The organism is Nocardiopsis sp. NRRL B-16309 (assembly GCF_001279585.1).
GTDB lineage: Bacteria > Actinomycetota > Actinomycetes > Streptosporangiales > Streptosporangiaceae > Nocardiopsis.
In genome coordinates, this window is the sequence record NZ_LGEC01000098.1 from 1 (window position 1) to 45,789 (window position 45,789).

Below are 45,789 nucleotides of genomic sequence, written 5' to 3' on the forward strand. Positions count from 1 at the left end.
TCGAGCGCGGCGGCGGCGTCCGGTGCGTGGTCAACTTCGCGGACGAGCCCCACCCGCTGCCCGAGGGCGCCGAGGTGCTGGTGTCCAGTGCCCCGGTCGACGATGGCCGCCTGCCCGCCGACGCGGCGGTGTGGCTGCGCCTGGGATGAGCTGGCTACTGACGGAGTCCACCTGGTCCAGGTGGTGACCCAGGCCCTTAAACGTGTGGCCTCGTGGAGGCCACACGTTCGCGCGGGAGGCGACGTCCCCCACTTGGGCGTCCTCCCGCTGAGCGGAGTGGGTGGTCAGCGCCAAGATCAGCTGGGACGGAATGATCAAGCGGTGGAAAAGCGTCACGACAAAACCGCGACTAGTACTACATAGCTAGATCTGGATGACTTGCAGCCGCAGGCGCCGCTTGAAGTGGTGCCTGCGTGCTGCAGCCTGGTGGCCGCGCCGATGAGCAGACCAGTAAAGCCCGAGCTCAACGGCGTCCTCATCCTTGCCGATCAGGTTGAACAACCGGCGGATCTCCCCGATGGACAAGCCGATCAGCCCCCGCCCGGACCGTCTGCGCCTGCTATCGGCCCTCTGGGACGGTTCCTGTCCTGGTGTCCGGGGTGTCCCCGGGGTCGCCGCTGGTTGTCCACAGACCCCGGGCCCCCTTTTTGGACCCGCGGCGCACCACAGCCAGAAAGGCCAGAGCGAGCATCGCCAGGGTGATATGCCGGTACCAGGCCGGATAGATCCGGAACTGGTACTGGTCCAGCCCGGCCTGCTGTTTGGCGGCCTCGAAGCACTCCTCGATCGGCCACCGCGAGCCGATCACCCGGACCAACTCGCACACATCCTCCCCGCGCGGGTTGTAGCAGTGGAAATACGCCAGCTCGCCACTGCCGGTGCTGCGGCGGAACACGTACTGGTGCCCCGCAGTCCCGGACTCGGCCAGCGCCCAGTCATAGACCCGGAAGCCCTTCGCGCCGATCCCGCACGAGCGCCTGTGCCACTCGCCCGGCCCGATCGTCTGGGCGAGGAGTTCGACGGTGTCCGTCGAATACCTGCTCGTGGAGAACGAGACGCGGTCGGTGTTCTTCGGGACCGCCATGCAATAGGCGATGTCCGCCTCTTCCAGGAAGGCGCGCAGGCCCGGGCTCTGCCCGAACTCCTCGTCCGCGGCCACCCAGGCGAAGGGCACACCGGCTGCCACGGTCCGGGCGATCATGGCCTGGACCTGCTGCGGGCGGGTGGCGAAGACCAGGTCCTGGGGCACCCGCGCCTGGGCCCGGCGCTGGGGGTCATCGCACCAGGACGCGGCGGGCATATAGAGTTCCCGGTCGATCAGGACCCGGTCGCCGGTGGTGTTGGCATAGGCGAGGAAGGTGCCGATCTGGCAGTTGTCGACCCGGCCCAGCGTGCCGGAGTACTGCCGTTGCACGCCCGCTGACTTGGTGCCCTTCTTCGCGAACCCGGTCGGGTCGGCGATCAGCACGGCCCGCTCGTCGGCGAAGTGCTCCATGGCGTAGCCGCGCACATCGTCGCGTAGCTCGTCGGCGTCCCACTCGGTCAGGTTGATGAACCGCTGGATCGCGGTGGGGCGCTTCTCTCCGGTGAACTCCGAGATCGTCCAGGAGTTCTTCCGCTCGATCGGTGCCAGCAGTCCCCGCAGGTACTGCCGGAAGTGCTCGCGCGGCTCGGGCCGCACCCACCGGCTTTCAAAACGGGCGCACAACTCCTCGAACTGCGATTTCCACGCGTGCAGATCTGCGGCTGTCACCGCGTCCGCGGGCTCGTCAGGCTGGAGCATGCGCATACCGTCACACGCCCCAGCCCGCACCGGCAGAGGAACCAGAAGATCGTTACTGAAGATCTAGCTATGTAGTACTAGCTCGACGCGGTAGAGGTCAACACAGGTGACTGGTCGAAGCGCCCCTGCTGCCCCCACTGCTTGACCAGCCTCCCCCAGCGCTCCTTTCGGTGGAAACGCGCCGCGATCTGCTCACCGGTCGGCAGCGAACCATCATGGTGCCGGTTCTCCAGCGCCCACGCCCAAGCATCTCGCTGCACCTTGGGCGGAATCCGCTCCTCCTTGGTCCTGTCCTCCTCGATCGGCTCATCATCGGCAGCCTCCTCTGCCTTCACGACATGCAGATGCCGCCTCTCCTGCTGTCCGGCCGAAGACGATGCCGGCTCGTCGAACAGGGAACCCTTCTCGTTCCCGGAAGGCGTACGCGGTGCGTCAGCAGTGCGTACGCTCTTCGCAGTCGTGCGGAACTCGCGCATGAGCAGTTCGTACGCACCGATCAGGGCGAAGGACGGCCAGGCGTGGATGATCCGCGACCACATCGTGGGGTCGGCGACCGCGACGTTGGCCGCGAGGGACGCGCCGGATCCGATGATCAGCAGGGTCCAGGGCAGCAGGCCGCCCTTGCGGCCGTGGCGGGCATCGGCCAGCAGGGTCATGGAGGAAGCGACGATCATGCCGTCCGCCGACAGCGGGAACAGGGCCGATCTCCACTCCGGTTCGCCGTGGCGCGCTGAGCGAGTTCGTACATGTGGCTGTAGCTCACCACGGCCGCGATCACGGCCAGCATCAGCACGGCGCGATGGTTGTCCAGCGGGACCAGCGGGAAGAACCCATCGCAGGTCACCGCCCGTCCAGCGACAGGTCCGCACTCAGGACCAGCGGGCTCAGGCCTGTAGGGGTATGGTTCGAGTCCCCCCTCCGACGCGAACCCCCATGCTCATTAACTTGGATTGCAGTTCCCTCGTCATCGCGTACTTGACGAAGCGAAGACCACAGCCGACATTTGCTCCAGAAAACCCGCAAGAATTAGGCGAGTTGCGCAACTGGCTACTTGCATATCATCACCGCACAACAGGCGGACCCCTCCGACCGCTACCCACCCAACCCGGAAACCATCACCCCAGCCGCCGCCGAACGGCTGGGGACCCTGTATGCCCGCGCGGCCGCACCCCGTCCTAGCTTGATGTTTAACCTGTCCGGTTCTTGTGCTCTGTCAGAGTCACAGCGCGTTTGAAGGTCTTTCCGACCTCGTGTCGGGACGCGGGACCGTGGTTCTTCGATCCGATCGGGCGTCCGGGGCCGGGAGGGTTTGGGCGCACCGGCCGGACAGGCCACCCTCGCCCGGAGGTGGCGAAACCCCCGCCGCACCCGGGCCGGCGTGAGCCGGCCCGGCCGGGCCGCCCGTTCCCAGGGGCGGCGCAGGTCCTCGGCCAGTGGGCGGGCCAACCGCAGCTGGGTGTGGGCAGCGATCACCAGCCACGTCCACCGGTCGGCGGCCTCGGGCGAGCGGACCCGAGGAGTGGTCCAGCCCAGGGTCTGCTTGAACAAGCGGAAGGTGTGCTCCAGGTCGAAACGGCGCAGGAACGCCTGCCAGAGCCGGTCCACATGGTCGGCGTCCGCTCCGGCGGCCGAGGACCACAGCCACACCGGCTTGGGGGCGCGGTCACCAGGCAGGTGCTCCACGCGCAGGCGTACCAGGGTGCCCTCCACGATCGGGAGCTCACCCTCGTGCTCCAACCACGGGCCACGGTGGGACAGCCGGGGATGCATCCGATCCCAAGCCATCTGCTGCTGTTGGAGCTGGTGGACACGGTGCAGGTGTTCCGGGTCGGGGGCCTGGGTGCGGGGCAGCTCCGCTCAGGGATCTTTCGGACGCGGTCGCGGCGTTCGGGGTCGCGGGTCACATCGCTCAGCTCCATCAGGTGACGGCGCTGCATCTGCTCCAGTCCCTCGCGCTCCATCTCAGCCAGCTCGGCCCGGGTGATGGCGCCCTGCTCAGCGATGTGCTCGACCCGCTCGCGGATCTCCTCGACCTGGTGGCTGATCTGCTCCATCTGGTCTGGGCATGGGCCACATCCCGTTCCATGGCGCGACCCTGCGCGCACGGCCCTCTCGGTCCAGGTTCTCCGACGATAGAGGGCAGCGGTACCCGTGGGCGGTAGTACCGCGCCGTGGCCGCTACCGGCCACGGCGAAGCCGACCTGGGAGCCGCCATCCAGAGGGCCTAACCAAGCACACCAACGACTTTTGAGATGAGCTCTACAGGCGACTCCCAGATGGAGAAAGACAATCCCAGCTGAGACGATGAACTGCATCTGGCCGATGCGTAAAACTTCCGGAAATGTTATTCAGAAGAGCGCGAAACCTCCCCAGCGCGAGGGGTCACATCGCTGGCTGACGACTTTTTTCCATCAGCGAGGTTAGCACTCAACTTCTCCATTTGTTCTACTGACTGCTTGCAATTCTCAACTGCACTAATCAGCATCGTGAGCAAGGCTTTGTCGGGATCTGAAGACTCCGCTCGGCCGACTAGGTCCAACTCAGAGCTTTGTGTGTCGTCGGGCTTCTGAATCTCTGGATGATTCTCGCCATCCTGAGTCGGAGATTCCCGCTCCTGGGACGTTCGCGGATCAGTCCCCGCCTGCAACGTAAGAAGACTTATAAGTCGTTCGAGAGACCGGACTGCCTGGTCTTCCTCAGTATCGGCGATCTGCACGCCTGCAATCACCCAAGGCTCTTCGCGTGACGTGGCTTCTCTCGCCGCAACTGCAACTCCCAATCGGACAAGCTTTCCGACTTCTCGATCAATATCGCACACGGCCCGAAGCATCGGGTACGCCTGTAGCTCTTTGACCCCGGGTTCATCGGTTGTAAACGGTCTATAGTGCGCCCAGGGTTCGGGGTTTGGTTCTAGCCTTGCGATCGCTTCGAGAACAGGACGGAGGTAAGCGAAGGGCTCTGCTCGAAAATGGGCACCACGCTTGCGTTCCCACAGCTTGAGGACAACCTCTCGTGTGGTCGTCACAAGTTCTTCGTCGTTGGCCTCGGATTCACAGCGAGTAATCAGGTCGGACAGATGGTGGGCCATCCAGCGTCCCACAACGTCACTGTGGTCGAGCTCATCAGCCAGGTGACGACCTAACCGGAGAACTGGGTCAGAATCAGAGATCATGGTTCACTCCTGCTGTATCGATCAGGAAGTACTTGGTGTACGGATAAAGGAAGCGAAACCGGTCGTCTTCATCGCCATCCAACTCATCCGGGATGTGACGTGCAGTGGTGCTCTCTAGCCGTCGCTCGATCTCGACTTCAACGATAAGCCAACGGTCGAGTCGTGTGAGCAACGATGTGAGCCAAGTACGATCAACAATGAGAGATTCACCAAACGTTCCAGTGGCCTGATTGCCGTCGCCGCGCTCATCCCATACATGTGAGAGCGCGACGACTTCATCGTTATTGCGCCAAACCCGGAGATCCACATCCGGCTCGATTCCGTCTAACCCCTCCAGGGACACAGCAGGACGTGTTGGCGGGAACTCAACGCCGGCAGCGTAGGGATCTCGATGATCACAACCGTAGCGGTGGCCGTGAGACTCGATCCAACCTGTGAGCTCGAAGCCCGGGATGGTAGAGCAGTACTCCTCGTCATTAGCGTCTGGTATGCGGTAGGCGTGCTTATCAGGTGCGCTCTGCAAGGCGCGCAAGAGCGCGGGAGCCGTACCAGGAGCGACGAGTGCGGTATGCACGCTGACGGTCTCGCTACGCGTGGAGTCCTGAACTTGCCGGAAGCTCCACACAGTGATCTGCTCCGGAGAAGGGAACAACTCCTCTAAGAACATGTCGACTGTGATCTGATACTTCCAGCTAGGATCATAGTCGGCAGCCCGCTGGTAGGGCGAAGAGACGGGCCGGAGAACAGCGTTTGCTGGTGCCGCATCGCGGCGGTCCGCCAACCAGCGCCCGTCATCCCGGCTGACCATATGCGAGTAGAGAAATCGGTCGTACTCCGAGGTGCCAGAGATTTCGTCCTCGTCGTAGCGCCGTACGACCGGAAAGTACTGCAAGAGCACTCCGGCCACCTCATAAAGGGCCTGCGTGGCCTGGTAGAAGTCCAGCTCCTCTTCGTTCGGCCAATCATGCTTGTAAGGATGGTTGTCACGCGGATAGAGATCGAGCGTATGGCGCGGGTCGTCTTCCGCACGCCCACGTGATGGCGCTGCCCACCAATCAACGAGGACTTCGGCTACCATTCTCTCAATAGAAACGTCAGTCATACCGAACGCGTTGGCCAGTGGATGGCACCAGTACTTCTGGAAGTCGAAGAAGAAACGGAATCGCTCCGGATTTTCGGTGCCGTCCGCCGCGTGTTCGTTCACATCAGGAATGGCATGCCCGGCTGAGTTTATGCCAAATGGCGCCCCCGCGACTGACGTCGAGGCAGGAGAGTTCGGGGCCGTAGTGATTTGGCTGATGGACATGATTTCGTGTGATGCGACGTTCCGGCCATGGCGAACGACACCGATCGGCTTTCCCGCCGTTTTGAGGTCAGCCTGCTCCTCTTCGGAAAAGGCCAATTGTCCCGCTTGATGGAGTCGAAGTAGGCTGTCGCGTGCGAGCGGCGTGTTCACCGCATGCGGTGTCGAACGGATGATTCGAATCAGCAAAGGCTGGAATAGAGTCGCAGTTGCCCGACCCAGGGAATCGGCGCACGCTCGACTGACTCCGAAGAGAAGCCACTGTCGTGCATGCTTCTCATAAAATTTGAGGCGAGCATCAAGGAATACGGTGGCATCAAGGCGGTTCTCTGCCAGTTCAAGCAGATACTCTGCAATTTTGGTTCGCCCGAGCGCACACACCATGTGTACGCTGTGCGCCGCTCGCCACCGAGTCTTCCCCGCGGGATCTCCAAGTGCCGCCCAAATTACACATGCCATCGCGGCGTCGGAATTGTGGGACTGATCAGTTCCTCCGGAAGAGTACCCAACGTGAACCCCCGCTGGCGCGGCATCGTCAAAGAGGGCTGCGGCGTCGTCAAAGAGCAGTTGGACCTGATTGGTCTCAAGGCGAGTTCCGAGGTGGGTTGCGAGCGCGAATGCCTGCTCAGCAGTAAATCCTGATCGGTCAGCGAGGGCTCGGCTCGCTACGCGTGCATAGTCCGTGTCTCGGCCGGTCAGTTCCTTTAGTCTTTCGATCTCGAGCGATTTCCAGGAGACCAGCAGATAGTCAGAGGCGAGTCGCCGCAGCGAATTCACGAGGCTCTCGTCGAGTGCTGCTTGGGAGGACACCGACAGTTGCCGGCCGTCGAGCGAACTGATGAGGGTATCCAGAGCCCAGTGGTCGATGGTCGAACAGTGGCCAAAGGCGTTGAGGATATCGGGCATGGCTTCGAGAGCGTTGCTGACGTACTCGAACAGATCATCGCGAGCCCGGCTTTCCTGAGCTCGCTCCAAGGCTCTGGCCCAGCCGTCGGTGGTGGATAGATCGAGGTCGTCGAAGGTCGTGGCGGGTGGCACGCTAGAGAACCGTGCTGACTTGCCAGCCTCTTCCTTGGCCGCGTCGAACGATGCGGCCGAAGCCGTGGCGATCGACAGAAGCAACGATGGATCGATGCTTGCGATCGCCTCCCGCGACACACCGGAGGCTCTCAGGATTTCGTCAAGGACGTCCTGTGTCGGCGGGTTGGCCCTCCGGAGTTGGAAGTAGACCGTCAATGCTGAGGACGCCTGGCTCGGTCTGACGGACAATGCCTCACCCAGCGCATGGTGATCGGGGTAAACGCCACCGAGCGGAAGGAGCGCAAGCGCGGTCAACGGATCGTCTCTCAGCAACAGGTCCGGAGTGATCGACAGTGCATCCACGAGGGACCTGATGGAGGCGACACGACGGTCCCGCCAACGTGAACCGATAGCAAGTGCCTCGACCAGCGACAAGCGGGCGATTGTGGACAGGGTATCGGTGTAGTCCAGAGCGTTATCGATGTAGGGTTCCATGCTCTCAGCGATCTGCGCCAGCCGATAGGCGCGACCGGGCTGATCGCTGGAGTCGCGACCGCCGAGTTTCGCTATGGCGAGTAGAGCGCTCCATCGTGCCCAGGCATCATCACCAATCGCATCGGTGGTCTCCAGGGCAGCTTGGAAGTGCACAGCCGCCTCTTCGGAAGACAGTCTGTGGGTCGCACGGGCGAGCAACAAAAAATCGTTCGCGATCTCGCGTGCGTCTTCACGTGCGTTACTCAGACGCTCATGACAGCGGCGCGCGAGCTGCAATGCTAGTGCCCTGAGTTCTGGATTCGAGGCCACCTGTTGAATGACCTGAGTTAAGGTGCGGAAATAGAGGGAATCGCGGTTCCGACCGCAAAAATCCAGAATGACCGAGGCATCGAGCGCCTGAGGATGCCGGGAGAGAACACGTGCGATGAGCGCCATGACAGCATTGACTTTGACCCGGTCGACTTCCTCATCTCGCCTGCCAGGAGATCGACGCTCAAGGAAATCGGTCGCACGCGCCTGGAACTCAGCGATCGTCTCGGCATTTGGAGTGAGCTGTAGTTCGACCCACAATCCAGCCCAGGAAACAAGCGGTTCGACGTTCGCGCGATACTCACGCAGTTTGGTCGAGACTTCGTAGCGTTCGCGTTCGCGCGCTTCCTTGACCTGAGTGCCTTCGATCTCCATAGGGTCGAGTTCGCGGCCTTCCAACCAAGCGCACAGCGCAAAACCGTCAATGAGGTGCCAGATGTCGCGGTGAAGCCACCCTCCAGTCCGATGGCCCAGGTTTTCAGGCAAGTATCGACGCAGGATCCGGGCCGCCTCAGCCCGGTCGATGAGACCATGGACGCAAGCGCCAGTCAGCAGCCATGTGACTGCGGTGAGGCCTCCATGAACAGGCTCGCCGTCTTGCACCTGATAGAAATAAAAGTCGTCATGACCGCTCGGGCTCACCGGCGTAGTTCGCTTCAAGAGCGGTTTGACAAGGTGTCCTACGATGTCTGCATTCAGCTGGATGTCGCGTTCTGCGCAGGCCTGAGCGATCGCGAGCTTGAGGTACCGCCCCTTCGCGCTGCGAGCCAGATTCATCAGATCCTCGAGTCGGCCTGCGTCGGCGAGGCGTCGGGCGAGCACGACCCCGACATCGAATGCCAGAGTACGCGGTCGCCATCTTCGCAAAAATCGCACGCAGGTCGGTGCGCCGTCAGTGTTGAGAAGGCCCCAAGCCACCTGCAGAATATCCAGTTCTTCGACCCCAGACTCCGTCCCCTGTCGATGTGCCTGCCGCACCCACGCGGTCATCCAAGTGGTCGCGCTGCGGAGTCGGTTACGAGCTTGGTCGGTCTGCCCCCTCGCGCCCGCGAGGAGCGCGCCTTCGATCGGCAGGTTCGAGTTCGGCCAATCGGCCGTGAGGCTCCGGGTAGCTACTAGTTGCTCAAGAACGTGAGGGTCAAGAAATAGCGCTGCTAGATCCGTATTGTCTCGAATCAGGTCGAGACGTCGGGTTCGTCCCGCGGTGAGCGCTCCAAGCCGCAAAGCGAGCCGGGCTGCGTCAAAGTCACGGTCAGCGCGCAGCGCGGCCGTCAATGCGAAATGCGTTCGCTGTTGCGCTATCTCCCGGCGCTGCACTTCGTTGCGCTCGGCTACTGGCAACGTGTTATCGGGAAGAAAATCGTCAGAGAGCGCGAGATGCACCAGCTCGTCGAGGCGGCCTGCCTCGAATAGCAACGCCGGTAGCGAAGCCGAGACATACGCGTCTTGGTCCGCGATAGGCGTGAGGCGGGTGAGGAAGCTGTCGAGATCCTTCCCTTTTGGGCGATAGCGGTCTCGGAACCAGGTTTCGGTGGGTTCGTCGCGGAACTGCACGGTGCCGCTGTCGACCAGAAGCGGCCGGCTAAGGTCAGACACGAAGCTCAGCACGACGGATTCATGGACGTCGGCGAGTTCGGCCAGGACCCGGATGGGGATCATAGGTCGCAGTGCCGCGAGTCCTAGACAGATTGCGTCGATCTCGGTGGCCGAGCGGTGCTGATTGTCGCGTACCTCGTTCACCTGTCGCTGGATGAGAGAGTCTAGGGAAGCAGTGGGAGAGGTCGGGTTGGGTGCGAGCCACTCCAGCGCTTCGTTCAGATCCGACGTGGCATCCAGGACGGTGGCCTGCACTCGGGGGTTGTGGCTAGTCCGCGCATGAAACTCAGCCACGTCTGCGGGTGTCACCGTCGAGAACGCGAGTTCGAGATGAGCCTGTGTCTCCTCTAGGTCGAACCCCTCAAGCGGAATGTTCTGGTGACGGGCTGGGAGACCAAGCCGATCGATTCGCTCGGTTCGGCATGTTACAACGAGGCGAACATTCGATGGGAATTCTTCACGGAGAAGACCATTTACGAAGGATCGGTGTCCCATCTCCTCGGCGATCATGGCAGCGTTGTCGGCGGCATCGATGACGATCGTGAGAAGTGCTTCCGGCGCCATAATCTCGAGCGTCTCAGCTGCCGTAGAAAGTCGGCGCAAGAAGGTACGCGCGTAATCGCTTTCGTCGGCGGTAGCAGAAGGGATGACGGGCTCGCACAGCGCCCGTGCAGCCAGCTCGTTCACGAGCTGAACGAAGCCTTGCTTAGCTTGGTGTCGGGGAGCACTGGACCGGCGGTATGAGCCATTACCGAAGCAGTCAAACACTATGGTGACCGACCCTGCATTTCCGTACTGCATGAGTGCCCTCGCAAGCACGCTCTTGCCGACACCACCCGGGCCATGAATCACAGTCGGGATTGTTGGCGTACAACGAATCTGATCGGCGATCTCGGCAAACTGGCGCCTTACAAGGGGGCGGTCTGGCGCTTCGATCAGATTCGGCGCTGGGAGGAGCTGCTCTTCGGAAGTTTTCAGGGCGACCAGCACGTCTGCTCGTTGGACCGCCGGGTTTTCTCCGGCCACCGAGGTTGCTCGGCTGGAAATCATTTCTCGCAAAAGAAGCGCCTGTTCACCCGGAGCGCCGGGCAGGAGGTCAGCTACCTGGAAATCGAGCAGTCGGCGGAGTTTGAGGAGTGACGGCGCACGTTCATCGATCGATAGGCGCTGGCACAAGTCCGCGATCTCGTCCGAAGCGAGGAGACCTTCAAGGTGCTCGCGAATCGATGCGGTCGCAGATGACCGGTTCCCGTCACGAAGATCGGCGAGCGCGTCCTGGGCGGACTTGGCGGCGGCTCGGTTGCTGATGAACTCGAACCAAACCCGCGACAAAGTGGCGGGGTGCTCATCTTTCAAGGAGCGATACTTCCGCGCGAAGCCCATCAGTGTCTTCGTCAGGAATGAGAGCGTCCAAGGCTGGTCGGCATGTCGAGTGGAGTGCTTAAACTGTCGGTAAACCACGCGGTCGGTGTCGTCGATGTGGCTTGAACCCCAGTACTCGGCCAGGTCGACAACCTCGTCGCCAGTGTCCAGTTCGGATTGCTCGTCCGGGGTCGTCTTGGTGCTATTTCCTGAGGCTGGAGCAGATGTGAGCACTGGATGGGTATCACTGGCCGATGTCGGGTTGGGTACCGCCGGTTGCTCGCTAGGATCTACAGCCTCCACGAACAAGGCGTGCAGGCCGGATTGCTGGTCAAGCAGACGCAGGGACTGTCGCGCTGCCCACGTGTAGTGGAACTGGTCGCCGTCGCGACTAGGTCGAAGTAGGTCAGGCTTCGTCATCGTGCCAGCTCGCGGGAGCGTAGGGTCTCGGATACCAGATCATCATCATCATGTGTCACATACCCAGTGTGACCGCTGTACGTGACAAAACCACCCCCTGGGTTACCTCGAGAGCCGCGAGGGAGAAGGCGGTGAAGGTAGGGGACGAGGTCGCCTGCAACCAGACCGGTGGGTCTGCCCTGGGAAGTCGACCGATACCAGGGTCGGACTACTCCGGGCTGGACGGCCATCGGGGCGACTTCCGGCTGTTGACCATCCCCTTCGACCGGATGCTCGTGCGGTGACTGCCCCATACACGCGCCCCCGTTGTCGTTGGTGACCGAGCATGACGGCTGCAGCCCCGACGACTGGTTCACCAGATACACCATGGCCCCGCCGCGGGCCAGTCCGACCACGATCCAGCACGCGGGTACTCTACTGAGCCCTTATACAAGCCGGGCCGCTGGTCATGCTCCACTCGACGATCCGCATCCCCGGTATCGTTCTCGGTGAGCGCACGCTCTGCGTCAGCGGTGCCTACTCTCCTGTAGGTCGAGCGGAACTCGTTCATGAGTAGTTCGTACGCACCGATCAAGGCGAAGGACGGCCAGCGTGGATGATGCGCGACCACATCGTGGGATCGGCGACTGCGACGTTGGCTGCCAGAGACGCACCGGATCCGATGATCAATAGGGCCCACGGCAGCAAACCACCTCTGCGGCCGTGGCGGCATCGCTCAACAGCGTCATCGAGGCGCCCACGATCATCCCGTCCACCGACAGCGGGAACAGGGCCCCACGCCACTCCGGCTCACCGTGGCGCAGGGCGAGCTCGTACATGTGCGAGTAGGAGACCACTGCCGCGATCACTGCCAGGAGCAGCACCGCCGCAAAGGTGACCCAGCGGGACCAGCGAAAGGAGCTCATCGCCAATCCCGCCCCTGCGCGGAGACTTCAGCCGGTCGGCTCACAGGACACCGGTGATAGGCCCGACCACGTGAGCGCAGCCATCCTCTGGTCTCAGTTCTGGTTTCAGTTCACCTGCGTCCTCAGGGGTTCGCGGAAGTACACATTCCCGGGTCAGAACCTCGATGAACCCCCGTTAACGACCTTCTCTCGCTCTCCTAAAGCGGGTGTCGCGCGCTCCCGAGCGCTGGCCGTACGCGTAGAGGTTCGGACTCAGCCACCTCGGACTCCTCCAACGTGAGGGTCGTGGAGGGCTCCATCCTGCTCTCGCGGTGCAGGCTGCGCGCAGCGCGGGAACCCCTACTACTCAGGGCATTCAAGCTCGGCCTCCTCACGACGGCAGCACCGAGGACATGACGCCCACGCTCCACAGCCACAGGGGCCTTGTAGGACAAGCCTTTACACGGCTCTGAGAAAGGCCTATCCAGCCTCCACGAGAAAGCTTCCTCGTTGTCCTCGCTGCTTGACCAGCCGCCCCCAGCGCTCCTTCCGACCGAAGTGCGCCGCGATCTCCTTCCCACTCGGCATCTGCCCCGTCTCGCGCTGCCGCTCCAGCGCCCACTGCCAAGCCCGGTCCTGAAACGGGGACAGAGCCAGCTCTCCGACAGGTTCCCTGCCCGTCTCATACACGGTCTGCAGATCGGCGACGCCCCAGGATTCCGGCGCCCCGGAGCCCTGAGCTTCCTTTTCCTCCGTTGTCGGAGACGGGTCGACTGCGGACGCAGTGCCTACGCCCCGAGCCGCCGTGCGGAACTCTCGCATCAACAACTCGTAGGCACCGATCAGCGCGAAACTGGGCCAGGCATGGATGATGCGCGACCACATCGTGGGGTCAGCAACCGCCACGTTGGCCGCGAGCGAGGCGCCGGATCCGATGATCAACAGCGCCCAGGGCAACAGGCCGCCCCTGCGGCCATGGCGCGCGTCGCTGAGCAACGTCATCGAAGCGCCCACGATCATCCCGTCCACCGAAAGCGGGAACAACGCCGCCCGCCACTCGGGCTCGCCGTGGCGCAGGGCGAGTTCGTACATGTGGGAGTAGGACACCACCGCGGCGATCAGCGCCAGGACCAGCACCGCACCTACCGTAGTCCACCTCGACCAGGTCGAGGTCGTCATCGTCATTCACCATCCCTCACAGGTCAAAGACCGTGCAAGGGAGCCGCCCACGGGTGGGTACTACCTACGTGAGCCTCCAGTGGCCCTCTCCGGGCCAGAATGGAGACGGCACTGCCGTCTCCACCGCGTGGAGACGAAATGGAGATCGCAAGATCTCCCAACCGCGCCCAACAGACGTGAACGGCTCCCAAGGACGGCCTCTGAACTGCTCAGACTCGGAATGGCGCAGGTCATCGAAACCCCGAACCTACCTCGACACGGTAGAGGTCACAGGTTCGAGTCCTGTATCGCCCACCAGCATCACCGCAGGCCAGAGCTTCGGCTCTGGCCTTTCGCGTGCCCGGGGCTCCGCTGGATCGGGAGATATCCGGGAGCCCGCTTTCGCTGTCTCCACGCCATCGCGAAGAACCGATCCCGCTCGGGCGCCGTGGAAGCCGCCACCCTCCCCCACCACCGGGTTTCGAGCACGCTGAGTACACACCGCCGCATCACAGGTGTCACGTGCTCATAGACGCTCCCCATCCCGGGCACCGTGTGGCCCAGACGGGCGGCACGAGCGACCTCGGGGATCTCGTCCTCCGCCAACCACGTCCGCTGCGTGTGACGACCCTCGTTGAACGTGGACCCCGGCAACACCGGCCGCCGAACACTCGTCTGGCCGCTGCCCGGGGCGCCGTCCCAGGCCGGCCGCCAGAACCGGACCCGAAGGCTCCCCGGCGCAGCAGCCCGCCCTGGTTCCGTGTGTCTCACCGGGGCCGAGGAGCTCGGTGAAGCGGTCCTCTGCCTCGTCGATCTCGCCGAGTTGCTTGAAGATCGATCCGGGGTGACTCGCCCACGACCTTCTGCATCAGCGGGGTGCGGTCACGGATCACCCAGCGTTGGACGTGTGCGGGGTCGGTCGCGGCGATCAGCTGGGGCAGCGGATGAGCGAAGGCTTGGCCGGGGCTCGTCGCGCGCGCGTGCAGGTTCTCACGGGCGCGTCCGGGGGCGTTTGCGGGCGGTCGGCAGGGGCACCGGGTCCGCCCCGGCGACCACGGTGTTGGAGACGCTGCCGATGCCCTCGACCGTGAGGGTGACGGTGTCGCCGGGCTTCAGCGGTGGCGGGTCCTGACGGCCGCGCACGCCCCAGAGCTCGGCGAGGCAGCCGCCGTTGCCGCAGGTGCCGGAGCCGAGCACGTCGCCGGGGCGTACGCAGGTGCCCCTGGAGGCGTACGCGGTCATCTCCTCGAAGGTCCAGCTCATGTTGGACAGCAGGTCCTTGCCGACGACCTCGCCGTTGATCTCGGCGGTCAGCGCCAGGCGCAGGAATCCGTCGCCGTCGCGGTACGGCTCCAGTTCGTCGGCGGTGACGAAGTACGGGCCGAGGGTGGTGGCGGTGTCCTTGGCCTTGCAGGGGCCGAGGCCGACCTTCATCTCGCGGGACTGGAGATCGCGTGCGGACCAGTCGTTGAAGATGGTGTAGCCGACGATGTGGTCGCGGGCCTGCTCGGGGGTGAGGTCGCTGCCCTCGCGGCCGATGACCGCGGCGACTTCGAGCTCGAAGTCCAGTGCCTGGCAGCCGGGCGGCACGGGGACGGGATCGCTCGGGCCGATGACCGCGTAGGGGTTGGTGAAGTAGAAGGTGGGCGCGTCGTACCAGGCGTCCGGGGCTCCCGGGATCCCGTCGACGCTGCGTCGTACACCATCGACGTGCTCCTCGAACGTGACGAAGTCGCGTACGGACGGCGGTCGGAACGGCGGCGACAATCGCACCTGGGACACGTGCGGCCCGCGCGGCACGTCCAGGCTCGCGTCGCCCGCCTCGCGCAGCGCCTCGGGGCCGGCCTGGATCAGATCGAGGAGCGAGGCTCGGCCGGGGCAGGGGTGGAGGACGCCGTCGTGTCCGACGGTGGCGAGACGGCTGCGGCCGTGCTGCTCGTAAGTGGCGAAACGCATGGCATTCCTTGGGAACTGGGTGAGTTGGCACAGGCCGGGGGCACGGCGGCATGGCAGGGCAGGGGGAGCACGCCGAGCCCCCGTGGCCGAGGTGTCAGACCGGCGGGGCGACGAAAACGCCGCGGTCGACGTCGTTCTGCATCTCCTTGCCGACCATCTCGTTCATCGGGTTGGCCGTGCCCCACTGGTCGGAGTTCTCGGGCTGGGACAAGTCGTAGATGTGCGGGTGCCAGGTGTCCTCGTCCAGCTCTTCGAGCTCGGTCGTGTACTCCACGGTGTTGCCGTGCGGGTCGAGGAAGTACATGAAGGTGTTGTCGCCCGCCATGTGCCGCCCGGGGCCCCAGATACTGCGGGCGCCGGAGCGCATCACGCGGCCGGAGCCGCGCATGTACTCGTCGATGCCGCGCATCTCGAAGGAGATGTGCTGCAGGGAGGTGTGCGGACCGCTGGCGATGGCCATGGAGTGGTGCTGGCTGCTGATCCGCATGAAGTGCATGATCTCGCCCATGTGCGGAATGCTGAGCGAGTCGGACAGTCGGAAGCCGAGGTGCTGCTCGTACCAGGCGCGGGTGGCGGTCGCGTCGGTGGAGTTCAGGACGACGTGCGAGAGGCGGACGGGGATGGCCTCCTTCTCCTCGACACGACGGTGCCGACGCGCCTCGACGTCGGCGGAGACCTCGATGGTGCGGCCGTCGATGTCGAAGAAGCGGAAGCCGTAGCCGCCGCCGGGGGTGTCGACCCTGCCCGGCTCGGAGATCAGCCGCACCCCGCCCGCGAGGAGCTGCGCGGCGATCGTGTCCACGTCGGCGGGGGTCGCGGCACCGTACGAGATGAGGTCGAGGCGCTTCTCCTCGGCCTTGCGGACCCGGACGATGTACTGCTCGGGCGAACCCTCGGCGGCCAGGAAGGAGATGCCGGAGTCCTCGGCGACCTTGGTCAGGCCCCAGACGCCGGCGTAGAAGTCGAGCTGCTTGTCGTAGTCCGGCACGGCCAGGTCGACGTGCCGCAGGTGGGTGAGCAGGCGTGCGTTCATGGTGAGGGTTCTCCTCTTCGCGGTTCAGTTCGTTCGAACGAGGTTGAGCAGCGCTGCCGCGTTGCCGCCGCGTACTGCGTGGAAGTGGGGGGCGGGCAGGTCCGTGACGTCGCGCAGCGCGCTGAGCGGGTCGTCGGTGCCCATGTCGAAGGGGAAGTCGGAGCCGAGCAGGACCCGGTCGGGGCCGGCCACCCGGATCAGCTCGCGCAGGACGTACGGGTCGTGGACGAGTGAGTCGAAGTACAGCTGCTCGAGATAGCTGCTGGGCGGGCGGGCGCAGCCGCGGGTGTCGGTTCGGGCGAGCCAGGCGTGGTCGGAACGGCCGATGTGCGTGGGCAGGTAGCCGCCGCCGTGGGCGGCGACGACGCGCACTCCCGGGTGCCGGTCCAGGACTCCGGAGAAGATCAGGTGGGAGAGCGCGACGGCGTTCTCGGTGGGCTGGCCGACGGTGTTGGACAGGTACCAGCGGTCGAGGCGCTCGTCGAGCGTGCAGCCGAAGGGGTGCAGGAAGAGGATCGCTCCGGTTTCCTCGGCCCGTGTCCAGAACGGTTCGTACGCGGGGTCCGACAGTTCGCGTCCCGGCGCGTGGCTTGAGATCTCGACACCGCGCAGGCCCAGGTCGAGGGCGTGCTCGAGTGCCTCGACTGCGAGGTCCGGGTGCTGGAGCGGGACGAGGCCGAGGCCGTGCAGCCGTTCCGGGGCCTGGGCGACGTGCGCGGCGGTGCCCTCGTTGGCCAGTTCCCAGACCGTACGGGCCAGGTCCTCGTCGGCCCAGTAGTGGTAGTGGGAGGGAGACGGCGAGACCAACTGGACGTCGATCCCGGAGGCGTCCATCGCGGCGAGCCGGGCACTGACGTCGGTCAGCCTGGGGACGCGGTCCCGGAACATCGGGCCGCTGACGGCCATGGCCTCGGGACCGTTGCGGCGGGCGTCGAGATCACGGGCCGCGGCCAGCCCGGGGTGTCCGGCGACGGCGTCCTCGACCGGCGGCAGCAGGACGTGGGCGTGGACGTCGATCGTCGGTGCGCTGCTCTGGGGACCCTCGGGGTTCACGGGGTCTCCTTCAGGACGGCCATCGTGCGGCCCATCAGACCGGGCGCGTCGGCGTCACGGACGCCGTCCAACTGCCACTGGCCGAGTTGCACGGACGCTTCGACCACGGTGCGGACTCGGTTGATCCGGCGTTCGTAGTAGCCGGTGAGCAGGTCGTCGAGAGAGCCCCGGCCCTGCTCCTCGCTCAGCATCTCGGCCAGCACGGAGGCGTCCTCCAGCGACATGGCCGCCCCCTGGGCGAGCGTGGGGGGACAGGCGTGGGCCGCGTCACCGAGCAGGACGACCCGGCCGCGGTGCCAGGAGCCCTCGACGAGCAGCCGGTCGAACCAGGTGTAGTTGACCTTGGCGGGGTCGGTGATGTTCGCTGCGATCTCCGGCCACGCACCCCCGTAGGGCGCTGCCAGCCGGCGCATCTCGTCGGCGTAGGAGGCCGGGTCGATGGAGGCGCGGTCGCGGTTGGCCTCGACGAGGTAGGCGTAGATGGTGTTCTTGCTGGTGGGGCAGTAGCCGGCGATGTAGCACGTTCCGCCGTAGGACAGGACCATGCGCTCCACGCCCTCGGGGCGGGGCGCGGGGACGCGCCAGATGGCCATGCCGGTCGGTTCGGGCTTGTCGCTGATGCCGATCATCGCGCGCGTGCGGGAATTGACGCCGTCGGCGGCGATGACGAGGTCGTAGCGGCCCTCGGTTCCGTCGCCGAACCGGGCGGTGACGCCGGACTCGTCCTGGACCAGTTCCTCGGCGGTGGTGCCGAGGCGTACCGCCGCCCCGCTCTCGCGAACGGCCTCACACAGAATCTCCTGGAGCCGGGGCCGCTGCATGCCGAAGATCGGGGGCAGGTCGTCCCCACCGGTGCGGCTGTCGTGCTGGACATGGAACACGGTCCCGTCGGGCGCGGCCAGGCCGACGGCGTCGACGGCGGAGCCGCTCTCCCGGACCTTGTCCCACACGCCCACTTCACGCAGCACGCGCAGCGCGTTGCCCTGGAGGGTGATGCCGGAGCCGAGCACGTTCCAGTCGGGTTTGGCCTCGACCAGTTCCACGGCGATGCCCGCCCGCCGCAGCAGCACGGTCACGGCGTTGCCGGACGCGCCGCCGCCTAGGACGAGGACGGTGCGGGGGCGGGTGTCGTTCATGGGTTCTCCCTGAGGTGGTGCCGCGCGACTCCGAGCGGCAGAGGGGTGGCGGGGCGGGCGGGTGAAGGTGGCGTAGCCGTCCGGGCGCGGCCCGCCCGGCCGTCCAGGGCGTTACTTGACGGCGATGGGATTCACCGGTGAGCCGACGGCCCCGGTGATGGGCAGCGGCGCGGCGGTGAGCCAGAACTCGTACCGGCCGTCGGCGGCGCAGTGCGCGGCGAGGGCGTCCAGGTCCCACATCTCGCCGATGAGCAGGCCGATGTGGGGGATGGCGACCTGGTGCAGGGGTTGGAAGGCGTGGTCGAACTCGTTGGGCCGCACCTCGAAGCCCCAGGTGTCGGTGGCGATCCCGGCGATGTCGCTCCGGTGCAGCCAGCCGGCCGTGCCGAAGCTCAGCCCCGGCGCCGGTCCGCCCGCGTAGTCGCCCCAGCCTTCGCGACGGGCGCGGGCCAGCCGCCCGGTGCGCACGAGGACCAGGTCGCCACGACCGACGGTCACGCCGTGCGAGACGGCGGTTGCGGTCAGGTGCTCCTCGGTGATGGCGAAGCCGTCTGGCAGTTCGCCGTCCTGACCTGTGGCCAGGCCCACGTCGAGCAGTACGCCCCGCCCGGCGACGTGCGGAGCCATGTGCTCGATACCGGTGACCAGGTCGCCTTCGGAGGTGACGACCTCCTGCGCCGGGCGGCCGTTCCACGCCTTGCCGTGATCGAAGATGTGCCCGAGCCCGTCCCATTGGGTGGAGCACTGCAGGGGCATGGCGATCACGTCGTCGGCGCCGCCGAATCCGTGCGGAAAGCCCTGGCCGCCCAGGGCGGCGTCGGTGCCGGTGGCGAGCATGGTGTGCACAGGGTTCGTACGCCGACGCCAGCCCTTCTGCGGGCCGTCCATGTCGAAGGCCTGCGACAGGGAGAAGCTGACGCCGTCGCGGATCAGGGCCGCGCCCTCGCGCCGCTTGGCTTCGTCGAGGAGGTTCAGCGTGCCGATCACATCGTCCTCGCCCCAGCGGCCCCAGTTCGAGTAGGCCTTCGCGGCCTCGGCGATCGCCGCCTCGGGATCCGTGCGGTCGATACGACCGGCCGTCATCGGTCCTTCTCCGCGACACAGCGGGTGCGCTGGGCGCCGAGGCCGGTGACCGAGCCGTCCATCACGTCGCCGTCGCGCAGCAGTCGGCCCCAGTGGATGCCGTTGCCGGCCGGGCTGCCGGTGAGAACGAGGTCGCCGGGGAGCAGCCGGCCGCTCTGGGAGATGTAGGAGATGATCCGTGCGACGTCGAAGACCATGTCCTTGGTGGACTCATCCTGCATGGTCTCGCCGTTGAGTTTCAGGGTGACCCGCAGGTCGGAGGGGTCCGCGATGGAGGCGGACGGGACGATCCACGGGCCGAGCGGGGTGAAGCCGGGGGCGTTCTTGCTGCGCAGCCAGTCGGTGCCGATCGGGGGCATGTCCCGGCGGAAGACGGTCGCGCGGTCGGTGAGGTCGTTGGCGATGGTGTAGCCGGCGACGTGGTCCAGCGCCTCTTCCACGGTGACCCGGTAGGTGGGGCGGGAGATCACCGCGGCCAGTTCCAGTTCCCAGTCGGGCTTCTCGGCCCAGGAGGGCAGCACTACGTCGTCGTAGGGGCCGCTGATCGTGGTCGGCAGTCCGATGAAGACGTACGGGAGGTCCTCGCTGGCCCGTTTGTCCATGACCGCCGCGATCTCGGCGCGGGCCTGCCCGGCACTGCGCGGGTCGTCCGGGGCCCGGTGTGCGACTCCCAGGTCGATCACGTGCTGCCGGTAGTTCGCGCCGGACTGAAAGATCTGCCGGGGCTCGATGGGCGCGTGCACCGCCAGGTCCGCCAGTGGCCGCCAGCGGCCCGCCGGGTCACCGGCGAGGGTGTGCAGGCGTGGCAGCACCTCGTCCCAGTGCTCCAGGAGCGCGAGAGTGGTCAGCGCGGGTTCTTCCAGTGCCGTGCGCAGGTCGAGCACTCGGCCGTCCGGGGCCACGAGGCCCGGCCACCGGGCCTCGCCCGGTACTGAAAGGGTGCTGATGGCGAACGGCCCCGAGAAGGGAGCGAAGGGTGCCGACGCGGCTGCGGATTTCACGGAGATGTCCTCCCGATTGCGGTGTCACCAGTCTGGCCTGTAACTTTTCATCTGGGAAATAGATTCCCCGGATATCGGCATCCAGGTGGCAAATGCCAGCATGCTTCCGGCAGGGAAATGGGACGCTTCATGAATCTGGCAAGCCTCGACCTCAACCTCGTCGTCGCCCTGCGCGCCCTCCTGGAGGAGCGCAACGTCACCAATGCGGGCCGATGCATCGGGCTCAGCCAGCCCGCCATGAGCGCCGCCCTGGCACGGCTGCGCCGCCACTTCAACGACGAACTGCTCTCCCGGGAGGGCGGACACTACGAACTGACCGCCCTCGGCCTGGCCCTCTTCGACCGCACCGCCACGGCCTGTGACCTGCTGGAGCGCGTCTTCGGCAGCCAGACCGACTTCGACCCCGCGCACGAGGAACACGAGTTCACTCTGATCTCCTCCGACTACGCGGTGGCCGTCTTCGGTGCCGAACTGGCCCGCACCGTCCACGCCGAGGCACCAGGCATCCGGCTCCGGTTCAAACAGGCACCGACGGAATTCATCGACAACACCGGGTCGCTGCTGAGCACCGCCGACGGGCTACTGATGCCACACGGCATCGTCAGCGGCTTCCCCACGGTCGAGCTCTACCGGGACCGCTGGGTCTACCTCGTCGCCGACGACAACCCCGAGGTCGGCGAGCACCTCACCCTCGACGATCTGGCCCGCCTGCCGTGGGTGACGTACCAGCGCACCTACGATGCGCCCGCCGCCCGCCAGATCGGCATGCTCGGAATCGAGCCGCACGTGGAGGTCTCCGTCGACAGTTTCCAGCTGATGCCCTTCCTGGTCGCCGGCACCCGCAGAGTGGCCCTCATCCAGGGACGTCTCGCCGAGCTGCTGGACAGACTCGCCCCCGTACGCGTCATGGAAGCGCCCTACGACGCCGTACCGCTCCGGGAGACCCTGTTGTGGCACCCGGTGCACACGCACGACGCGGCGCACATCTGGCTGAGGGAGACGGCGGCCCGGGTCGCCGAGGCCGTGGAGGCCGGGCGGCCCACGGACTCCGCTCCTCCGAGTTGAGGATGGCCGACCCCTTCAACGGCACGACACCCTCGCGATGCCCGTACCCGGCCGCCCCGGCGACGCGGCCGGTGTGCGGTCGGGCTGGAGCCGCCTGTGATGGTGTTGCCTGATTCATGAAGCCTCCCGGTTCCCCATCGGAAGCGCGCGGTCATTTGTCACCTCGATGCATATATCCGGGTCATCTATTTTCCAGGGCACAAGCGACAGGCCGATCTCATGGCACCACAACCGGAGGACGTCTCCGGGAAATCCATTCATTTGCGCACTGCCGAGGCGGCTCGCACCGAATTCACGGTCCCCGGATCAGCGTGAAACTCAACGGCGGGACCAACGGCATCCGCTCCTTCGCCCCGCGCCGGGAGTGATCACACCGCGGCGACGGCGTGCCATGCGGCGGACCTGCGCGTGGCCGCGTCCAGTCCGGTGGCCGCCTCGCCGAGCACGAACCCCGCGTCCAACGCGGCCAAGGCGTCATCGGAGCGCAGGCGGGCGCGATCAGGACACTGGAGGGGGCGCTCACGCGCCCTCCTCGATGTGGATGGCGGCTGCCGGGCACACGCTCGCGGACTCGCGCACGCCCGCGTACAGCGGCTCGGCCGGTGTCTCCTCGAGCAGGATCACGATCCCGTCGTCGTCGCGCTGGTCGAACACCTCCGGTGCGATCAGCACGCACTGTCCGGCGCCGCAGCACCTGTCCTCGTCCACACGAACCCTCATAGTCATGCCTTCCTTTCCCTCCTGGTCGGTCGTGCCGGTCGGACCGGTCTCCCTACCAGGTGACCGGGAACTCGTGGATGCCGTAGACGAGGGCGTCGTCCTTGAAGGGCAGCTCCGCCACGGGCACGGCGGGCCGGATGTCGGGAATCCGGCGAAGCAGGGTGTCGATGACGATCTGCATCTCCAGCCGGGCCAGGTTCTGGCCCAGGCACTGGTGGGGCCCATATCCGAACGCGAGGTGGTTGCGGGCACCGCGGTCGATGTCGAACCGGTCCGGGTCCTCGAACACCTCCGGGTCCCGGTTGCCGGTGTGGGCGAGGGGGAACACGCCCTCCCCGGCCGGGACGACCTTTCCGCCCACCTCGATGTCCTCGGTGGCGACCCTCCCGATCCCCTGTTCGGCGATCGTGAAGTAGCGCAGGAGCTCCTCCACAGCGCCGAGCGTCTTGCCCGGATTCCGGCGCAGCGCCTCCCGGGCCTCGTGGTCCTGCGACAACTGGAAGGTGCTCAGCGAGATCATGTTGGCCGTGGTCTCGTGCCCGGCGTTGAGCAGGAGGAAGGCCATGGCGACGAGGCCGAGGTGGTCAACGCCGCCCTGCTCGCGCTGACTGAGGATCTGGCGGCTGAGCAGGTCGTCTGCGGGCTCCTCCTCCTTGGCCTTGATGAGGCCGCTCACGTAGGTCAGGAGATCGATGACGGCCCGCTGCTTCTCCTCGGCGGTCGCGGTGTGGCTGACGATCGCCCCCGAGCGGGTCTGGAAGAAGTCGTGGTCGTCGTAGGGCACACCGAGCATCTCGCAGATGACCAGCGACGGCACGGGCAGCGACAGCGCCTGGACCAGGTCGACCGGACGGGGCCCGGCCAGCATCGCGTCGATGCGCTCGTCCACGATCTCCTGGATACGCGGCCTGAGCTGGTTCATCCGCTTGACGGTGAACTCGCCGAGGACGGCGCGGCGGGCCGGTCCGTGCTCAGGCGGGTCCATCGAGATGAGCATCTGGGGCAGGGCGCCCTTCATGTCGACCTTCTCCGCTCCCGGCGTGGGGAGTTCAGGATGGTTCCGGTCGGAGCTGAAGCGGGTGTCGGCGAGCACGGCGCGGATGTCCTCGTGCCTGGTCACGACCCAGGCATCGCTGTGCTCGGAGAGCGCGACCTTGGCGACGGGGTCCTTCTCCCGGAGTTCGACGTGCTCGGCGCGCGGAGCGTAGGGGCAGGTGCGAGCGGTGGGAAGAGTGGGAAGCGGTTCGGCGGTCATACGTCCTCCAGCGGCCTCATGCGGAAGATGTCCTTCCGCTTGTGAGTGACGCTATCAAAACGGAGGGTGCCCGTCCACTTTTCCGGAATGATAGCGTCCGGTTCCATGGGTGCTGGGAGAACGGACGCCCAGGCGACGAGGAGGGGACGGCATGACGGCCGAGCCACAGCCGCCGCGGGCAGGAGGCGGGCACGCTCCGAGCCGACGTGGGCACGGGCGACGTGGTGCTCCTGGCCGCGCTCGTGATCATCGGCCTGCAGTCCACCGACCAGTCGATGACCGACGCCCAGCGCGAGCGGCCCCCTGCCGGACGAACCCCTCTCCAGCCAGGACCTCGAACCCCGCCCCTGACATGCCATCGATGACGCCGGCGGCGCTCGCGCCGACGCAGCATCGCGGAAGGCGCCCCGGTGGTCAGGCCCGTTCGCCCATGGCGGCCATCTGCTCACTCACGGCACGGAACCCCTGTTCGAAGGCGTGCAGGTCCTCCATGCGCAGGCCCATGTGGAGGTCGCCACGGAACGGGCGTGCCACCACCATGCGCCACACGACCGAGGCACCCCGCGGCGTGGCGTGGACGCGGTGGTCGTCGGGGTCCGACGTGCGCGCGGCGACACCCCGGGCCACGAGCCGGTCGAGCATGCCGGACTTCGACACCATGGAGACACCGAGCGAGGCGGCCAGGGCCTGTCGTCAGTCGCCGAGTTTGGCGAAGGCACGCAGTTTTCCGCAGATCACCGTGCTGATCCGCTGCTCATCTCCTGCGCATCCAATGGTGCTCCATGTGGTGTGTCCTGCGTTCTTCGGAGTCGGATTTCTGGAGCCTGGGACCACGTGACCTCGAGGAGGCATCGTGGGACGTCGTGGATACCCCGCCGAGTTCCGTCGCAGGGTCTTGGACCTGGTCCAGTCCGGGCGCAGCGTCGCCGACGTGGTTCCGGTCCTTCCGCTCGCCCGGCCCCCGCCTCCCGGCGCAGCGCGCGTTCCGATCGACCGCCCGGCCTCGCAGCTGCTGTGTGGCCTGTCCCTCACCTGTTATCCCTGGAAACTTCTTCCCTGGAAAGCAAGGTTAGGCTAACGTAACTCCATCCCAAGGCGGTCGTGCGCGGGTCCACGGACCCGGAGGAAAAAGGACGAATCAGTGACAGTGACCCTACGCGGCTCCTTCGCCACGGTGAGCGCCGTGCTCATGGTGGCGGCCCTGACCGGGTGCGGGGCCTCCGAGCCCGTTCCGGAACAGACCGACCTCGCGGGTGAGGGCGGGACGGAGTACCCCCTCACCGTGGAGAACTGCGGCCAGGAGGTGACCTTCGACGCCGCGCCGCAGCGGGTCGTGTCCCTGGACCAGGGCTCGACCGAGATCCTGTTGTCCCTGGGGCTCGAAGAGCACATGGTCGGCACGGCGTCCTGGACCGACCCCGTCCTGGAGGACCTCGCGCAGGCCAACGAGGAGGTGCCCAGGCTGGCGGAGGAGGCCCCGACCTTCGAGGTGGCCCTGGACACCGATCCCGACTTCGTGACGGCGTCCTTCGGCCGCCACTTCGCCCAGGGCGGCGTGGCCGAACGCGACCGGTTCGCCGAGACCGGGATCGAGACCTACCTGTCGCCGACGGACTGCGACGGCGGAACGAGCATCAACGGCGGCGGTACCCGCACCGAAGCGCTGACCATCGACTCCCTGTACCAGGAGATCCGCGAGCTCGCGCGGATCTTCGACGTGTCCGAGCGCGGTGAGGAACTGGTCGGCGAACTGGAGGACCGCCGCCAGGCCGCCCTGGCCGACGTCGACGCCTCGGGCTCCAGCATCGCCTTCTGGTTCGCGGACCTGCGGACCCCCTACGTCGCCGGAGGGAAGGGATCGGCGAACCTGCTGGCCACCGAGGTCGGGGCCACCAACGTGTTCGCCGACCTCGACGACGACTGGCCCGCCACGACGTGGGAGAGCCTCGTTGACCGGGAACCCGACGTCCTCGTCCTGGGCGACCTGAGCCGTGAGCGCTGGCCCGGCGACCAGCTGGAGGAGAAGATCGACTTCCTCAGCACCGACCCCGTCACCAGGGACCTCGACGCGGTCCGGAACGAGCGGTTCGTCTCCCTGCACGGCGCCGAGATGAACCCCTCGATCCGCACGGTCGACGGGTTGGAGGCCCTCGCCGACGGACTGCGCTCCTTCGAGGAGACCGGGTGAGGCCCACACCCGCGGCCGGCCCGGCCGCTCGGCCGACCGGGCCGACGGCGGGCCCCGGCCGGGAGGAGGCCCCCGCCGTCCACCCGCCGGGCGCGTCACGGCTGCGGTTCGCGGGTGTCGGCACGGGTTCGCTCGCGCTGCTCCTCGTGTCGATCGGCGTGGCCATCACGCTCGGACCCGCCGACGTGTCCCTGGTCAACGTGCGCGACATCGTCCTCAACCACCTCGGGATCACCGACATCCCGGTCCGCGTGTCCAAGAACGCCATCGTGTGGAACGACCGCCTGCCCCGGGCTCTGGTGGCCGCGGCCTGCGGCGCGGGGCTCGGCCTGTGCGGGGTGATCCTGCAGTCGCTGCTGCGCAACCCGCTGGCCGACCCCTACGTCCTCGGGATCTCCTCCGGTGCCTCGACCGGCGCCGTCGTCGTCGGCGTCCTGGGAGTCGGCGGCGCCGTGATCGGGATGTCCGGGGGCGCGTTCCTCGGCTCCGCCGTCGCCTTCGCCGTCGTCCTGCTCATCGCACGGATGTCCGGCGGCGGCAACGACAAGGTCATCCTGGCGGGCATCGCGGTGACGCAGCTGTTCTCCGCGCTGACCTCGTTCGTCGTCTTCGCGTTCGCCGACTCCGACGAGGCCCGCGGCGTCATGTTCTGGCTGCTCGGCTCCCTGGAGGGCGTGCGGTGGAACGACGTCTGGCTGTGCGCCCTCGCCGTGCTCGCCGGGGCGGCCTTCTGCCTCGTGCGCGCCCCGGTGCTGGACGCGTTCGCCTTCGGTGACGACGTCGCGTCCTCGCTGGGCGTCTCCGTACCGCGGGCGCGCGCGGCGTTCATGACCGTCACCGCCCTGCTCACCGCCGTCCTGGTCAGCGTGGCCGGCGCCATCGGGTTCGTGGGCCTCGTGCTCCCGCACGCCGCCCGCTTCCTCACCGGGCCCCGCCACACCCGCCTGGTGCCGGTGACCGCGCTGCTCGGCGCGGTCTTCATGGTCTGGGTCGACGCGCTATCCCGGGTGGTCTTCGCCCCCTCGCCCCTGCCCGTCGGCGTCGGCACCGCCCTGGTCGGCGTTCCCGTGTTCATCGCCATCATGCTGCGCCGTAGGAGGACCCCGTGACACTGCGGACCCGGGAGGTCGCATGGAACCGCGGCGGCCGACTCGTCGTGGACGGGGTCTCCCTGGACCCGCGGCCCGGCGAGACCATCGGACTGCTGGGCCCGAACGGGTCGGGCAAGTCCTCGCTGATCAAGCTGCTGGCCGGCGCGGTCCGGCCCACCTCGGGCGACGTCACCCTGGACGACGCCCCGCTGACGGCCATCTCCCGGCGGGAGAGGGCGCAGGCGATCGCCGTCGTCACCCAGCACGCCGACACGGTCGTGGACATCACCGTGTACGACATCGTCGCCCTCGGACGCATCCCGCACCGGGGGACGTTCGGCGGCGACCGGGACGCGGACGCGCGAGCGGTGTCCGAGGCCCTGGACCGGACCGGGCTCACCGCCAAGGCGGGCGAGCTGTGGCACCGGCTCTCCGGTGGGGAGCGGCAGCGCGTGCACATCGCCCGCGCGCTCGCCCAGGAGCCGCGGGAGCTGCTCCTGGACGAGCCCACCAACCACCTGGACATCCGGTACCAGCTCGACCTCCTCCAGCTCGTCCGCGAACTGCCGGTCACAGCGGTCGTGGCCCTGCACGACCTCAACCTCGCTGCCATGTTCTGCGACTCGGTGCTCGTCCTCAGGGACGGTCGCGCCGTCGCGGCCGGGCCCGCGTCCCACGTCCTGACCCCGCGGCTCATCGCCGACGTCTACGAGGTCGACGCCACCGTGCGGATCGACGACACGACGCACCGCCCGGTGATCACCTTCCACCCCGGCCGCGTACCGACGCCCCCCTGAGCGGGCCCCGCGGCCGGGCGACGACTCATCCGGCTCCGTCGCCGGACCGATCACTTCCGATCTCCGCGGCCGTCCTGACAATCCACGCCTGCAACGACCACACCGACTCCTGCCGCGAGCCGAACTCCTCCTCGTTCCGACGCCACCAGAGCTCGATGGCATGGCTCGCGGTCACCGCACGGGTGGTGACTGCCGACCTCGGGCCGGAGTCGCTTCCGGCCACACCTCGCACCAGAATTTCGGCGACGACCTCAGCGTGCGGCGAAGCCCCGAGCGCCAGGGGAATCCATTCCTCTGCGGCGCGGGCAACCAAAGAGCTGTCTGCGGTATCGAAGATCGCGCTCCACATACGTGCCAGGTTGTGGGCATCCTCGGGTTCGATGAACCCTGAGAAATCGATTCGGTCCAGCGCACGAGGCCCGTTCCCTCCTGGAGAGCTCAACTGGTGGAATAAAAAACTCGTCGCCAGCATGGAACGATACTCATCGTCGTCGCGCCGCCACTCCGAGATCTCACGCGTGATCTCGCTCCACACCGATCGATCTTCACTCAGAACATCCAAAGTCTGAAGTATTTCCTCCTGGACTGCGACGTTGTCCGTCCTGGCGAGGCGCCTTAGTCGGACCAGCGCCGATGCAGTGTTCAGTTTTCCGAGGCGTCTGCAAACCAACGCAACGGCTTTGGCCTGGATCGGGTTTGAAGGCTCGGTGGCGATTTCGTACAGTCGCCTCCGCATCCGTTGACCGAAGGAGGGGGACAGCGATACCCTCGCCCCGAACGCCACCGCCGCGGACAGCGTCCTGGGTTCACGCGACCACTTGTTGAAGGCCTTGCTCGCCCATTCGACATCCCTCTGCCTTATCGCCAACCGAGCCCAGGTCTCGGCCAAGACCTCCACCGACGCATGATCGAGACTCGCGTACAAATCGGATGCCCAGTCAAACAGATATCTTCTCGTTCGCGGATGCTGTTCCCAATAGTAGTCGAGGACCGCGGCACCATAGCGATACTTCACGAAACACACGGCCCCGTGCTCGTCTCGTTCGGCACCCACCGCTCGAAGGGTACTGTCCACCCCTTCGCCCGAGAAGCCACCAGCACTTCCGGGCGGCATTCCCAGCCGCTCGGCCAGCTGATCCGCCGACTCCAGAACCTTTCCTGCGTCCACTCCCTCGAGTAGGGCACACGCTGCCAGAACCAGTCGATACCAGACCCCACTTCCGCTGTGGTTCTTCCCGAACCAGAAGTCGAGATGCTCCTCCCAGCCTCCGTGAGCCCTGATAGTCTCCGCTATCCACTCGTCCGTCGCATACTCTCCGCGGAGGTGGATATCCGCGGCGATACGGGCCAGACGTTCCGCCTCAACCGGAGTCGCACCGCGCAGAATGTCAGCGATCCCTGAATGTTCCTCCCACGGACGAACAGGTTCGTTGGAGAGGTGTTCGAGGTGGGAGGCGAACACCTTTATCCCAGGAACTGCGACCGTCTCCAGCGGAGTGCTCTTAAGCGGATCGTTTCCCCGTTGTTCCGGCCTCATGACGACGATGACCACAGATCCCTTCTGGCGAGCCCGTTGCCAGAAGCCAACCAGTTCCCCTTCGACTTCCCTGAAGGGTTCAGCGAGATTCGAGAGATCGACGATATACCCCTGCCTGGATCGCTGTGGCATACGGACGAACTGGCCCATTTCACCCGCCTCGACCAGGACATAGTGTGCAGAATAACGAACGCTCGTCAAAACGGCGACCGCAGCCGCTTCTCGACCGCTGCCCACGGGACCGACGATGTATCCGTATCCGCGGCGGCGCAACCCGTACTCAAAAAGGTCGAACAGCGCCTGGTCGTTCGAAACATAAACACTTCTTATGTACTCTTGGTAATCCCACGGATACTGCTTCGGCTCCAAGTGTTCGACATCACCGAAGTAAATGTTCCCGTAGATGTCCCGCGCCTGGAGTAGCTTGGAAATATATTCAGCGTTATAGACCTGATTTCGAAAATCGCCACCCACGATTTTTGATTCTCTCTCCGCTGAGATCCCGGCAGAATGGTCTGAAGATGTCCATCCATCGTGGTGTTCGGCCATTCTCCCTGCCTGGTGACGGAACGCGCTTTCGATCATGTTGCACGTCACCCTTACCATGCGACGTGGCTCCGGGCACCGAGTTGGCCGAAGAAGGCCACTCCCGGGCGCTCCACTTTCCGGGTGGGCGCTTCGACGGTCACGGCGGCCCCTCGTCACGCTGGTGCGTTCGATCTTTGGGACCAGGTCATTCCCGGCTCCGTGCACCGCCAGAGCCGCCCCGGTTGACCGGCCGGATCCGGCTCCGGGGAATGGCCCGCGCGGCGGGGGCGTTGGCCTGTCCACGGATCCGTCGAGCCCGCCGCCGCGGGCGGGTGCCGTCGCACGGGAGGCGACGTGACCGCACACGTGCCCGAACTCGCCATCGAAGCCTCCGGCCTGGTCAAGGACTTCGGCCGGACCCGTGCCGTGGACGGGGTCGACCTGACCGTGCCCACCGGGCTCGTGTACGGCTTCCTGGGACCCAACGGCGCCGGCAAGACCACCACGATGCGCATGCTGGCCACCCTGTTGCGGCCCGACGGCGGCCGGGCCAGCGTGCTCGGCCACGACGTGGTGCGCGAGGCCGACGCCGTCCGCGCCCGAGTGGGCCTGACCGGGCAGTTCGCGTCCGTGGACGACGACCTCACCGGGGTGGAGAACCTCGTCCTGCTGGGCCGTCTCTACGGCTACGGCCGCGCCCGGGCACGGCGGCGGGCCGGCGATCTGCTCGACGCGTTCGGTCTGGCCGAGGCCGCCGAGCGCCTGGTGAAGAACTACTCCGGCGGCATGCGGCGCCGGCTCGACATCGCGGCGAGCCTCGTGGTCACGCCCGAGCTGATGTTCCTGGACGAGCCCACGACCGGTCTGGACCCCCGCAGCCGCAACCAGGTCTGGGACATCGTGCGCGCGCTCGTGGACGCGGGGACGACGGTCCTGCTGACCACCCAGTACCTCGACGAGGCCGACCAGCTCACCGGTCGGATGGCGGTGATCGACCACGGCACCGTCATCGCCGAGGGGACGCCGGACGAGCTCAAGGCCGCGGTGGGCACGGGCTCGCTGCACGTGCGGGTGCGCCGCCCCGAACAGCGCGAGGACGCCGCGCGGCTGCTCGAACGCCTGCTGGAGGTGCCCGTCCGTCGCGAGGGCGATCCCGCCGCGCTCTCCGCCCGCGTCTTCGATCCCGACCGCGTCGCGCACGCGCTGGGCGCGCTCTCGGGCGACGGCGTCAACGTCACGCACTTCGCGCTGGGCCGCCCCAGCCTCGACGAGGTCTTCCTCGCGCTCACCGGGCGTCCGGCCGCCCCTGACGACGGCGCCGACCCGGGCACCGGGCCCACGACCGAGGAGGGAACGGCATGACCACCACCCGGACCGGTGTACCCGACCAGCGGCACCTGCGCGGTGTCCTCGCCTCCGGCGCCCGGCCGCCGCGTCCGAGCGCCCTGTCCGCCTCGCTCACCTTCGGCTGGCGGGCCCTGCTGAAGATCAAGCACGTGCCCGAGCAGCTCTTCGACGTCACCCTGTTCCCGGTCCTGTTCCTGCTGATGTTCACCTACCTGTTCGGCGGGGCGATCGTGGGGTCCACCGAGGAGTACCTCCAGTGGGTCCTGCCGGGAATCCTGGTGATGACGGTCGTGATGATCACCCTGTACACGGGCGTCACCCTGAACACCGACATCACCAAGGGCGTCTTCGACCGCTTCCGCTCCCTGCCGATCTGGCGGCCCTCGCCCCTCGTCGGCGCGCTGCTGGGCGACGCCGTGCGCTATTCGATGGCCTCGCTGGTGGTCATCGTGCTGGGGCTGGTCCTGGGCTTCCGCCCCGAGAACGGCGTCGTCGGCGTGGTGCTGTCGGTGCTGCTGCTCATCGTGTTCTGCTACAGCCTGTCCTGGATCTGGACCCTGCTCGGGCTGGTGCTGCGCACACCGAACTCCGTCATGACCGTCAGCATGGTCGTGATGTTCCCGGGGACCTTCCTGAGCAACATCTTCGTCGACCCGCGGACCATGCCCGGCTGGTTGCAGGCCTTCGTGGACGTCAACCCGGTCACCCACCTGGTGACGGCGATCCGCGGCCTGATGCACGGGGGCGTCACCGCCGCCCAGATCGGGTGGGTGCTGGTGGCGTCGGCCGTGATGGTGGCGGTGTTCGCCCCGATCACGATGTATCTGTACCGCCATCGGAACTGACTGGCTCCGGGAACCGTTGTCGTCCGGTAGAACGGGAGGAGTCCCGGGCTCGCGGCGGAAGACACCTGTGGGCTGAACGGAGAGGGAAGTCCCGACGTGCCCACGAGTGCCACACCACGCCCCGCCCCCCGCGCCGACCGCCGCGGCGGTATGCCCCCGTGGCTGCCCCGCGCGATGATGCTGGCCATGTGGATCATCACGGCGTTCGGCGTCGTGCTGTGGCTGTTCCTCCAGTTGCAGGGCCTCATCGTGCTCCTGCTGATCTCCCTGTTCCTCGCGCTGGCGCTGGAGCCTGCGGTGAACTGGCTGCACCGGCACCACTGGCCGCGCGGTCTCGCCACGAGCGCCGTCATGCTGCTGGTCCTGGTGCTGACGGGGGCCTTCCTCAGCCTGCTCGGGTCCATGCTGATCGGGCAGGTGCTGGCCTTCGCCGCCGAGGTGCCCGCGATGCTCCGCGCCGGACTGCGGTGGTTCAACACGTCCTTCGGCACGGACTACTCCCCCACCAACCTCATCGACCAGGTGTCCAGCGCCACCGGTGTGGTCGAGCAGTACGCGTCGAGCATCGCCAACAACGTGCTCGGGGCGGGGACGACCGTCCTGGCGCTGCTCTTCAACGGGCTGACGATCGCGCTGTTCACCTTCTACCTGTGCGCGGACGGGCCGCGCTTCCGCCGGGTGATCTGCTCGGTCCTGCCGCCCCGGACGCAGCGCGAGGTGCTGCGGGCGTGGGAGATCGCGATCGACAAGACCGGCGGCTACCTGTACTCGCGGGCGCTGATGGCACTGGTCTGCGCGGTCGCGCACTGGGTGCTGCTGGTCGCGCTGGACATCCCGTACGCGGTCGCGCTGGCGCTGTGGGTCGGTGTGCTGTCGCAGTTCATCCCCACCGCCGGCACCTACATCGGCGGTGCCGTGCCCGTCCTCGTGGCGCTGCTGCAGGGCCCCTGGGCCGCGGTGTGGGTGCTGGTATTCGTCATCGTCTACCAGCAGTTCGAGAACTACCTGCTCCAGCCGCGGATCACCGCCAAGACCCTGGACATGCACCCGGCGGTGGCGTTCGGCTCGGTCCTGGCGGGCGTCGCGATCCTGGGTGCGCCGGGCGCGCTGCTCGCGCTGCCGATGGGCGCGAGCCTGCAGGCCTTCATCGGCACCTACATCAGGCGCTACGAGGTCGCGGAGCACCCGCTGTTGAGCGAGGCGGCGGCCGATCCCGACGCCGAGTCCGCGGACGACGGCGCCCCGGACTACCCGGGCCCGGAGGCCGCACCAGGCCGAGCGGGTGCGCGGGACGCGGAGGGCGCGGATGACGCTGACCGGGGCTCCCGCTCCCGGACGGAGGCCGCACCGCCCGACGACGGGCGGGCCGGCCCGGAGCGCCGCGACCCCTCCTGAGGCCCTGCCGGCCCGGACGCCGTGCGACGCCCGCGCGCGAGAGCGCCGGTCACCGGTACTGCCTGCGGCCGGGGTGCGGCGGGCCCATCGCGGTTCCGGACCTGCTCGGTGGGACCGCGCCCTCAGCTGCGCTCTGTGCTCGCCCGGGAGTCGGCGCCCTCCGGGTGGTGCAGGTCGAAGGCCGGGCGCTCCCCGCGGATGCGCGGCAGCGTCGTGAAGTTGTGCCGGGGCGGCGGGCACGAGGTCGCCCACTCCAGCGAGTTGCCGTACCCCCAGGGGTCGTCGGTGTCCACCCGCTCCCCGTGGTGCGCGGTGCGCCACACGTTGTAGAGGAACAGCAGGGTCGAGGCGCCCAGCACGAACGAACCGACGCTGGACAGCTGGTGCATCCAGGTGAACCCGTCGGTGGGCAGGTAGTCCGCGTAGCGGCGGGGCATGCCCTGCACACCCAGGTAGTGCTGGATCCCGAAGGTCGCGTGGAAGCTGACGAACAGGGTCACGAAGTGCCACCGGCCGAGGGTCTCGTCGAGCATCTTGCCGGTGAACTTGGGCCACCAGAAGTAGAACCCGGCGAACATCGCGAACACCACGGTGCCGAAGAGCACGTAGTGGAAGTGGCCGACCACGAAGTAGGAGTCGGTGACGTGGAAGTCCAGCGGCGGCGAGGCCAGGACCACGCCGGTGAGCCCGCCGAAGAGGAACGTGGCGAGGAAGCCCACCGCGAACAGCATCGGAGTGGGGAAGGTGAGCTGGCCGCGCCACATCGTCCCGATCCAGTTGAAGAACTTGATGCCGGTGGGCACCGCGATCAGGAACGACAGGAACGAGAAGAAGGGCAGGGGCAGCAGCACCGCGCCGGTGGCGAACATGTGGTGCGCCCACACCGTCATGGACAGTGCGGTGATGGCGATGGTCGCGGCGACCATCCCCTTGTAGCCGAACAGCGGCTTGCGCGAGAAGACCGGGATGACCTCGGTGATGATGCCGAAGAACGGCAGCGCGACGATGTAGACCTCGGGGTGGCCGAAGAACCAGAACAGGTGCTGCCACAGGATCGCGCCGCCGTGGGCGGCGTCGAACACGTGCGCGGCCAGGATCCGGTCGGCCGCCAGCGCGGCCAGTGCCCCCGTGAGCACCGGGAAGGCGAGCAGCACCATGATCGAGGTGAAGAGGATGTTCCACGTGAAGATCGGCATGCGGAACACGGTCATGCCGGGAGCCCGCATGCACACGATCGTGGTGATGAAGTTGACCGAGCCCAGGATCGTGCCGAGACCCGCCACGAGCAGTCCCAGCACCCACAGGTCGCCGCCCAGGCCGGGTGAGCGCACCGCGTTGGACAGCGGTGTGTAGGCGAACCAGCCGAAGCTCGCCGCGCCGCCCGGGGTCACGAACCCGCCCATCACGATCAGGCCGCCGAACAGGAACAGCCAGTACCCGATCATGTTGAGCCGGGGGAAGGCGACGTCGGGCGCACCGATCTGCAGCGGCATGATGACGTTGGCGAACCCGGCGAAGAGCGGCGTCGCGAAGAGGAACATCATCACCGTGCCGTGCATGGTGAACAGGGCGTTGAACGCCTGCGGCGACACCGTCTGCATCCCCGGCCAGAGCAGTTCGGCCCGGATGAGCATGGCCATGACGCCGCCGGCGAGGAAGAAGCCGAAGGACGTGATGAGGTAGAGGTAGCCGACGACCTTGTGGTCGGTGGCGGACAGCCAGCCGACGGCGGCCCGACCCCTGCGCACGATCGTCGCGCGCTTGCGCGATCGGTCGTCCGCGGGGGTATCGCGGCTGGTCAGCGTCATCGGGCCTCCAGGCTTGGCGGCGGACCTGATCTCCGGGACGGGACGCTACCCCAGCGGACGGCTCGATCACACGACGTCAGCAGCGTTTCGCGGCTTCGGGTCGCGGGCGACCGCGTACCGTGCCCGTGGCAGGGTGGGCGGGCAAGCGGAGGCCGGCGGCGCGGGGGGACGGGCGATGGCGACGGGGAGGCGGCCCGGGCGGCCACGGGGACGGCGGCGCGAGGAGATCCTGGACACGGCGCTGGAGGTGTTCGCCGAAGGCGGCTTCCACGGCACCAGCCTGGCCGTGGTCGCCGACCGGTGCGGTCTGACCCAGCAGGGTCTGCTGCACTACTTCCCGACCAAGCAGGCGCTGCTCGTGGCGGTGCTCGCGCGGCGCGACGAACTCGACGCGGCCCGTTTCGGCTGGGACGGGCGCCAGGAGACCGCCCTGTCCGAGGCCGCGGCCCTGGCCGAGCACAACCAGGGTGTGCCGGGGCTGGTGAAGGCCTACACGGTGCTCGCCGCGGAGAGCACGACCGAGGGCCATCCCGCCGCCGACCACTTCCGGCGGCGCTTCGCCGCGGTGCGGTCCCGGTTCGCGGCCGACCTGACCGCCGAGTACGGCCGGATCCTGCCCTCGGGGGTGCGCTCCGAGGACGCCGCGGCCCTGCTCACCGCGGTCATGGACGGCCTCCAACTCCAGTGGCTGCACGCACCCGCCGAGATCGACATGTCCGCCCTGGTCACCGTGTTCACGCGGATGCTCGAAGCACGGGAGCAGGAGCGGGAACAGGAACCCGAGCCCTCGCGTGGCCGGGAACCCGAGCCCCCACGTGAGCGGGAGCCGGAGCCCTCGCGTGAGCCGGAGCGGTGACGGTCAGACCGCGGCCCAGCCGTTGTCGACCGGCAGCACGACACCGTTGACGTTGCTCGCGGCGTCCGAGGCCAGGAAGACGATCGCGGCGGCCAGTTCGTCGGCCCGCGCGACGCGGCCGACGTTGCCCATGTACTGGCCGAGCACGGCGGGGCCTCCGCCGGGCGCGGGGTCGACGCTGATCGCGGTGGCGGTGCCGCCGGGCGCGACCGCGTTCACCCGGATCCCCTTCTCCCGGTACATGATCGCCGTGGACTTCACGAGCCCGGCCACGCCGTGCTTGGCGGCGGTGTAGGCGGCGCCCGCCGCGCTGCCCCGGAGCGAGGCCTCCGAGGCGGTGAAGACGATGGACCCGGACCCGCGCCCGACCATGTGCGGCAGGACGGCGCGCGTGAGCAGGAAGGGCGCGGTCAGGTTCACCCGGATGAGCCGCTCCCACACCGCGTCGGTGACGTCGGCGGTCGCGGACATGTCGTCCATGATGCCGGCGTTGTTGACGAGGACGTCGATCCCGCCGAGCCGGTCGAGGGCGGTGGCGACGACCTCGTCGACGACCTCCTGGCCGCTCAGGTCGCCCACGACGGTCACGGCCGTGCCGCCGGCACCGGTGATCTCGTCGGCCACGGTCCGGGCGGACCCGGCGTTGAGGTCGGCGACGAGCACCCTGGCCCCGTCGGCCGCCAGGCGCAGTGCGGTCGCCCGCCCGATGCCGGAGCCGCCCCCGGTGACGATCGCGTTCTTGCCGTTCAGGCCCGGAAGGTTCATGGGTTCTCCTGCTGCTGCTGGGGCGCCCGCCCCGACGACGGGCCACGGTGGACCGAACGGCCACTCGTGTCACCTTACGACATTTTGTCGCTCAGCGACATATATTGAACGCGGCGCCACCGGAGAGGTCCTAGAGTGGTGCGCCTGGTATCGAACGCGGGGAGGCACGGCGGTGGCGAGGAGCTCTTCGGACGGCTCCGGAGGCAGGACCGCGGGCCGGGGCCGCCCGCCGATGACCGAGCGGCGCAGGGAGGCCGTCCGCATGGAGATCGCGCGCGCGGCGGTGCGCCTGTTCACCGAGCACGGAGTCTCCGGCACGACCGGCGACGACATCGCGAGGGAACTGGGGATCTCCACCCGGACGGTGTGGCGCTACTTCCCCACCAAGGAGAGCTGCGTCCGGCCGCTGCTGACCACGGGGCTGGACTTCATGGCCGCGCGGCTGCGCGCCTGCCCGCCGGACACGCCGCTGCTGGAGCACCTCGAACGCGAGCAGGCCGTCGAGGACGGGGCCCCGGACCTGGAGGAGCCGGTCGCCGACCTCATCCGGATGACCCACACCGAGCCCGGGCTCATGGCGGTCTGGCTGGAGGTCCACCACGCCGCGGAGTCGGTGTTCGCCGAGATCATCGCCGCGCGCACGGGCGAGCCCGCCGACGACCTCGCGGTACGCGTCCAGGCGGCGATCCTCAACACGGCGCTGCGCCTGGCCTCGGAGGAGCTGGCCCACTCCGCCGCCGGCGGTCCGGCCGACTCACCCGAGGGCGTCGCCCCGTTCGTGCGAACGGTCCTGGCCATGGCCGCGCGGGGCCTGCCCGCCTTCACGGGCGCACCGACGAACGACCTCCGTTAGAACGCGCGCCGCGCGACGCACGCCATCGGAACACGACGGCCGCGAGGACACGACCGCGACAAGGGGCACGACCGAGCCAACGCACGAGCGCAGTGGGGACATGGCCGCCGTTGGGCAACGACGACCGCCGGGACACGGCTGTCCGCCCACGACCGCGCGACGTACGACCGTCATTCGGAACCGTTCCGGCTTGTGCGTGACCGGGGTACCGGATCCCCGGGAACCCGGCGGCCTCGCCGACCCCGAGCGGGGTCTGGCCGGGCGGGACCGCCGGACGCGTCCCAGGAACCTAGGAAGCCGCCAGGGCGGGGCGCACACCCAGGCTCCGCCACAGGGCGTCGGCCAGGGCCTGGTCCACGGCCTCGGCGGGGGTCGCGGCCGACAGCCCGTCCAGGGCGTGCGCGTCTTCGCCGACCAGGTCGGCGGCCACGGCCCGCACGCGGGTGAGGCGGTCGCCGACGGCGAAGCGGTTCGCGGCCAGTGCCTCCTCGTAGGCCCGTAACGCCTGGAAGAGTCCGACCCACCTCAGGTGCGTGTGCTCGTCCGGGGACCGGCGCAGCCCGTGTTCGGCCGCCGTCCGACTCCTGCGCATCGTGTTCATCCGTGCCGTCCCTTCGTTCCGCGACCGACGCCTGACGTGCGCGGGGGCGGTGCGGCCGACGCGCCGTGGAGGGCCGGAGCGGCTCCGGCCCCCGCTCGTGCGCCGACGGACGGCACCGCCCGCCTCGTCACCCGGTCAGGCGTTGATCTCCCGTGCCTGGCCGTCGCCCTCGGTGACGCTGATCTTGCGCGGCTTGGCCTGCTCGGCCACCGGCACGCGCAGGGTGAGGACGCCGTCCGCGTACTCCGCCGTGATGTTGTCCCCGTCGAGGGACTCACCGAGGAAGAGTTCGCGGGAGAACGTGCCCGACGGGCGTTCCGCGATGACCATCTCGCGCCCCTTCGCGGCCGTCTCGGCACGCTCGGCGCGCACGGTCAGGACGTTGCGCTCGAGCTCCAGATCGATGGAGTCGGGCCGCACGCCCGGCAGGTCGAAGGACACCACGAACGTGTCGTCCTCGCGGTAGGCGTCCATCGGCATGGCACCCGGGCGGACCGTGTCGCTCAGCAGGCGCTGGGTGATCCGGTCGAATTCACGGAAGGGGTCCGTACGCATCAGCATCATGTTCACCTCCTGTGCTCGCTCACAAGACCTGATGCGACCTCACGCATGTTTTCTACCACAGGAAGCTGAGAATAAACATGGTGAGTGTCAAAGATCATCCATGGCGCGAGAGGGAGGAAAGGTGAAGGACAAGGAAGACCCCCACGCCGTCCTCGGCCTGTCGCCGGGCGCGACCCGCGAGGAGGTGGACCGGGCGTTCCGGGCCCTGGCCCGGCGCCACCACCCCGACGCGCCCGGCGGTGACGGGGCCGCCTTCGCGCGGGTGCGCCACGCCTACGAAGCCCTCGCCCGGCCCCGCGCGCGAACGGAGCCCGGCTCCGGGCCCGCGACCCCGCCTCCGCGGCGGGGCGTGCCCGTCCCCGTGCGGGTACGCCGTGCCCGCCCGCGCCGTGGCGCCGACCGGACGGCGGCACTGCGGATCGGACTCCCCCTGGCGGTGCACGGCGGACCCGCCGCCCTGCGCCTCGGGGAGGGCCGCACGGTGACCGTGGCCGTACCGCCGGGCACCGGGCACCGCGCCCGGCTCCGCCTGGCCGGACGAGGCGGAGCCGGAGCGCACGGCGGAGCACCCGGCGACCTGGTCGTGACGGTGCTGGTCGCCGACCACCCCGTCTACCGCAGAGTCGGCCGCGACCTGCGCGCCACGCTCACACTGGGCTATGCCGAGGCCGTCCTGGGGACTGAGGCCGCGATCACCGGGCTGGACGGCCGGGAGCTGCGTGTGCCCGTTCCACCCGGTACGGCCCAGGGCGCTACGATCACCCTTCCGGGCCAGGGCGTTCCCGGCCGCGGCGGCAGCGGGGCACTGGTCCTGGACGTCGCGATCGACGTCCCCGCCGGCCCCCTCTCGGCCGACCAGCGCGCGGCTCTGGAACATCTCGGCGCCGCGCTGCCCGCACCCCGGAAGGAACCACGCCGATGACCGACGCCCGCCCCCGGCCCGACCAGGGCCTCTACACCATCTCCGTGGCCGCCGGGCTCGCCGGCGTGTCCGTGCAGTCCCTGCGCCTGTACGAGCAGCGCGGCCTGCTCTCCCCCGCGCGCACCAAGGGCGGCACCCGCCTGTACAGCGACAACGACATCGCGCGCCTGCGACGGATCAGCGAACTCCTCGGGCAGGGTGTCAACCTCACCGGAATCGAGCAGATCCTCGACCTCCAGGACGAGAACAACCGGCTGCGCCGCACGGACGCCGCGGGCGACTGACGGTCCCCACCGTCTGGTTCCCGACGTCTGGTCCCCACCGTCTGGTTCCCGACGTCACTCCCCCTGGAGAGACCGGTCACCGGGATGCCCGGCCCGGCGGGCGCCCGCCGACGCGCTGGGCGCCCACGGACCCGCCCCCACCGGGCCCGGAGCCCCGGAGCGCTCCGCCGCGGAGGAGATCCATAGAAGTCCCTATGTCGGATCGTGGCATGCCTATTGGTCATCCGATGCCAGTGCCCCTACCTTCGAGTACGTCGACGAACTGACGGATCGCACAGCGAACGTCAGGTCGTGTACAGCACCGGCCGCGAGGCCCCCGCATCCCGAAGGACACACCATGGCCACGATCCTGTTCGTCATGACCGGCGCCGACCACTGGACGCTGGCGGACGGCACGCAGCACCCCACCGGCTTCTGGGCCGAGGAGGCCGTCGCCCCCCACCGGAGGCTCACCGCCGCCGGCCACGAGATCACCGTGGCCACCCCCGGCGGTGTCGTACCGCCCGTGGACCAGGGCAGCCTCTCCCCCGACGCCAACGGCGGGCCGGAGGGCGCCCAGGAGGTCGCCGCCGCACTGGAGTCGATGGAGGAGCTCCGCCGCCCGCTCCGGCTGGAGGACGTCGACCTGGCCGACTACGCGGCGGTCTTCTACCCCGGCGGGCACGGCCCGATGGAGGACCTCGCGGTGAACGCCCAGTCCGGAGCCCTGCTCACCGCGGCCCTGGCCTCCGGCAAGCCGCTGGGCGTGGTCTGCCACGCGCCGGCCGCCCTGCTGGCCGCGGACGACGGGGACGGCGGCTCGCCGTTCGCGGGCTACCGCGTGACGGGCTTCACCAACGCCGAGGAGGCCCAGGCGGGACTGGCCGACCGGGCGAAGTGGATGCTCCAGGACCGGCTGGTCGGGATCGGCACCGACTTCGTCGAGGACGAGCCCTGGAAGCCGCACGTGGTCGTCGACCGCAACCTCGCCACCGGACAGAATCCGGCCTCGTCGGGCCCGCTGGCCGACGAACTGCTCCGGCTGCTGGGCTGACCATGGGCTCCGACCGGCTCGCCGACGTGCTGGACGCCGCCTACGAGTGCCTGGCGCGGTACGGCGCGCGCCGCACGACCATGGACGACATCGCCTCGTCCATGGGGGTGTCCCGGTCGGCGGTCTACCAGTACGTCCGCAACAAGGACGACGCCTTCCGGCTGCTGGCCGAGCGCCTGCACGCGCGGGCCCTGGACCGGGCCGGCCGGGCGGCCGCCGCCGACCTGCCGCCCGCGCGCCGGGTCGAGGGGATCGCCGTCGCCAAGTACGACCTGGAGCGGTCGCTGTCCGAAGGCTCGCCGCACACCGCCGAACTGGTCGACGAGCGCGCCCGGCTGTTCGGCGGTATCTGCCAGGCCTTCACCGCCGACCTGCGCGCGCTGTTCAGCGGCGTGTTCGCCGAGGCCGGGACCGCGCGCGGCCTGGGCCCCGGCGAGGCCGCCGAGATCTGTCTCGCCCTGGTCAAGGGGCTGGAGTCGGCCCCCGGCGGCGAGGCCCTGCTGCGTCCGGCCGTCCGGGTGCTCGCCGAGGGCCTGCTCGCGCCGCCCGGCCTCCGCCACTGATCCGCCGCCGTCCACTCCAGTCCCCGGCGCCGGCACGTCCGCCGCACCGCCGGCCGCACCACCCGCACACCATCCACACGGAGGTCCACCATGCCCGTCACCAGCCGCGAATGGCAGCTGGCCGCCCGCCCCACCGGCGAGCCCCGCGACAGCGACGTCGCGTTCACCGAGGCCACGGTGCCCGATCCGGCTCCGGGGCAGGTCCTGGTCCGCAACGACTGGCTGTCGGTCGACCCGTACATGCGCGGGCGGATGAACGAAGGGGAGTCCTACATCCCGCCGTTCGAGCTCGGCGAGACGATGACCGGCAGCGCCGTGGGGACCGTCGTCGCCTCCGGGTCCGACGGCGTGCCCGTCGGCACGACGGTCAACCACTTCCAGGGCTGGCGCGAGTACGCCCTGCTGGACGCCGAGGGCCTCCAGACCGTGGACACGGACCTGGCCCCCGCCCAGGCCTACCTGGGTGTCCTGGGCACCACGGGTCTGACCGCCTACGCCACGCTGGTGGAGGTCTCCCCGGTGAGGGAGGGCGACGTCGTGTTCGTGTCCGGCGCGGCCGGAGCGGTCGGCTCGGTGGCCGGGCAGATCGCCCGCCACCTGGGCGCGGCCAAGGTCATCGGCTCGGCCGGCGGCCCGGAGAAGGCGCGGCGGCTCGTCGAGGACTTCGGCTTCGACACCGCGATCGACTACCGCGAGGGCGACCTGCCCGGACAGCTCGCCGAGGCCGCGCCCGAGGGCATCGACGTCTACCTCGACAACGTCGGCGGCGACCACCTGGAGGCGGCGCTGGGCGCGATGAACCTGCGCGGGCGCGTGGGCCTGGTCGGGGCGATCTCGGTCTACAACGCCACCGAGGCGCCGGCCGGGCCGCGCACACTGCCGCTGGCCATCGGCAGGCGCATCACCCTGCGCGGCATGAACGTGGCCGACCACTTCCACCTGGTGCCGGAGTTCGTCGGCCGCGCGGCGACCTGGCTGGCGGACGGATCCCTGCGCACGGAGGAGACCGTCGTCGACGGCATCGAGAACGCCTTCGATGCCTTCACCTCGATGATGCGCGGCGCCAACACCGGCAAGATGCTGGTCCGCCTCACGCACGAGTGAGGACCCGGCCTCCCCCGGCGGCGCCCCGGCGCAGCCCGCGCTCCAGCGCGCCGGTGACGGCGTTCGCCGCCGGGGAGGCCCACCGCGCTCGGTGGCGTGCGAGCAGCACCGCGACGTCGGGTGCCCCGGGCCCCTCCAGGACGGTCAGGCGGCCGTCGGCCAGGGCCTGGTCGACTCCGACCCTCGGCAGCAGGGCGACGCCGAGCCCGGCGGCCACGCATGTCCGGGCCGCCTCGGCGCTGCCGAAACGGGTGGTCCGGGGCCGGGCCCCCGGCAGCGCGGCGAGGTCGCGCGCGAGGGCGTCGCTGTAGGAGCAGCCCTCCTCCAGCAGGAAGACGTCGGTCGCGGCCAGTTCGGTCGGCGTCACCGGGCGGCCGAGAGCGGCCAGCGGATGCCCGGGCGCGGCCACCAGCACCAGCGGCAGCCGAGTCACGACCTCGACGACCACGTCCGCCGCGCCCGCCTCCTCCTCCAACAGCAGTGCCACGTCCACGCGCCCCGAACGCAGTCCCTCGACGGCCTCGGCCGTGCCCGACGCGTGGATCCGGACGTCGATACCGGGTTCGGCGGCCCGCAGGTCGGCGACCACCCCCGGCAGCAGTGAGGAACACAGCGTCTCCCCGGCGGCGATGAGGACTCGGCCGCTGAGCGGCGAGTCCTCGTCGGCGGCCGCGCGCAGGCGGGCCTCGGCGTCGAGCACCTCCTCGGCCCGGGCCAGCAGCCGGTGCCCGTGCGAGGTCAGGCGGGCACCGCGCGGCAGTCGGTCGAAGAGCCGGGTGCCCAGTTCCTTCTCCAGGTCACGGATGTGCACGGTGACCGTGGACTGGGCCAGGTGCAGTTCCTCCGCGGCGGCGGTGAAGTTCTCGGTGCGCGCCAGAGCGGTGAAGGTCCGGAGCAGACGGGTGTCCATACCCCGACCCTAGGACGCGTCCGGTGGGCCCGTCGCGAGAGGGGCCGGTCGCACACCCCCGGCACCACGGCATCGGGATATTCGATCGGCGCCATGACGAATCATCGTTTCTGTTCATGGCCGTCCGGTGCCAGGGTGGACGCATGGACACCAGCACGACGCAGATCCTGCGCTACACCGCCTTCACCACGGACCCCTCCGGCGGCAACCCCGCCGGTGTCGTCCTGGACGCCGCCGGACTCGACGACGACGCCATGCTCGCCATCGCCGCGGACGTGGGCTACTCCGAGACGGCCTTCGTCACGGCGCGCGACGAGCGGAGGCGGCGCTTCGCGGTGCGCTACTTCAGTCCGTTGGCGGAGGTGGCGTTCTGCGGACACGCGACCGTCGCCACGGCCGTCGCGCTGGCCGAACGCCTGGGTACGGGCCCGTTGGTGTTCGACACCCCGGCCGGGGAGGTCCCGGTGGACACCGAAGCCGACGCCGGCGAGGCGATGCGCGCCACGCTGACCAGCGTCCCCACCAGCACGCGTCCGGCCGACGCGGTCGAACTGGACTCGACGCTGGCCGCGCTGGGATGGCACCGCGAGGACCTCGATCCCGCCCTGCCGCCCCGAGTCGCCTTCGGTGGCGTGCACCACCTCGTCCTGGCCGCCGCGACCCGTGACCGCCTGGCCGACCTGGACTACGACTTCGACGCGCTCGCCGCGGTCATGCGGCGGGCCGGTTGGGCGACCCTGCAACTGGTGTGGCGCGAGGGCCCCGACCTGTTCCACGCCCGCGACCCCTTCCCCGTGGGCGGCGTCGTGGAGGACCCGGCCACCGGCGCGGCGGCGGCCGCGTTCGGCGGCTACCTGCGCGACCTGGGCCTGACCCCCCAGCCGACCGTGGTCACGGTCCGCCAGGGCGAGGACATGGGTCGGCCCAGCGCTCTGACGGTGGCGGTCGACCCCGACGACGCCCGGGTACGGGTCTCCGGCCACGCGGTCCCGCTTCCAGGCTGACCGCCCGCACTCTCCGTCCCCGCCATCCGCCGGTCGCGGCCCGCCTCTCCCGGCGGGTCTTGACGGCCGCCGACCGACCCCCGGTCATCTCCGGCACCGGGCCGGGCCGCGACGCCCGGGGGTTGGAGCGGCTCCTCGGCACCATCGTCGAGCTCGATCCGCGGCGCCGCGGACCCGACGCGGGCGCCGGCACTCCGGTCTGGCTGGCCACGTCCCCGGAGGTGGCGGGACGCGCCGGCGGCTTCTACGCCGACCGCACCGCCGTACCGACCCCCGGGCACACCGTGGACGCCGCGCGCCGCGAGCGGCTGTGGCAGGAGAGCGCACGGCTGGTGGCCATGGAGCCGTGAGCGGCCTCCGACACGACGCACCCGGCCCGGACCGACCAGCCCGCGCGAACCCGCAGCGCATCATTCACCGCAGCACGGAACCGCGTCCGACCCGCCCCGCCTTCGCAGCCGGGGTCAGCCCGCCATCTCGGTGCGCTCCGTCCACTCGTAGACGGGCACGTGCCCGTCGGACGTGTGCGCCTGTCTCGGCGTCGGAACGAAGTGCTCGTACCCGTTGTGGTACGGCAGCTTCAGTTCGTCCCCCGGACGGTCGACGGACACGATCCGCTCCTGGAGCTCCTCGGGTCCGCCTTCCAGCAGTGCCTTGCCTTCGGTACCCATATCCGCAGGTTCTCACGACGGACCCGCGTTGGCCAGGGGGGATGACCGCCTGTGGACGACCGGCCACGGCCCCGCGCCGACGGGCGGAACGTCCCGCGCCCCGCCTCCCCGCCGCCCCGCCGGCGCGCGAACGCGCGAACGGCCACCGCCAGCGCACGCCCACCGCGCCCTCACAGCAGGCGCAGCCACACCGCGGCGTCCTTGGGCAGACGGCCGTCCGCGACCGGGGCACTGGACACCAGCACCTCGGCGCCCTCGGGCAGCGGGTGGGGCTCGTCCGCGAAGTTGACCACGCACCGGACGCCGCCGCCGCGCTCGA

General features: G+C 68.5%; 41 protein-coding genes and 1 pseudogene. 18 read left to right on the forward strand and 24 right to left on the reverse strand.

Annotation, left to right across the window (positions count from 1 at the left end; genetic code table 11):
• On the forward strand, nucleotides 1-149 hold a 149-nt coding region (locus ADL05_RS29970; RefSeq protein ID WP_156365975.1), incomplete at its 5' end, for a DUF3459 domain-containing protein.
• A gap of 214 nt (nucleotides 150-363) precedes the next feature.
• Here the strand turns inward: ADL05_RS29970 and ADL05_RS30710 are convergent.
• From ADL05_RS30710 to ADL05_RS30720, 5 genes and pseudogenes are all read right to left on the reverse strand, one after another.
• On the reverse strand, nucleotides 364-501 hold the full coding sequence (locus ADL05_RS30710) for a hypothetical protein (protein ID WP_156365976.1): 138 nt from the start codon (nucleotides 499-501) through the stop codon (nucleotides 364-366).
• Between the two features lie 58 nt (nucleotides 502-559).
• Nucleotides 560-1,783: an IS701 family transposase gene (locus ADL05_RS22715; protein ID WP_231640873.1), complete on the reverse strand. Its 1,224-nt coding sequence runs from the start codon at nucleotides 1,781-1,783 to the stop codon at nucleotides 560-562.
• 77 nt (nucleotides 1,784-1,860) lie between these two features.
• A pseudogene (locus ADL05_RS22720) lies at nucleotides 1,861-2,617 on the reverse strand (DUF2637 domain-containing protein).
• A 1,510-nt stretch (nucleotides 2,618-4,127) separates the two neighbouring features.
• Nucleotides 4,128-4,955 (reverse strand): hypothetical protein, encoded by an 828-nt coding sequence (locus tag ADL05_RS30715; RefSeq protein ID WP_156365977.1) that lies wholly within the window; start codon nucleotides 4,953-4,955, stop codon nucleotides 4,128-4,130.
• Complete coding sequence (locus ADL05_RS30720; protein WP_156365978.1) at nucleotides 4,945-11,460, reverse strand: ATP-binding protein; 6,516 nt, start codon at nucleotides 11,458-11,460, stop codon at nucleotides 4,945-4,947. The genes ADL05_RS30715 and ADL05_RS30720 overlap by 11 nt, the downstream gene beginning before the upstream one ends.
• A gap of 131 nt (nucleotides 11,461-11,591) precedes the next feature.
• Here ADL05_RS30720 and ADL05_RS30725 point away from each other — a divergent pair, with 131 nt between their 5' ends.
• A complete protein-coding gene (locus tag ADL05_RS30725) occupies nucleotides 11,592-11,744 on the forward strand; it encodes a hypothetical protein (protein ID WP_156365979.1) in 153 nt (50 codons plus the stop codon).
• Nucleotides 11,745-12,125: 381 nt separating this feature from the next.
• On the opposite strand, the gene ADL05_RS32330 is transcribed toward ADL05_RS30725, so the two are convergent.
• The 8 genes from ADL05_RS32330 to ADL05_RS22785 all read right to left on the reverse strand — a co-directional run bounded on the left by ADL05_RS32330 (nucleotide 12,126) and on the right by ADL05_RS22785 (nucleotide 20,764).
• Complete coding sequence (locus ADL05_RS32330) at nucleotides 12,126-12,365, reverse strand: DUF2637 domain-containing protein (RefSeq protein WP_304437794.1); 240 nt, start codon at nucleotides 12,363-12,365, stop codon at nucleotides 12,126-12,128.
• Between the two features lie 459 nt (nucleotides 12,366-12,824).
• A complete protein-coding gene (locus ADL05_RS22750; RefSeq protein ID WP_197285903.1) occupies nucleotides 12,825-13,523 on the reverse strand; it encodes a DUF2637 domain-containing protein in 699 nt (232 codons plus the stop codon).
• Nucleotides 13,524-14,492: 969 nt separating this feature from the next.
• Nucleotides 14,493-15,458: a fumarylacetoacetate hydrolase family protein gene (locus ADL05_RS22760; protein ID WP_053619042.1), complete on the reverse strand. Its 966-nt coding sequence runs from the start codon at nucleotides 15,456-15,458 to the stop codon at nucleotides 14,493-14,495.
• Nucleotides 15,459-15,552: 94 nt separating this feature from the next.
• Nucleotides 15,553-16,491 carry a VOC family protein gene (locus tag ADL05_RS22765; RefSeq protein ID WP_053619043.1) on the reverse strand — a complete coding sequence of 313 codons (939 nt, stop codon included), beginning with the start codon at nucleotides 16,489-16,491 and terminating at the stop codon, nucleotides 15,553-15,555.
• A gap of 24 nt (nucleotides 16,492-16,515) precedes the next feature.
• The gene (locus ADL05_RS22770; protein WP_053619044.1) at nucleotides 16,516-17,544 is read right to left on the reverse strand and encodes an amidohydrolase family protein; all 1,029 of its coding nucleotides are present in this window, start codon (nucleotides 17,542-17,544) and stop codon (nucleotides 16,516-16,518) included.
• Nucleotides 17,541-18,680: an FAD-dependent oxidoreductase gene (locus ADL05_RS22775; protein ID WP_053619045.1), complete on the reverse strand. Its 1,140-nt coding sequence runs from the start codon at nucleotides 18,678-18,680 to the stop codon at nucleotides 17,541-17,543. The genes ADL05_RS22770 and ADL05_RS22775 overlap by 4 nt, the downstream gene beginning before the upstream one ends.
• A gap of 111 nt (nucleotides 18,681-18,791) precedes the next feature.
• Nucleotides 18,792-19,763, reverse strand: a complete 972-nt coding sequence (locus ADL05_RS22780; RefSeq protein ID WP_053619046.1) for a cyclase family protein — start codon at nucleotides 19,761-19,763, stop codon at nucleotides 18,792-18,794.
• The gene (locus ADL05_RS22785) at nucleotides 19,760-20,764 is read right to left on the reverse strand and encodes a fumarylacetoacetate hydrolase family protein (protein WP_197285901.1); all 1,005 of its coding nucleotides are present in this window, start codon (nucleotides 20,762-20,764) and stop codon (nucleotides 19,760-19,762) included. The genes ADL05_RS22780 and ADL05_RS22785 overlap by 4 nt, the downstream gene beginning before the upstream one ends.
• A 129-nt stretch (nucleotides 20,765-20,893) precedes the next feature.
• Here ADL05_RS22785 and ADL05_RS22790 point away from each other — a divergent pair, with 129 nt between their 5' ends.
• A complete protein-coding gene (locus ADL05_RS22790) occupies nucleotides 20,894-21,829 on the forward strand; it encodes a LysR family transcriptional regulator (RefSeq protein WP_053619070.1) in 936 nt (311 codons plus the stop codon).
• 519 nt (nucleotides 21,830-22,348) lie between these two features.
• Here the strand turns inward: ADL05_RS22790 and ADL05_RS22795 are convergent.
• The 3 genes from ADL05_RS22795 to ADL05_RS22805 form a co-directional block, all read right to left on the reverse strand.
• The gene (locus ADL05_RS22795) at nucleotides 22,349-22,549 is read right to left on the reverse strand and encodes a ferredoxin (protein WP_053619048.1); all 201 of its coding nucleotides are present in this window, start codon (nucleotides 22,547-22,549) and stop codon (nucleotides 22,349-22,351) included.
• Between the two features lie 52 nt (nucleotides 22,550-22,601).
• Nucleotides 22,602-23,804 (reverse strand): cytochrome P450, encoded by a 1,203-nt coding sequence (locus tag ADL05_RS22800; protein ID WP_053619049.1) that lies wholly within the window; start codon nucleotides 23,802-23,804, stop codon nucleotides 22,602-22,604.
• A 414-nt stretch (nucleotides 23,805-24,218) separates the two neighbouring features.
• The gene (locus tag ADL05_RS22805; protein WP_053619050.1) at nucleotides 24,219-24,464 is read right to left on the reverse strand and encodes a hypothetical protein; all 246 of its coding nucleotides are present in this window, start codon (nucleotides 24,462-24,464) and stop codon (nucleotides 24,219-24,221) included.
• A 481-nt stretch (nucleotides 24,465-24,945) separates the two neighbouring features.
• On the opposite strand from ADL05_RS22805, the gene ADL05_RS22810 reads away from it, so the two are divergent.
• The 3 genes from ADL05_RS22810 (at nucleotide 24,946) to ADL05_RS22820 (ending at nucleotide 27,880) form a co-directional block, all read left to right on the forward strand.
• Nucleotides 24,946-25,992: an ABC transporter substrate-binding protein gene (locus ADL05_RS22810; protein WP_231640874.1), complete on the forward strand. Its 1,047-nt coding sequence runs from the start codon at nucleotides 24,946-24,948 to the stop codon at nucleotides 25,990-25,992.
• 101 nt (nucleotides 25,993-26,093) lie between these two features.
• The gene (locus ADL05_RS22815) at nucleotides 26,094-27,101 is read left to right on the forward strand and encodes an iron ABC transporter permease (protein WP_082376792.1); all 1,008 of its coding nucleotides are present in this window, start codon (nucleotides 26,094-26,096) and stop codon (nucleotides 27,099-27,101) included.
• Nucleotides 27,098-27,880: an ABC transporter ATP-binding protein gene (locus tag ADL05_RS22820; RefSeq protein ID WP_053619051.1), complete on the forward strand. Its 783-nt coding sequence runs from the start codon at nucleotides 27,098-27,100 to the stop codon at nucleotides 27,878-27,880. The genes ADL05_RS22815 and ADL05_RS22820 overlap by 4 nt, the downstream gene beginning before the upstream one ends.
• 25 nt (nucleotides 27,881-27,905) lie before the next feature.
• Here the strand turns inward: ADL05_RS22820 and ADL05_RS22825 are convergent, their stop codons facing one another.
• On the reverse strand, nucleotides 27,906-30,002 hold the full coding sequence (locus ADL05_RS22825) for a hypothetical protein (protein WP_156365980.1): 2,097 nt from the start codon (nucleotides 30,000-30,002) through the stop codon (nucleotides 27,906-27,908).
• A 297-nt stretch (nucleotides 30,003-30,299) separates the two neighbouring features.
• Here ADL05_RS22825 and ADL05_RS22830 point away from each other — a divergent pair, with 297 nt between their 5' ends.
• The 3 genes from ADL05_RS22830 (at nucleotide 30,300) to ADL05_RS22840 (ending at nucleotide 33,532) form a co-directional block, all read left to right on the forward strand.
• A complete protein-coding gene (locus tag ADL05_RS22830; protein ID WP_053619053.1) occupies nucleotides 30,300-31,307 on the forward strand; it encodes an ATP-binding cassette domain-containing protein in 1,008 nt (335 codons plus the stop codon).
• Nucleotides 31,304-32,137 (forward strand): ABC transporter permease, encoded by an 834-nt coding sequence (locus ADL05_RS22835; protein ID WP_053619054.1) that lies wholly within the window; start codon nucleotides 31,304-31,306, stop codon nucleotides 32,135-32,137. Before ADL05_RS22830 ends, ADL05_RS22835 begins: the two co-directional genes overlap by 4 nt.
• Before the next feature lie 150 nt (nucleotides 32,138-32,287).
• Entirely contained in the window at nucleotides 32,288-33,532 is a 1,245-nt protein-coding gene (locus ADL05_RS22840) for an AI-2E family transporter (RefSeq protein ID WP_082376786.1), read from the forward strand.
• Nucleotides 33,533-33,654: 122 nt separating this feature from the next.
• Here the strand turns inward: ADL05_RS22840 and ctaD are convergent, their stop codons facing one another.
• A complete protein-coding gene (ctaD, locus tag ADL05_RS22845; protein WP_053619056.1) occupies nucleotides 33,655-35,340 on the reverse strand; it encodes a cytochrome c oxidase subunit I in 1,686 nt (561 codons plus the stop codon).
• A 175-nt stretch (nucleotides 35,341-35,515) separates the two neighbouring features.
• On the opposite strand from ctaD, the gene ADL05_RS22850 reads away from it, so the two are divergent.
• Nucleotides 35,516-36,196: a TetR/AcrR family transcriptional regulator gene (locus ADL05_RS22850; protein ID WP_082376788.1), complete on the forward strand. Its 681-nt coding sequence runs from the start codon at nucleotides 35,516-35,518 to the stop codon at nucleotides 36,194-36,196.
• Between the two features lie 3 nt (nucleotides 36,197-36,199).
• Here the strand turns inward: ADL05_RS22850 and ADL05_RS22855 are convergent, their stop codons facing one another.
• Nucleotides 36,200-36,961 (reverse strand): SDR family NAD(P)-dependent oxidoreductase, encoded by a 762-nt coding sequence (locus tag ADL05_RS22855; RefSeq protein ID WP_053619057.1) that lies wholly within the window; start codon nucleotides 36,959-36,961, stop codon nucleotides 36,200-36,202.
• 232 nt (nucleotides 36,962-37,193) lie between these two features.
• On the opposite strand from ADL05_RS22855, the gene ADL05_RS22860 reads away from it, so the two are divergent.
• Nucleotides 37,194-37,814, forward strand: a complete 621-nt coding sequence (locus ADL05_RS22860) for a TetR/AcrR family transcriptional regulator (RefSeq protein WP_053619058.1) — start codon at nucleotides 37,194-37,196, stop codon at nucleotides 37,812-37,814.
• A gap of 289 nt (nucleotides 37,815-38,103) precedes the next feature.
• On the opposite strand, the gene ADL05_RS22865 is transcribed toward ADL05_RS22860, so the two are convergent.
• Nucleotides 38,104-38,415 (reverse strand): hypothetical protein, encoded by a 312-nt coding sequence (locus tag ADL05_RS22865; RefSeq protein ID WP_053619059.1) that lies wholly within the window; start codon nucleotides 38,413-38,415, stop codon nucleotides 38,104-38,106.
• 135 nt (nucleotides 38,416-38,550) lie between these two features.
• Complete coding sequence (locus ADL05_RS22870) at nucleotides 38,551-38,979, reverse strand: Hsp20/alpha crystallin family protein (protein ID WP_053619060.1); 429 nt, start codon at nucleotides 38,977-38,979, stop codon at nucleotides 38,551-38,553.
• 121 nt (nucleotides 38,980-39,100) lie between these two features.
• Between ADL05_RS22870 and ADL05_RS22875 the strand changes: the two genes are divergently transcribed.
• From ADL05_RS22875 to ADL05_RS22895, 5 genes are all read left to right on the forward strand, one after another.
• Nucleotides 39,101-39,901 (forward strand): DnaJ C-terminal domain-containing protein, encoded by an 801-nt coding sequence (locus tag ADL05_RS22875; protein WP_053619061.1) that lies wholly within the window; start codon nucleotides 39,101-39,103, stop codon nucleotides 39,899-39,901.
• On the forward strand, nucleotides 39,898-40,185 hold the full coding sequence (locus ADL05_RS22880; protein WP_053619062.1) for a MerR family transcriptional regulator: 288 nt from the start codon (nucleotides 39,898-39,900) through the stop codon (nucleotides 40,183-40,185). Before ADL05_RS22875 ends, ADL05_RS22880 begins: the two co-directional genes overlap by 4 nt.
• A 337-nt stretch (nucleotides 40,186-40,522) precedes the next feature.
• Complete coding sequence (locus tag ADL05_RS22885; RefSeq protein ID WP_053619063.1) at nucleotides 40,523-41,218, forward strand: type 1 glutamine amidotransferase domain-containing protein; 696 nt, start codon at nucleotides 40,523-40,525, stop codon at nucleotides 41,216-41,218.
• Nucleotides 41,219-41,220: 2 nt separating this feature from the next.
• Nucleotides 41,221-41,781: a TetR/AcrR family transcriptional regulator gene (locus ADL05_RS22890; RefSeq protein WP_053619064.1), complete on the forward strand. Its 561-nt coding sequence runs from the start codon at nucleotides 41,221-41,223 to the stop codon at nucleotides 41,779-41,781.
• Between the two features lie 90 nt (nucleotides 41,782-41,871).
• A complete protein-coding gene (locus ADL05_RS22895; protein WP_053619065.1) occupies nucleotides 41,872-42,885 on the forward strand; it encodes an NADP-dependent oxidoreductase in 1,014 nt (337 codons plus the stop codon).
• Here ADL05_RS22895 and ADL05_RS22900 read toward each other — a convergent pair.
• Nucleotides 42,872-43,795, reverse strand: a complete 924-nt coding sequence (locus tag ADL05_RS22900; RefSeq protein ID WP_053619066.1) for a LysR family transcriptional regulator — start codon at nucleotides 43,793-43,795, stop codon at nucleotides 42,872-42,874. The two genes, ADL05_RS22895 and ADL05_RS22900, sit on opposite strands and share 14 nt — an antisense overlap.
• Before the next feature lie 143 nt (nucleotides 43,796-43,938).
• On the opposite strand from ADL05_RS22900, the gene ADL05_RS22905 reads away from it, so the two are divergent.
• Nucleotides 43,939-44,799 (forward strand): PhzF family phenazine biosynthesis isomerase, encoded by an 861-nt coding sequence (locus ADL05_RS22905; protein WP_053619067.1) that lies wholly within the window; start codon nucleotides 43,939-43,941, stop codon nucleotides 44,797-44,799.
• A 59-nt stretch (nucleotides 44,800-44,858) separates the two neighbouring features.
• Nucleotides 44,859-45,149, forward strand: coding sequence for a hypothetical protein (locus ADL05_RS22910; protein WP_053619068.1), 291 nt, complete (start codon nucleotides 44,859-44,861; stop codon nucleotides 45,147-45,149).
• Between the two features lie 114 nt (nucleotides 45,150-45,263).
• On the opposite strand, the gene ADL05_RS22915 is transcribed toward ADL05_RS22910, so the two are convergent.
• Together ADL05_RS22915 and ADL05_RS29980 are read right to left on the reverse strand one after the other, a co-directional pair.
• Entirely contained in the window at nucleotides 45,264-45,470 is a 207-nt protein-coding gene (locus ADL05_RS22915; RefSeq protein WP_053619069.1) for a DUF5988 family protein, read from the reverse strand.
• A gap of 170 nt (nucleotides 45,471-45,640) precedes the next feature.
• Nucleotides 45,641-45,789: DUF3459 domain-containing protein (locus tag ADL05_RS29980; RefSeq protein ID WP_156365983.1), on the reverse strand; the 149-nt coding region annotated here is incomplete at its 5' end.

Coding starts and splice junctions, on each gene's coding strand:
- ADL05_RS22780 (WP_053619046.1), bottom strand. CDS start 19,763: ATGACGGCCGGTCGTATCGACCGCACGGATCCCGAGGCGGCGATCGCC.
- ctaD (WP_053619056.1), bottom strand. CDS start 35,340: ATGACGCTGACCAGCCGCGATACCCCCGCGGACGACCGATCGCGCAAG.
- ADL05_RS30720 (WP_156365978.1), bottom strand. CDS start 11,460: ATGACGAAGCCTGACCTACTTCGACCTAGTCGCGACGGCGACCAGTTC.
- ADL05_RS30715 (WP_156365977.1), bottom strand. CDS start 4,955: ATGATCTCTGATTCTGACCCAGTTCTCCGGTTAGGTCGTCACCTGGCT.
- ADL05_RS22905 (WP_053619067.1), top strand. CDS start 43,939: ATGGACACCAGCACGACGCAGATCCTGCGCTACACCGCCTTCACCACG.
- ADL05_RS22840 (WP_082376786.1), top strand. CDS start 32,288: ATGCCCCCGTGGCTGCCCCGCGCGATGATGCTGGCCATGTGGATCATC.
- ADL05_RS22860 (WP_053619058.1), top strand. CDS start 37,194: ATGACCGAGCGGCGCAGGGAGGCCGTCCGCATGGAGATCGCGCGCGCG.
- ADL05_RS22715 (WP_231640873.1), bottom strand. CDS start 1,783: ATGCTCCAGCCTGACGAGCCCGCGGACGCGGTGACAGCCGCAGATCTG.
- ADL05_RS22775 (WP_053619045.1), bottom strand. CDS start 18,680: ATGAACGACACCCGCCCCCGCACCGTCCTCGTCCTAGGCGGCGGCGCG.
- ADL05_RS22790 (WP_053619070.1), top strand. CDS start 20,894: ATGAATCTGGCAAGCCTCGACCTCAACCTCGTCGTCGCCCTGCGCGCC.
- ADL05_RS32330 (WP_304437794.1), bottom strand. CDS start 12,365: ATGAGCTCCTTTCGCTGGTCCCGCTGGGTCACCTTTGCGGCGGTGCTG.
- ADL05_RS22890 (WP_053619064.1), top strand. CDS start 41,221: ATGGGCTCCGACCGGCTCGCCGACGTGCTGGACGCCGCCTACGAGTGC.
- ADL05_RS22885 (WP_053619063.1), top strand. CDS start 40,523: ATGGCCACGATCCTGTTCGTCATGACCGGCGCCGACCACTGGACGCTG.
- ADL05_RS22765 (WP_053619043.1), bottom strand. CDS start 16,491: ATGAACGCACGCCTGCTCACCCACCTGCGGCACGTCGACCTGGCCGTG.
- ADL05_RS22900 (WP_053619066.1), bottom strand. CDS start 43,795: ATGGACACCCGTCTGCTCCGGACCTTCACCGCTCTGGCGCGCACCGAG.
- ADL05_RS22835 (WP_053619054.1), top strand. CDS start 31,304: ATGACCACCACCCGGACCGGTGTACCCGACCAGCGGCACCTGCGCGGT.
- ADL05_RS22895 (WP_053619065.1), top strand. CDS start 41,872: ATGCCCGTCACCAGCCGCGAATGGCAGCTGGCCGCCCGCCCCACCGGC.
- ADL05_RS22880 (WP_053619062.1), top strand. CDS start 39,898: ATGACCGACGCCCGCCCCCGGCCCGACCAGGGCCTCTACACCATCTCC.
- ADL05_RS22855 (WP_053619057.1), bottom strand. CDS start 36,961: ATGAACCTTCCGGGCCTGAACGGCAAGAACGCGATCGTCACCGGGGGC.
- ADL05_RS22915 (WP_053619069.1), bottom strand. CDS start 45,470: ATGGGTACCGAAGGCAAGGCACTGCTGGAAGGCGGACCCGAGGAGCTC.
- ADL05_RS22865 (WP_053619059.1), bottom strand. CDS start 38,415: ATGAACACGATGCGCAGGAGTCGGACGGCGGCCGAACACGGGCTGCGC.
- ADL05_RS22795 (WP_053619048.1), bottom strand. CDS start 22,549: ATGAGGGTTCGTGTGGACGAGGACAGGTGCTGCGGCGCCGGACAGTGC.
- ADL05_RS22800 (WP_053619049.1), bottom strand. CDS start 23,804: ATGACCGCCGAACCGCTTCCCACTCTTCCCACCGCTCGCACCTGCCCC.
- ADL05_RS22750 (WP_197285903.1), bottom strand. CDS start 13,523: ATGACGACCTCGACCTGGTCGAGGTGGACTACGGTAGGTGCGGTGCTG.
- ADL05_RS22760 (WP_053619042.1), bottom strand. CDS start 15,458: ATGCGTTTCGCCACTTACGAGCAGCACGGCCGCAGCCGTCTCGCCACC.
- ADL05_RS22825 (WP_156365980.1), bottom strand. CDS start 30,002: ATGATCGAAAGCGCGTTCCGTCACCAGGCAGGGAGAATGGCCGAACAC.
- ADL05_RS22805 (WP_053619050.1), bottom strand. CDS start 24,464: ATGGTGTCGAAGTCCGGCATGCTCGACCGGCTCGTGGCCCGGGGTGTC.
- ADL05_RS22870 (WP_053619060.1), bottom strand. CDS start 38,979: ATGATGCTGATGCGTACGGACCCCTTCCGTGAATTCGACCGGATCACC.
- ADL05_RS22850 (WP_082376788.1), top strand. CDS start 35,516: ATGGCGACGGGGAGGCGGCCCGGGCGGCCACGGGGACGGCGGCGCGAG.